This window comes from Sporosarcina sp. ACRSM, from assembly GCF_022346545.1.
Lineage (GTDB): Bacteria > Bacillota > Bacilli > Bacillales_A > Planococcaceae > Sporosarcina.
Genome location: NZ_JAKRNU010000009.1, coordinates 1 through 57,671, shown reverse-complemented (window position 1 = coordinate 57,671; position 57,671 = coordinate 1). Strand labels below are relative to the sequence as shown.

Below are 57,671 nucleotides of genomic sequence, written 5' to 3'. Positions count from 1 at the left end.
GATGCGTTCAATGATATGAAAGAAAATTGGCCGGAAACAATGGACAATACGAAAAAATTGTCGCAGCAATTATACGACGCCTCAATGGCAGGAACAAAGCAGTTTGTGGATGCGGTTAAGTAATCAGTAGTGCCTCCAACTGCCTAACATTTATATAAAAACAATTGCAGTAGTTACCAATAGCTGTAAAACATAGGGAAATCCGTAAAAGTAAAGTTACTTTTACGGATTTTTTATATTCTCGAAGTAGTCAAAAAGTATTATGATAATAAAGTTTTTAAAAAATAAATTGTTTTGATACCTAAAATAGATGCAAAATAAGTGCTTTTATCCTATGGAATCAGTTAAAATAGAATAACCAATAAGTTGAATATTCTAATTAGTCAAAATGTCGTATGAATGAGGTGAATTGTGAGAAGAAGCGTCGCTAGTATTCTATCTCTATTGATTATCGCAGTAACTTTATTGAGCATCTATTTTAACAATGAACTCCAGAATCTTAACGGATCGATAGTATTAGGTGAAAAAAATAATATATTGGATGCCATTCTTTTTGCTGGATATATCGTATTGGCTCTGTATTATTTGGGTTCTTTCTTGCAAATAAGAAATGAGTATTACCAACTCTACTTCAGTATTTATTTCTTCATCCAAGCCTTATATTTTGCCACATTAAATGAACAACTATTTTTACTAAGCTTCCAAAACTTCAATAGCTTATCGATCAAATCAATGCAGGTAGCACTCATTCATTTATCTGTCGTGTTCTTTTTATTGTATATCAATAGTTTTTTTCAAAAGTACGCCAATCGAAAAATAGTCATGCGTTTGGTCAGTTTGTTAGTATTGCACGTTTTGCTCTTCGGAATTCCAAAGGTGTTCGAATTTATGATGAATCATTTTCCAATGGAAAATTATCGAATCATCGTCATCCTCATGTTGGGGATGTGTAATGTTTATATTGTTCACGTTTTACTAAAAGCATTTTGGGATAAAACCGCTTGGTCTGAGTATTTGCTTGTTATTGTGACGACCTTTATTTGCCACAGAGTACTCATAGGATTGCATTTCTTAGTCGCCCTGGAAATTGGCTATGTGCATGTTTTGCTATTTATCATTATGACCATGGGCTTGTCCTTGCTGATGGGCCGACGTTTTCAGTCGAATCACTTGCAAGTTGAACAATTATCCAATGATTTGCTTCTGTATCATCATTTAAGGGATGAATTCTTAAAGCGAACATCCCAGAGACTGCAAGCGCCATTACAAACGGTGTTGAATCTATCTCAATCATTAATGGAAGGAACGGAAGGCCCCTTACGATTAAAACAACAGGAAACTGTGACGCGCATTCAACAGGCTGGCAAGCGCTTATCCGTCATTGCGAAAGATTTATTGAGCGTCTCAACGATGCAACAAGAGGATACATCTAGCCAACCGACTTCTGTTCAGCTGACGGTTGTGGACGAAATGCTAGAGGAAATGAGTTTTCTACTGCCCCCATTCTATCCTGTTACAATTCAAAACGAGATTGCTCGCGATTTACCACCAGTGTATGTAGATCCACAAAGCTTGAAACAAATCGTCTTCAATTTGATGGATAACGCCATTAAATATACAAAGCAAGGGACTATCCTTGTGACTGCGAGGGTGAGAGAGGATCAGATGCAGATTTCCATCGAAGACACGGGAATCGGTATTGAAAAAAAGTATAAGGAGTTGATATTTACATCTTTTTTTCAAATAAACGATGAGCAGAATACCGAGGGACTGGGTATTGGACTGACGATTGCCAAGCAGTTAATTGAATTATTCGGAGGTTCGATTTGGGTGCAGTCGGAATTGGGAAAAGGAACTTGTTTCACTTTCACGCTACCACTCGCGGGACCGCACGAATATGAAAGAAACGATGAGATGGAACCCGAAATAAGGAACAAGCCTAGTAAGAACGTCGCCAAGTTGAAGCTTCCGCAGCGAGTTGTAGGTCAGCGCAATAATACGATTGGCATCGTAGACGATGACCATGCAACGATTCAACTGCTTGTAGACTTGTTAGGCGACCTACAATATACAGTCATCGCGGTAGATAATGGGCAACAAGCACTCGACATGATAAAGAAGAATCATATTGATTTACTGATCATAGATTTAGTGATGCCTAAGATGTCGGGTTATGAAGTCTGCGAACTCATTCGGCAGGAATATAGTTTAGTTGAACTACCTATTTTACTTTTGACTGCGGGTGCCCCATCAGTAGATGCCGTTACGACAATGACAGTGGGAGCGAATGACTTTTTGCGAAAGCCTGTTCAACCCGAAGAACTCAAGGCTAAAGTTGAATCGTTATGCGCGATGAAGCAAGCAGCGCAAATAGCTGTCCACAATGAACTAAGCTATTTTTATGCACAAATTGCTCCGCATTTTTTATATAACACGCTGAATACAATTATTGGTATGACCTACAAAGATGCAGAGAAAACACGGGAAGCATTGCAATATTTAGCAACTTATTTCAGAGGAAAACTGGATTTTTATAAACAAAATTCAATGATTTCATTAAAACAAGAAATGGAACTGGTGACAGCCTATGTAGCCATCGAGCAAATGAGATATGGCGATAGACTAACGGTCCACTACGATATTGATGAATGTATTCAAACTACACTTCCAGCCATGACCATACAGCCACTTGTTGAAAACGCGATTCAACATGGCATTTCGAAAAAAAGGGAAGGTGGCACATTATCGATTTCCATTCATAAAGGTGCTGAAGGGATTATCCTTGTTATCCAAGATGATGGGATTGGGATAAAAGAAGAACAAAAAGAGGCGTTACTTAGTGGAGATGGAATCGGTTTTGTGAATGCTTTCAATAAATTGAAGTTGTTGAAAAATGCGCAATTCAAGCTGGAAAGTCATGAAGGGCAAGGCACAAAAATAACCATTATCTTGCCGGAGGTTATGGACAATGAAAGCGATACTAGTCGATGATGAACCGCTTGCCATAAATGTTCTTGAAAATGTGCTAAGAGGAATTGAGCACATCGAAATTGTCGGCACCTTTACGAGTGCAAAAGTTGCATTTAGAGAAATGGAAAATGTGAGAGTGGATGTCGTGTTTCTGGATATGGAGATGGGAGATATCCATGGTCTCCAATTTGCGGAAGAAATCGTCATGCGATTTCCACATGTAGAGGTTGTTTTTGTAACAGCTTACTCCGAATATGCGTTGAAAGCATTTGAAGTGAGTGCTGTTGATTATTTATTGAAACCTGTGAAAAGGGAACGTTTACAGAAAACGATCGATAAAATGCAAAAAAGGTTTGACACATACAAACAAAACAGCCAATCCCTCAAGGCTGAAGAAATCCAATTAGTAGCTCGTGTGATGGGAAGTTTTCAACTTGTTTGGAGCGGGAAAAACGTTGTAAAATGGCGAACGAAAAAAGTGAAAGAGTTATTTGTTTACTTATGGCATCATCGGGAAGCTGCCATTCACCGCACACGTATTATAGAGGAATTATGGGCAGATTTACCGATTGAGAAGGCGACTACATTATTGCATACAACCGTGTATCAGTTACGTAAAGGGCTTAAAGCACTCGGAGTCGAAAATCCGATATCGATGATCAATGAAAAATATGCGTTGAACTTCTCTGTCCAGAGCGACTCTTCCGAACTTGAACAGATACTACATAAAAGGGAGATGACACGTGCAGCGATTGAAAAAGCCATTGGATTGTATCAAGGCGATTACTTGGAAGAAGAAAGCTACCCTTGGGCACTGCATGCACAACAAAGGATAAAACAGGCCTACTTGCAATATTTGGAGGCCTATATCCACAAGGTGAAAAATAACAGGGAGCAATCGTCCTCAATTGAAATTTGTTTGGATCAAATGATACAAATGGACCCTTATAATGAGGATTATATTTGTTTATTCATTGAGCATTATGGTGAAGTAAGAAAAATAGAAAAAATGATTATCCGTTATCATGAATTTAAAAAGAGGTGGATCGAAGAGTTAGGAATCGATATTCCGAAAGCGATTATTGACATTTATACAAAGCATATTAGTAAGTAATGAGCTGAACAAGCACTTGCGAATCCTTTTGTTATAGGAGGATTCGCAAGTGTTTTTTTATTTTAGACGGAATGTTCAGAAAATGTTCAGTGTGAAGTTGCTATCATTTATTGAATAATTGTATTCTTCAGAAATCCGTTTCGGAAGAAGGTGATAACCAGTTGCGTAGAATCGTTGGTTCAATCGTCTTGCTAATGGGAGTAGCTCTTGTTTCTTATCCTCAAATCGAAAAGAAATGGGTCTATGATCGCGAACAGCAACAGCTCATCGATAGCTTTGAAGCGTTAGGAAAAACAGAGTACTTGCAACAATTATCCACAGATGCAGAAAGTAGGATCGATGCAAATGACGTAGATCAATTGAAAAAGTCGATGGTCGCCAACAGTACGCAAGGTGAAAAACAGGAAGCACTTGAAGGAGCAAGAGCGATTCTGCGGATTGACAGGATTGAACTTGAAATGATCGTGTTTGACGGTGCAGGTGCAGTGAATCTTAGTAAAGGAGCTGGAGTCATTGAACCAAAAAAACAATTCGGTATTGATAACGTCGGGATAGCGGGACATCGGGCACTTGTCAAAGGCAAGCAATTCAACCGACTGGATGAATTGGCACCCGATGACGTAATCGAAGTGACCACACGGGACGGCGTGTTTCAATATGAAATCACCCGGAAGTTCGTTGTCCCCAAAACAGACGTTTCAGTCCTAAATGACACCGATACTCCACTCCTCACACTCGTCACTTGCACGCCGATTGGAAAATCCAATCCGCCAGATCGATTAATCGTGCAAGCCGAACTGAAAAAGTGACAACAACTGTACTTCAAGTGAGGAGGAAGAACATGTCGAAAAAGCTAAATCTGATCGCCTTGATGATTTTGCTAATCGGTCAAATTATTTTGGGGCCGATGGGATCGGGGAATTTTGCCTATGCGGATGATGGAGGGCTAAGTGCAGGAGAATCCACAGGCTCAAGTGAAGCAACGGGCGGAAGCGGAGGAAGTCCGGATGGTAGTGAAGCAACTGGTGGAAGTGGAGGAAGTCCGGATGGTAGTGAAGCAACTGGTGGAAGTGGAGGAAGTCCGGATGGAAGCGATGCAACCGGTGGAAGCGGAGGAAGTCCGGATGATAGCGAAGCAACCGGTGGAAGCGGAGGAAGTCCGGATGATAGCGAAGCAACCGGTGGAAGTGGAGGAAGTCCGGATGGTAGTGAAGCAACCGGTGGAAGTGGAGGAAGTCCGGATGGTAGTGAAGCAACTGGTGGAAGTGGAGGAAGTCCGGATGGTAGTGAAGCAACCGGTGGAAGCGGAGGAAGTCCGGATGATAGCGAAGCAACCGGTGGAAGCGGAGGAAGTCCGGATGGAAGCGGAGGAAGTCCGGATGATGAGACGAATCCAGATGACGTAACGAATTCGGACAACAAAAATCAAGAGGGAGTTCAAGAAGGCGAACAATGCTTTGATGAAAATGATGTGGAAATTGAATGTAAAGAAAGTTTGATGGATGACATAATGCCATTTAGTAAGGGAAATCCATGGAATGGTACTGTGAAAGTCATAAAAAAAGATCCCAAAGGTAATCCAGTTGAGGGTGTAGAATTCCATTTGACTGGACCAGGAAATTCAAATCAGTATGATGAAAAAATACGAACAAATAAATTCGGAGTAGCATTCTTTGAGAACGTACGCCATGGTAAAATGACGCTAACAGAGAACCTACCATCGGGACAGAAGCTTTGTTATACGGATTATGAATCATTTGTAGTTGCCGATGACAATTCGGGAAAAAAACATCATGAGTTTATCTTTATAAATGCTCCTATAGGCATGAATTGTGATGGTACTCCTGACAATGCACCAAAAGCAGAACTAGAAGTCACAAAGAAATTTAGAGATTCAAATAATAAATCGTTAAAAGGTACATTCACCCTAATCGGTCCTAACAATTATTCTAAAACAGAAACGATTGAAAATGGTGATGATGAGAAATTTAAAAATCTAGTGCCGGGAGAATACACACTTACCGAGATAAGCTCCACGGATGAAGAAACCTATAGTCTTATGAGTCCGTGGACTTTTACAGTCACCGCGGATGGCAAGATAAACGGTAAGAAGGAATATGAGAAAACGGTATGGAATGAGAAAACGCCAAAAGCAGAACTAGAAGTAGAAAAGAAATTTAGAGGTTCAGATAGTAAATCACTAAAAGGAACCTTCACTCTAACTGGTCCTAACGATTATTCAAAAACAGAGACGATTGACAACGGAAAAACCAAGACATTTAAAGATATGGCACCGGGAGTATATATACTTACAGAGACGGGTGTCAGTGGTAATGGTAGCGGAGATTATGATCTTATGAGCCCGAATCCATTGGAATTTACAGTCACTGCGGAAGGTAAGATTAATGGTGAGTCGAAATATGAGATTACAGTATGGAATGAGAAAACGCCGCCAAAAGCAGACCTAGAAGTAGAAAAGAAATTTAGAGGTTCAGATAGTAAATCACTAAAAGGAACCTTCACTCTAACCGGTCCTGACGATTATTCAAAAACAGAGACGATTGACAACGGAAAAACCAAGACATTTAAAGAGATGGCACCGGGAGTATACACACTTACAGAGACGGGCGCCAGTGGTAATGGTAGCGGAGACTATGATCTTATGAGCCCGAATCCATTGGAATTTATAGTCACCGCGGAAGGTAAGATTAATGGTAAGTCGAAACATAAGATTACAGTATGGAATGAGAAAAAACCGCCAAAAGCGGAACTAACCGTTACAAAAACCTACCAAGGCTTGACTGATACCAATCTAGAAGCGACCTTCATTTTAACAGGTCCTAATGGTTACACAAATGAAGGTGAAGTGGAAATTGGTAAAAATGGTCATACATTTACGGGTATGATAGCAGGGGAATATACACTAACAGAAGTAAGTTCGGGTAGTGACGATCATGAGAAAGTAGGACCACGAACATTTGTAGTTGATGTTAATGGTCTTATAACAGAAAAAGGGGCGTTGACACTGCTTCATGGTGGGAAAAAACCACCTGCGGGTTCATCAACACTTTTGATAAATATCGAAAACCCGAAAATCCCGACAGCCTCATTGACAGTAAACAAAACGTTTGAGGATGAAAATGATGATAGTCAATATCAAGCCGAGTTTAAGTTAGTTAGTCCCAATGGTTATGATGAAGAAAAAACCATAACTCATGGAACGAGTGAGACCTTCGATAACTTAAAACCAGGTACGTACACGCTAACTGAAACGGATACGACCAGTACTGATCATAAGACTGTAGACTCACAAACTTTCATTGTAGATGATGATGGCAAGATCGAGGGAGAATCTACGCATTCGTTAGAAATTGAAAACCCGAAAATCCCAACAGCCTCATTGACAGTAAACAAAACGTTTGAGGATGAAAATGATGATAGTCAATATCAAGCCAAATTTAAGTTAGTCAGTCCTAATGGTTATGATGAAGAAAAAACCATAACTCATGGAGCGAGTGAGACCTTCAATAACTTAAAACCAGGCACGTATACACTAAGCGAAACGAATACAACCAGCCCTGATCATGGGACAGTAGGTCAGCAAACATTTGAAGTCGACGATACGGGCAATATTACTAAAGTAGGTGAGACGAACCCGCCTCAAGGTTCATCGTCGCTTACGATAGACATTGAAAATCCTAAAATCCCAACAGCGGAACTAACCGTTCATAAAACATTCGAATATCCGTATTACGCGGATCCAGGGAATCCGGATTTACTAGAAGCTTCATTCACATTAACAGGTCCTGATGATTATGTCGAAACGCTAACGGTAAAAGATGGCGAACAGATTAAATTCCAGAACTTGAAGCCGGGTGACTATACGTTAACTGAAGCAGCTGTTGATGACTATTTGCCGATGCAGGAAAAAACTTTTACTGTTAAAGATGACGGAACGTTCGAATTCAACGGTTTGAAAACGCGTACAGTGGAGATTTTAAACGAGAAAAAGACTAATTCATTTAAGATTGTGAAAATCGACCCGGATGTACCATTGGATAATCCGACAGAACACTTTTTACCAGGAGCGAAATTTATCCTTTTGGATAGTACAGGGGCGATATGGGGCGAAAAAACATCCGGAATTGCTGGAGTAGCCGAATTTGAAGCTGTCCCGTACGGTGACTATAGACTTATTGAGATAGAAGCACCAAATGGCTATGACATCAATCCGGAATATGCAGCTGTAGATAACGAAAATCTTCAAGTGACTGACGGTAAAGCGATCACGATTACTGATAGTAATGAGGATTTAGTTGTTTACGTCAATAATAACAAAATACTAGAACCAACCGGCTCCATCAATCTTTACAAACATAGAACGGGCTCTATAGGAACACCATTAAATGGTGTAACTTTCTCACTCTATAAGGTAGAGGGGGATGAGTTAGTTGAAGCGGGTCTGATCACTTCAGGCACAGATTCGGAGGCTGGTCATCTAGTTGTAGAAAATCTCCCTTATGGCGACTATTACTTCGTAGAGACAGCAACAATAGATGGCTATCAGTTAGATAATAGTACCCAGCATAAATTTACGATTCCATATATGGTGGGTCCGGAAGTAATGGGTGACCCTGAGGTTATCAATGTAGCAAACACCCCTATTTCTACACCACCAGGGCCGGGGCCAGGACCGGATCCAGAACCGGGAACAGGTTCGGTGACGTTGGCTAAAGTGGATGTGGCAACGGATGAAGGATTGGGCGAGGCGGTGTTCTCGCTGTATCGCGTAGGCGAAACGGATCCGATTCAAACGGGGTTAACGACGGATACAGCTGGTAATTTGACAGTGAATAATTTGGAACCTGGTGATTATTACTTCATAGAAACGACTGCACCGACTGGTTATGTGTTAGATGCGACGACGCAGCATAGCTTTACGATTACGGCGTCTCAATTGGCAGTGGTGGAAGTGACGAATACGAAGTTTACAGGTTCGGTGACATTGTTTAAGAAAGATAGTGAGACAGATGAAGGATTGAGTGGCGCTGTGTTCTCACTTTATCAAGACGGAGAAGATGAGGCCATTCAAACAGGATTGACGACGAACGCGGATGGTAACTTGACAGTGAGTGGCTTAGCGGCAGGTGGCTATTACTTTGTCGAAACCGCTGCGCCTGAAGGCTATGTGCTTGATGGCACACTACGTCCATTTACCATTAGTTCAACGCAAATTGCTAATGTGCAGGTCGAAGTAGCAAATACTGCTATTTCTGACACAACTGGCTCTGTCACGTTGTATAAAGTGAACAGTGACACAGGGGAAGCGTTGAACGGAGCAACCTTTGCAATCTATCGTGTGGTAGATGGCGAGGAGGATACGCTCGTTCTGGGTGGGCTCATAACAGGTGGAGTAGGTCAACCGGATGGCTACATTTCCGCAAGTGACTTGCCAATGGGTAGCTACTACATCATTGAAACAGCCGCATCGGAAGGCTATGAACTTGGAGATACACCGCCACGAATCGACTTTAACATTACCGCAGGAATGACTGCAGTCCTCGATCTAGGAACAGTTGCTAACACACCAGAAACTACTGGTGGCGGGGGCGGAGGAGGTAGCGGTGGCGGTCCGACACCAACGCCGGTAACACCGACACCTTCACCGGAAACGCCAAACGAAGAAGTTGAAGAAACGCCGCAACCAGAATCACCGAATGAAGAAGTCGAAGAAACACCGCTACCGGAATCACCAAACGTACCGGTTGAAGAAACGCCACAGCCGGAGGCACCAATTATTGTTGAAGAACAACCACAACCAGAGGCACCAAGTGTAACGGTTGAAAAGCCATCCAAACCGGAATCACCAAGTGTCACGGTGAAAGAACAGCCAAGACCGCAAGCTTCTAAAGGGAGCCCGACATTACCGAGAACAGGTGAAGAAATGCCGATCGCTACACTGATTGGCGGACTCGTACTCATCATGCTTGGTGGATGGCTGCTACTTGGCAGAAGAAAAAGAAATAAAACCCAGATGTAAAGTGAAATGCTAAAACTAAAAAACGTGTACACGATGCCGTCTAGGTTTGTGTACACGTTTTTTGTGCTTATTTAGCTGCTGCTTTATTGTTGAGTGCTAACGACATAGGTTTCTTTGAAGTGCTATCTGTAAAGCGAAGTATGTTTCCATCGACCGCAATATCGACAGAGTGCACGGAGTTCAATTTTTCTAACTTCGTACCATCTGTTTTCATTTTATATAAATAGCCTCCATTTGAATAGTTGCTAAAATAAATATCGTTTCCGACAATTGCAAAATACGGCGCTCTAACATCATTTACTTTTTTCTTATTTTTTCCGTTGCTCGCCATTTTGTATAGTTTTTGATTATCTGATTTACTGCTGTAGAAGTAGTCATTTCCAACTTGAACCATATTCTTGAAGTCATGGAAGTAACTATATTGCTTGTCCGTTGCGACAGCCCAGTTTTTTTCTTCCCAAGTATGATCTTTGCGTAATTGATCAGAAGTGACGAGGAAATAGTCATAGCTGACAACGCCCGGTTTGTTCGGAACGGGATCATCCCATGTAATGTCCATGAAATAATACTTGCCATTCAATTTCACTTGGTTCCAAGAGTGCAAGCCGTCTTTAATATGGCCTACTACATAATGATTTTCGATACCAAGCCGATTGAGAAGAAGTTGTGCGGCTTTTGTATAGCCGTCACACACTGCAAGTTCGCCTAGCAAGGCACCGTGTGCAGTGTAAGAATCTGCAGGAATGGTTTTCTTTTGTTGATTTGCGTAATCATAGGCAGTGTTCAATACGAGGTAATCATGGACTGCTTTTACTTTATCGAAATCAGAAAGGCTTGGTTTATTGATGCTCGCGACGACTTTATCAACCTCTGCATTAAGAGCTGCACGATTTTTTTTCATCGTTTCAGTCGGGAGATAATAAGCATATTCGATTTTTCCGTCGGACCAAACGTTAGCAGACTTATAATAGAGGATTTCAGGATTTTCTTGCACAACTTGCTGAATAAGTGCACCCACTTCTTTCGGAGACATTTCGGATGGATCGAATCGACCAACCGCACCATTTTCAAGAAGGGTAGAACGAATCATCTGATAGGAATTTTCGTATTGACTTGTTTTCGCAGGGATTGCTGCTACAGCTGGTTGAGCTGAGAAACTTGCTGCATTCGCATAGTTGGGGCTACCGACAAAGATTGACGAGGCAAGGGCGAAGGAGAGGGACAATGAAATGATTTTTTTCATATTGGATTTCCTCCTTAATAATTTTCGGAATTCTATGTGACTTTAGTCTAAATATTTTAATGGAGTGGCGTGAGTAATTAGTCTATCAATCTACTTTTATTATACAAGGTTTTTGGACAATGAAATGGCTCAAATATGGCCAAAATGGTAACGAGATTTTTGGAAATCAATATAGTTCTAAAGACCTTTTATGCTATATTGATAAGGAGTATAAGATAAAGTGAGATAAAAAACGTGTCAGTACAGGTTTTAACTAGGATTTAGAAGATAAGTGGAGAAGAGGAATGGAGTCTCTTTATATAGAGTTGAAGTGGTTGGATTATTCAGTTTTATTAATAAATTAAAATTTGAATAGAAAGTGCTAGGGAGGTAAATGGGGAGCTTTGGCTGAAATTAGTCAAAACAAAAACAAGCCACACGGATAACCTATCCGGTGGCTTGCTTTCTTGCAAATAAATAAGGACTTACATGAACGATCAAATGCATCCTATAAGTGATCAAACTCCAAATGAATCCGCTCATACTTTTTCAAAAGTGATCAAACCTTTATCGTCATCGCTCATAGATTCCTACAAGCGATCAATCCACTACAGAAGGCGCTCATAGATCCTCACAAGTGATCAAACCTCCACACCAACGCTCATAGATCCCTAAGAGTGATCAATCCCCCGTCAAAGCCGCTCCTAATCCCCCAAAAACGCTCAACCACAACTTCCTAAAACCCAAGCACCGCCCTAAGTTCTGTTGCATAGGTTTGGCTGACGGGTAGTTCTGTTTCATCTTTCAATGTAAGGATAAGATTCGAAGATAGGTCCCTGGAAATGCGTTGAATGTAAGCGATGTTGACGATATAAGAGCGATGGATTCGCAAGAATGATTGTGGTAGTCGTAGGTGTAAATCCTTCAATGTGAAATTGGTACAGTAGCCTTCGTCGTTGGCGTAAAACCAAGTTTTCTTATGCAGGCTTTCAATATGGGAAATCTGTTCGATTGGGATCGGACTCCAATCTTCGTCTTGTTTGCCTGTTAAATAACGGAAGGGTTCGGGGCGCTGTTCGTAGTTGGGGGGCAGGATGACAATGAGTGCGCCGGGTTTGTCGTGTATTTGGATTGGATAGCCGATGCCATAGTAGGGGATACCGGATGGTGACTGATCGACAAGGGCTTTTATTTTGCGCCTGCTGCGAATGACTTTTTCCGCAATGCTTCCAGGTTCGATGGGCTGGCCTTCTTTAATTTGGATGTTAGGAGAGCCTGCAAGATAACAAATGTAGTGATTGCCAACGCCAACGGCAATGGAAGCATCGTCAGGAATCCAATCTTCCAATAATGTTGTATATTGCTGTAATTCTTCATTTGACATCCTCAACTTCTCTTTTGTCATTGTCATTTCCCCTTTGTTTTTGATTTCCAAAATCCAATTCATCCGTCCTATTTTTCGTTCATCTTAAAAAAATGCCTTTTTGTCGGAATGTCCAGACATTTTTGAAATTCTGTTATATATTACTGTATAACAACTTCATCTGTTATGAAACAGTAGAAAAGTAGTGTTTTAGATTAGCAGTTGAAAGTTTATTAAATGGGAAGGTGTGACTAGATGATGACGAGACAAGAACAGATTGCACAATTGGAGAAAAGCTGGGCGGAGGATAGCCGTTGGAAAGGGATTGAACGCCCTTATTCCGCAGAAGATGTTGTGAAGCTACGCGGCTCCATCCTGATTGAACAGACATTGGCCACCAAAGGGGCGACACGGCTGTGGAAATCCCTTCAGGAAGAAGGTTTCATCAATGCACTTGGTGCTTTGACAGGAAATCAGGCAGTCCAGCAAGTGAAAGCGGGCCTTCAAGCCATCTACTTGAGCGGTTGGCAAGTGGCGGCGGACGCGAATCTTTCGGGGCAAATGTATCCGGACCAAAGCCTATATCCAGCAAACAGTGTTCCGTCAGTTGTCAAGCGCATTAACCAAGCTTTGCAACGTGCGGATCAGATCGACCATGCGGAAGGACGCGATGACGGTTTTGATTGGTTCGCTCCGATTGTCGCAGATGCGGAGGCGGGTTTCGGTGGACCGCTCAATGTTTTTGAATTAATGAAAGGCATGATCGAGGCAGGGGCTGCGGGCGTTCACTTGGAAGATCAGCTGGCATCTGAAAAGAAATGTGGCCATCTGGGTGGTAAAGTGTTGTTGCCGACGCAAAATGCGATCCGCAACTTGGTGGCTGCACGACTTGCGGCGGATGTACTTGGCGTACCAACTGTCCTCATTGCTCGCACAGATGCAGATGCGGCAGATATGGTCACAAGCGATATCGATCCGGCTGATAAAGAATTCCTGACAGGGGAGCGCACGCCAGAAGGATTTTTCCGTACGAAAGCGGGAATCGACCAAGCGATTGCACGCGGATTGGCGTATGCACCGTATGCGGACCTTGTGTGGTGCGAAACATCCCATCCGTCACTTGAAGAAGCTAAACAATTCGCTGATGCTATCCATGCGAAGTTCCCAGGAAAGAAGCTTGCCTACAACTGTTCACCTTCCTTTAACTGGGAAGCGAATCTCGATCAGGAAACAATCGCGAAATACCAAGTGGAACTCGGTAAAATGGGCTATAAATTCCAGTTCGTCACATTGGCAGGCTTCCATTCTTTGAACCACAGCATGTTCAATCTTGCGCATGATTACAAAGATAACGGCATGGCGGCATATTCGAAATTGCAGCAAGCTGAATTTGCCTCTGAAGAGAAAGGTTATACAGCAACGCGCCATCAACGTGAAGTCGGTACAGGTTACTTTGATGAAGTATCACAAGTCATTTCAGGTGGTCAGTCTTCCACGACGGCGATGCAAGGTTCAACGGAAACCGCACAATTTGTTTAACTTGATTTAGCAGAAGTCCTTCACTTCCATAAGTGGCGGTGTGAATGCAAGAATGTATTTCAATTAGAGGAAGTCCAAACTCTCTGCTGATTAGAGGAACTCAGGCTAAGTTCGCCGCGTCAAAAAAGTGCCTTAATTTCTGCAAAAAAACGCAGAAATACGGCAAATCAAACCCTTCGCTGTTTGATTGGCAACGCCTGAGTGACCAACATCCTGTTGGCCCAAGCCTCCGGCGGATGTCACGGATTATGAAAGGAGTCCATTGCGCTTATCTAAGTGCCTTAATTTCTGCAAAAAACGCAGAAATACGGCAAATCGCACCCTTCGCTGTTCGATTCGCAATTCAAAATCCGGACGCAATTACGCCTAGGCGTAATTGATTTCCTGAATAACTAGAAAGGGTGAAACCTCTGACGATGCAACCATCGACCTCTCAAAAGATAGAAGTTCGTGGGGAAAAAACGATTGAAAGTGCAGAAATACTGACGCCTGAAGCACTTGAATTTCTCCACGCCCTTCATGCCAAATTCGATGAACGACGAAAAGAATTGCTAATCAAGCGCCAACAACGGCAGCGTGACCTTGACAATGGAAAGAAACTTGATTTTTTACCTGAAACGAAACACATCCGGGAAGGGGATTGGACGATTGCGCCACTCCCCCGGGATTTGCAAGATCGACGGGTTGAGATTACAGGACCTGTCAATCGGAAAATGGTCATCAATGCACTGAACTCCGGTGCGAAAACATTTATGGCCTGTTTTGAAGATGCGACTTCTCCTACATGGGACAATATGATGGAGGGGCAGTTGAATATGAAGGATGCTGTTCGGGAAACGATTTCGTTCACACAGCCATTAAACGGCAAAACGTATACGTTGAATGAAGAAATAGCTGTCTTAATGGTGCGCCCACGCGGTTTGCATTTGCCGGAAAAGCATGTCGTCATTGACGGCGAACCTATTTCTGGGGGCCTATTTGATTTCGGCTTATATTTTTTCCATAATGCGAAGGAGTTATTGGCAAGAGGAACAGGCCCTTACTTCTATTTGCCGAAACTGGAAAGCCATTTGGAAGCGCGTCTGTGGAATGATGTCTTCGTCTTTGCACAGCAACAGCTCGGCATTCCAAACGGGACAATTCGCGCAACTGTACTCATCGAAACGATTGTGGCGGCATTCGAGATGGACGAAATTTTATATGAGCTTCGCGATCATTCAGCGGGATTGAATTGTGGTCGTTGGGATTATATGTTCAGTTATTTGAAGCGGTTGCGCAATCAGTCTGATGTCATATTCCCGGATCGAAGCCAAGTGACGATGACATCGCCGTTCATGCGCGCGTACACATTGCTTTGTGTGCAAACATGCCATAAGCGGAATGCCCCGGCAATCGGGGGAATGGCCGCACAAATCCCGATTAAGGATGACCCGGAAGCAAACGAAGAGGCTTTTGGAAAAGTGCGTGAAGATAAGCGGCGTGAAGCGACAGACGGGCATGACGGCACATGGGTTGCACATCCAGGACTTGTTACTGTGGCGATGGAACAGTTTGACAAAGTGATGCCGACGCCCAATCAGATCGACCGCAAACGGCAAGACATTCACGTCACCGCGGAAAACTTGCTCGAAGTGCCGATGGGGACCATTACAGAAGCCGGCTTGCGCATGAATTGCAGTGTCGGTGTTCAATATATCGCTTCCTGGCTGCGAGGGAATGGCGCAGCCCCGATCAATCATCTGATGGAAGACGCCGCAACGGCGGAAATCTCAAGGACCCAAGTATGGCAATGGATTCGCCATCCGCAAGGGATTTTGGAAGATGGACGCAAGATTACGGAAGGTTTGTTTTTGGAGGTGATGCAAGAAGAGTTGGATACGATTCGACAATCGATCGGTGAAACCACTTATCGTCAAGGAAGATTTGAAGAGGCGGTAGAACTGTTTTCTTCATTGACATTGCAAGATGATTTTGTGGAATTCCTTACGTTACCTGGCTATGAAAAATTAAATTAAAAATGGAGGAGATCCCTATGAAAATGAACAACCAAAAAGAAATGCCGAAAAAGATCTGTCGTGAGTGCGGTTGTGAAATCATTGAAAAAGTGGACTCACCGCTTTATGAATGCGAGCGCTGCATCGGCTCCAATGAAGAATGACATGAGAACGGCTCTATTCCGATGAGGAGTATAGCCGTTTTCATTTTTTGTATGTTATTTTGAAATAACAGGGTTTTCTCCAATTATAGAGAAGTAGTAAGAGTGGAATAGAAATATGTTGAGAAATGTTAGGGGGAAAACAAATGCGTAATGAAGAAATGCTACTCGTACCTGGTCCAACACCCGTCATCGATGCCATTTATGATGCGATGGCGAGCGAAACGAGAGGACATACTGATCCGAGATTTGTCTCGATTTTTAAACATGCGATCGAGCAAACACGTCAATTGTTTCAGACGGATGGCGAAGTATTTGTTGTGGCAGGTTCCGGAACGACGGCAATGGAGATGGCGCTCGTCAATACGGTTGCTGCAGGAGAGAAAGTTTTAGTTGTCAGCCAAGGGTATTTTGGGGATCGATTCATTCAATTAGGGGAAGCGTTCGGCATTGAAGTGGACGTGCTTCAATCGGAATGGGGGAAACAAGTTGCGCCTACAGAAGTGGAGAAGAAATTGACTTCTGGGCAATACAAAGCCGTAACGATTACACATGCGGATACATCGACAGGCGTTGCAGCCGATCTCGATGCACTCGTGCCAGTTGTGAAGAAACATGGCGCTCTTGTCATTTTGGATGGCGTCTGTGCAACGGCTGCGATGGAAGAAAATATGAGCAAAACGTATGGGCATCCTGCTTACAAAATCGATGTTGTGTTGACAGGATCACAAAAAGCAATCGGAGTACCGCCGGGCTTAGCCATCGTCGCATTCAACCAAACAGCACTCGCTGCGAGGAAACAACTCGGGCGTATTCCTGCTTACTATTGCGATATCAACAATTGGCAGCCCATCATGCAAGATCCGGGAAAATATTTTGCGACACCGCCCGTTAACTTGATTTACGCCTATGAAGAAGGCATGAAACTTGTTTTAGCGGAAGGATTATCAAATCGCTATGTCCGCCATACCGCCTTCGGAAAAGCGGTACGTGCCGCGCTAACCGAATACGGCATGAAAGCGTTGGCGGAAGAGGAAGCCGCCGCTTCCACACTAAGCTGCATCCTCTATCCGGACGGAGTAGATGACAGCGCATTCCGTGCCGCCCTCGCAAAAAAAGGCATCATCGTCGCAGGCGCTCTCGCCCATTTAGCAGGCAAAGCGTTCCGCATCGGCCATATGGGCAATACGACAGAAGAGATGCTGAAAAAAGCGGTTGAATTGATCGGGGACACATTGAATGATCTTGGCCATCCAGTAGATCCTGCCAAAGCGGTTGAGCGGTTTAATAAAGAAGTACTAACGAGTGTATAAGAAAACTGATGCCGGCTACTCTCATAGATTGTGAGAGTAGCCGGCTTTGTAATGAAGTGAAAAATAGTCATCTATCTCAAGCCGCCGCTCAAAATCAATTTTCAAGCGATCAAAGATTTCACCCTTCGCTCATAGAATTTCCTAAACGATCATATCTTCCTTCAGGCGCTCATAAACCCTTCCAAGTGATCATATCTCCCACCCCACGCTCAAAAACGCTTCCCAAACGCCCATACTCTCTCTAAGCTCATCCAACAACCCTAAAAAGTCTTCATTTCCAATTAACTTGCAATAACTGGTTAGACTATTTATAATTATCTAACAATATAAAGGATGATAGAAACGAAAATGGGGGGAGTTTGACGGTGTTTATTGCGGAGAAATTGAAATGGTTTGCTGACAGGGAGCCGGACAAGGTCGTTACATCGTTCAAGGGAAAAGAGATTTCCTATGGGGATTTTTATCGGAAAGCGGAAAACTTGGCGGGCTATCTGCAGGAATTAGGTTATCTGAAAGAGGACCGCTTGGCGCTTTTATTGACGAACTCCGATTCGTTTCTCATTTGTTATTACGCCTGCCAGATCGGCGGGATCACCGTATTGCCGATTAATACAAAGCTGGCGCCACCGGAAGTGGAATATATTTTGACGCATTCGGAAGCAAAAGGAGTCATTTACGATGATCAGTTTGCGGGGGTAGTCCATTCCATTGCGGAGAAGTTGCCGGCATTGCAAGATACAATTTGTGTGAAAGGGAAGTTTGAAGAAATCATTGAAGGGGAGCGACAGGTCAAAAAACTGGAGCTGCTTGATGAGGATACGGCTGTCATTTTTTACACGTCAGGTACGACGGGGCGACCGAAAGGCGTTATGCTGACCCATAAGAATATTGCGGCCATCGCTGCGATATGGAGTGAATCGATGGAAATGGATGCGCATGATCGGATGCATATCGTCGCTCCGTTGTTTCATTGTGCAGCCAGTCATGTCTTCAGTATTCCGGTCATTTACAAAGGAGGAATGGTCATTATTGAGGAAGCCTTTTCGCCGGAAACGACCATTCGTACGATGGAGCAAGAACGGGCGACCATCTTTTTTGGCGTACCTGCCATGTATAGCATTCTACTGAATACGCCATCCCTTGTGCAGGCGGATCTCTCCCATTTACGCTTGTTCTGCTATGGGGCTGCCCCGATGCCTTATGAGCTTATCCGCAAAGTGAAGACGCTGTTCCCGGATGTGAAAGTGCAAAACTTGTACGGGCAGACGGAAAATTCCCCGGGTGCAACGACATTGAAAGATGTCTATGCTTTGGAAAAGGTCGGATCGGTCGGGGAGCCGTTGCCACAAACGGAAGTGCAGGTGGTCGATGTATTCGGTCAGTCAGTGCCGCCAGGGCAAGTGGGGGAAATTATCGTGAAAGGTCCTCAAGTGATGAAGGGCTATTTGAAAAATGAAGAAGAGACTGCCCGGACCATAAAAGATGGCTGGATGTATAGTGGGGATCTTGGTCGCTTCGATGAGGACGGTTTGCTTTATATTGTCGATCGTAAAAAAGATATGCTCATCCGAGGTGGGGAAAATGTCTATCCTGTAGAAATTGAAGAAGCGCTCTATGCCATTCCTGAAGTGTTGGAGGCAGCTGTCGTAGGCATTCCGCATGAAGTGTATGGGGAGGTGCCGAAAGCCTATATTGTTTTGAAAGAAGGAGAAACGCTTTCGGAAGAAGCTGTCCTAGCGTTTTGCAAGACACAGCTTGCCTCCTTCAAAGTACCTGCAGAGCTTGAATTTCTTGATACGCTTCCGCGTAATGCAAGCGGTAAAGTGTTGAAAAACGTGCTTAGAGCCCAGGTTAAGGTCTAACTTGATTCAGCAGGAAGAGCAGACTTCCTGCTGAATCAAAGCTATTTATTTGCCAATCAGTCAAAGTCCAGCCGATAGGCTTCATCCCGCAACAGAACGGCGAGATCCGGCTTATCGGTAAAAATGCCATCGACACCAAGTGTCAGTAGCAAACGGATCGTATCCTCATCATTGACAGTAAAAGCATGGACGTCCATTCCTTCTTTGTGCATCGTTTCAACGAATGATGGTGTGATCGCATCCCAATTCACACCGACGCCAGATGCATAACTTTTTAACCTCTTTAGCTCCTTTTTTGTGAAAGATGCTTCCTTCTCAAATCGAACTAGCTGGATAAGCGGTATTGTCGGTTCCAGCTGGAATACTTTTTGCAGACTATCCGTGTCGAACGATTGGATAATGACTTTGGGAGGCTGGTCATTGGTATCCAATAAATGATGCGCTTGAAGTTGTCTGATCAATTCCTCTTCAATACCCGGATAATGGTCGGGTGATTTTATTTCTATATAATAATTGGTGCTCATACTGAAATGTTGAAAGATATCTTTTAATTCAACAATCCGCTCGACTTCATATTTATCGGAAGCGTACTGTGGATTTTCTTTGTTGAACACTTCTCCTGGCGAATATAATAGCAATTCATCCAATGTAATATCCGCAATGGCTCGTGTTGCCGATTGAAATGACACGACAGGATCATGTATGGCTACGAGTTTACCGTCATTTGTCATATGTAAATCGAGTTCGATGTAGTCAGCTCCCATTTCAACAGCCATCTCATAGGCGGCAATTGTATGGGCCGGTGCATAGGCAGAAGCACCTCGGTGAGCAATGACTAGAACGTCTTCCGGCGGCAGCTCGACTGGCCGGACAGTCGGTTGTGTACAGCCGTAGAGGATGAATATCAATAAAGAAATCATGACTTTTTTCATCAGTACAGCACCTTCTCTCATAAAGTAAACGTAAAAAATTGTAAAGAATGCTAAATGAAACAGGAGTGATGGACCTCCCCGGTGAAAGAGTATAGTAGCCATGAAAAAAAAGCTTATTCTTGGAAAGGGGCTGAATAGGTGAAAAAAGTTGAACTGATCGATCTATCAAAATCTTATGATAAACAAGTGGATGTCATCTCCAATATAAACGTTACCATCGAACCTGGCGAATTTTTCGTTTTGGTCGGACCTTCCGGATGCGGCAAAAGTACGATGCTGCGGATGATTGCCGGCTTGGAACAGATTACAAGTGGGACATTGAAAATCGGCGAGGCAGTGGCCAATGATCTACCGCCAGATAAACGTGATCTGTCCATGGTATTCCAAAACTATGCTCTCTACCCGCATTTGACGGTCCAGCAAAATATTTCGTTCGGTCTTGACGTGAAAAAAGTGAAGAAAGACGAGCAGCGAAAAAGGACAGAAGAAGTGGCTGAGATGCTAGGCTTGACGGAATTTCTTAAGCGTAAACCCCGCGAATTGTCAGGAGGACAGCGACAGCGGGTTGCACTTGCCCGTGCCATTGTGAGCGAAGCACCGATCTGTCTGATGGATGAACCGTTATCTAATCTCGATGCCAAGCTCCGTGCGCATATGCGTTCAGAAATCCGGCGAATCCAACGTACACTCGGCATTACAATGATCTATGTGACCCATGACCAAGTGGAAGCGATGACGATGGGTGATCGGATCATGATTCTCCATGAAGGAAAGATCCAGCAAGTCGGAAAACCGATCGACATCTACAACAACCCGGCGAATCCTTTCGTTGCGACGTTCATCGGTTCGCCGCCGATGAATTTGGCGCAGGCTATGGTGGACAAAAAGGCCTCCGAACTTATCGTCGGAGATGTCTGGCGGTTACCGATTCCAGCGGATGAAATAGACGCCCTTCCGGAAGCTCCGTTGATCGCAGGAATCCGCCCGGAGCATTTGCGTCCTGCCACGAAAGAGACGAGGGAAGGAGATAAACTCATCGTTGAAGTGACAAATGTTGAAGTGTTGGGGAATGAAACCGTCTTTTCTTTCCAACTGGGTGCCGACGAATGGCAGGCGAAGTGGAGTGGCCAATGGCAGATCGATCTCGGAGATTCCATTCCCTTACTTGCCGATTATGGCGCACTTTGTCTGTTTGAATCCAAAAGCGGAAAACGGATCAAACAACCGACGGATCTCGGAAACTTTGTGTTCGGTAAAGAGGTGCTTGTATGAACAGGCAAACGAAACACGGATTTTGGAAGAAGTCGGTGAATGGTAGAACGGCCCTACTCTATTTATTCCCTTCAATCCTTCTTTTTTCAGTATTCGTATTCTATCCGATGTTCCGCACAATTTATTTGAGTTTTTTCTTGACCGATCAGGCGGGGAATGCGGCTCTGCATGTTGGATTGGAAAACTACGGCTATTTACTTGAGTCGTCCGCGTTTCGTAACAGTATGAAAGCGACAGGCTTATTCGTTTTGTATACGGTGCCGATCGGAATCATCCTTTCCCTCTTTTTCGCTTTATTGGCCAATGAAAAGCTGAAAGGAATCGGTTTTTTTCGGACATTGTATTCATCGACGATGGGGATTTCAGTTGCGGCATCTTCCGTCATTTGGCTGTTCATGTTCCATCCGAGTATCGGCATGTTCAATCGGGTGTTAAGCGTGTTGAATTTGCCGCAGATCCAATGGTTACTTGATCCGGAATGGGCACTTCTCTCCGTCTCCATTTCAACGATTTGGATGAATACGGGTTTTTCATTTCTCATATTGCTGGGCGGCTTGCAAAATATTGATGAGCATCTATACGAAAGTTCGCGAATTGATGGGGCGGGTTATTTTTATCGTCTGCGGCGAATCACATTGCCGATGCTGTCACCGACTTTGTTTTTCATTATCACGATATCGCTAATCAATGCGTTCCAGTCGTTCGGACAAATCGATATTTTGACGAAAGGCGGTCCCTCCCAATCGACGAATTTGATCGTCTATTCGATTTACCGGGAAGCTTTTATCAATTATCAGTTCGGGACAGCGAGTGCCCAGGCAGTCATTCTATTTATCATCATCCTGATTGTGACCATCCTCCAATTTAAATTGGGTGAAAGGAAGGTGCATTACCAATGATGATAAGCCTTCCGAAAAAAATAGGGATGTATTTCCTACTGATCATCACGTCTTTGCTTGTGTTTTTCCCAGTTTTATATGCGTTTATGATTTCGTTTATGACGGGTCCTGAAATATTGCAAGGAAGATTTCTACCGCATTCTTTTAGTCTTGAAAACTATGTCAAAGTATTCGAGCGGCTTCCTTTGCTCAATTATTTGTTAAACAGTTTCATCGTATCCGCAGGTGTCATGCTCGGGCAACTGGCGGTTTGCAGTCTGGCTGCTTATGCTTTTGTGTTCATCCAGTTCAAGGGACGGGATTTCATTTTTTTCTTGTTCATTTCGACGATGATGATTCCATGGGAAGCGACGATGATTCCGAACTTCTTTATCATCCAAAAACTCGATTGGCTGAATACGTACCAAGGGCTGACGTTGCCATTTTTTGCGCTCGCATTCGGCACATTTCTACTGCGCCAGCATTTCAAGACAATTCCGAAAGAACTCCAAGAAGCTGCGCAAATTGCGGGGCTTGGTCGCTTCGCTTTTTTCTGGCGGGTCGTCTTGCCTGTGTCGAAAACAAGCCTGGTCACATTGGGGGCCTATGGATTCCTGACGACTTGGAATATGTACTTATGGCCGTTACTTATTACGACGAACAGTTCAGTCCGGACTGTACAAATCGGGTTGAAACAATTGCAGTCCCAAGAGATTGCAACAGATTGGGGGGTGGTCATGGCTGGTGTCATTGTCGTCATTGTCCCGACGCTCTTGCTGCTGTTCATCGGACAGAAGCAATTGCAGAAAGGGCTATCACAAGGCGCATTAAAGTGAAAGACGGTTCGGTTCGATAACAAATAAAAGGGGTGTTTGGAAAGATGAAAAACTTGTTAAAGCCTTCTCTATTTTGGTTGCTTCTTCTCACGGTGGCAATTCTCACGGCGTGTACGAACAGCGACAGCAATACAAATAACGACGCGGACAATCCGGCCCCGAGCGATAGTGAAGACACCGGAACAGAGGAAGGCAAAGTGACCATCGATTTCTGGCATGCGATGTCAGGAACTGGACAGGAGTCGCTCGACGCGATTGTTGCCGGCTTTAACGAATCTCAAGATAAATATGAAGTAAAAGCGGAATTCCAAGGAAGTTATGAGGAGTCGCTGACGAAGCTGCGTAGTGTCGGAGGGACAAAAGATGCGCCGGCCATCACCCAAGTGTTCGAAGTCGGTACGAAATATATGATTGATAGCGGTTATATCGAGCCGATGCAGTCCTTTATCGACAAAGATAGTTATGACCTTTCCCAGCTCGAGGAAAACATTTTGAACTACTATAAAGTGGATGGAGATCTGTATTCCATGCCGTTCAATTCCTCGACGCCGGTCATGATCTATAACAAAGACGCTTTCGAAGAAGCGGGGCTTGATCCCGAGAAAGCGCCCGAAACGTTTTCCGAAGTGATTGATGCGGCTGCGAAGCTGAAAACGGATGAAATGTACGGCTTTTCCATGCTGACATACGGTTGGTTCTTTGAACAACTTGTCGCTACGCAAGGTGGTCTGTATGTCAATGAAGACAACGGTCGTTCTGGTGATGCGACGGAAGCACTGTTCAACGGTCCGGAGGGGCTGAACGTCTTCAATTTCCTCGATACGATGAACAAAGCCGGCACATTCGGCAACTTTGGTACGAATTGGGATGATATCCGTGCGGCCTTCTCAACTGGGAAAGTGGCGATGTATATGGATTCTTCCGCAGGTGTAGCCGGAGCCATCCAGAATGCACCATTTGAGGTAGGTGTCGCTTATATTCCGCATGCGGATGAAGTGCAGCGGAACGGGGTCGTCATTGGCGGAGCCTCGCTTTGGATGTCCAAAGGGATTGCGGAAAATGAACAAGAAGCCGCATGGGAATTCATGAAATATTTGACGACGCCTGAAGTGCAAGCGAAATGGCATCTCGACACAGGCTACTTTGCGATCAATCCGAAAGCCTATGATGAAGAAAACGTAAAAGAGAAATGGAGTGAATTCCCTCAATACAAAGTAACTGTCGATCAGTTGCAAGATACAGTTCCAGGGCTGGCTACTCAAGGGGCACTCATTTCCGTCTTCCCGGAATCGCGCCAGCAAATCGTCACGGCATTGGAAGACCTCTACCAAGGGAAAGACCCGCAAGAAGCGCTTGATCAGGCGGCTGAAGGCACGAACCGTGCAATGGAAATCGCCAATAAAACAAAATAAGCATGTACCCCCGTCCGCTTATCAGGATCGGGGGTTTTCAACTGTCAGTAATTTAAGTAGACATATAGATAATTAAGTAGACATATATAGATGATTAGGTGGATTTAATGTAAAATATGAATATGGATAAATTATTAACGATGAAGGAAGCATGTGGAATATTAGGCGTAACGACAAAAACAATTCAGCGTTGGGATGCGAGTGGGAAAATAGCGATTATCCGTACACCTGGAGGGCGTAGAAGAATACCACTAAGTGAAGTTGAAAGACTCCTCGGGAAAAAATCTATAAAACAAAGGAAAATCGCGATATATGCACGCGTATCATCAAATGAGCAAAAACAAAAAGGAGATTTAGATCGTCAAACCGAATTTTTAAAGGAGAAAATTGATACGCAATATTTATTAGTTGAAACCATCACGGATGTTGGTTCTGGTCTAAACGACAGGCGAAAGGGTTTGCTAAAGCTCATGAATTTGGCGAGTGAAGGGCGAATCACGGATATAGCCATTCGCTATAAAGATCGTTTAACTCGTTTTGGTTACGGGTATTTGGAAAAGTACTTTGAAAGTTTTCATGTCATGATTCACGTATTAGACGATGATGAAAAAACGAGGACTGTTCAGGAAGAACTAGCCGATGATTTGATTAGTATTATTACGAATTTCTCTGGAAAATTGTACGGGCTTCGAAATGAAAAACATAAAGAATTGCAAAAAACAGTCAAGGAGGTCATCATCGATGTTCCGAACTTATCAAACAAAATTGAAGAACGAGATGATTGTTCTTCTGGATCAGAGTGAAATGCCTGTCTATGACTATTTTCAACAGTATGCCCAAGAATTTGGCCGTATCGAACGAAAGTTGTTTGTGGATTTATACGTTCGAAAAAGACCGGCAAATCAATTGAAAATAGAATACTGTGCAAACTATCAACTCACAGCGAGGCAATACAACAGTACCAAAAACCAATTGGATGGACGGGTTTCGTCGAAAAGGAAACTCACAAAGCTTTATATCGAGGAAGCCAGAGAAAAGTTTGATCAAACTAAAAAGTTCCTAACAAAAAAGATTGTCCAAAAAGAAAAGGCTCACCTCTCTTTACTAACAATGAAGGGTAATGAGCCTCTCTTTTTGAAAAAAGTGAAGAACTATCGAAAGTTAAAAGAATTGATTCATCAAAAAAAGAGAAGGCTACATCGGTTGCAACTAAAGCTAGAACGCTTGGAAAGTGACGAGAAACGTGGCATTGTTCGCCTGTGTTTCGGCTCAAAAGCATTCTTTCATAAACAATTTCATCTAATAGATAACAATTTGTCATTTGAGCAATGGAAAAACAACTGGCAAACAGCGCGTGCCTCACAGTTTACGTTTATCGGATCGAAAGACGAAACCTATGGCAATCAAAGTTGTACGTACGATGTGGACAATCAGTTGCGTATCCGTGTCAACCGAAAAGATGAAGGGAAATTTGGAAAACATATCGTGCTTCCAAACATAAACTTCACATATGGACAAGAAAATATTGATCAAGCAAAAATTCCAACTATCGGTTATACAAAGGGAAAAAGAAACAAAGTTCGGTATTATCGGGCCCTGACCTGTAAATTTATCTTCAAAAACAAACACTGGTATCTCAATATATCGGTCGATGTAGACACGCCTGAAATAAAAACATTGCAAAACCATGGTCAAATCGGCGTCGATTTTAACGCCAACTTTTTAGCTGTCACAGAAGTTGACCGTTTCGGGAATTATGTGCATTCGTTTCAGGTTCCTTTTAAGGCGTATCATGTGTCGAGCGAACAGGCGAAACAAAGTCTAAGCGATGCATTAAAAATCGTTGTGGACTATGCGGTGGCGAAACAAAAGCCGATTGCCTACGAGAAATTGGATTTTAAAAAGAAAAAACAACAACTAAAGCAACGGTCGAAGAAGCAAGCGAAAATGTTAAGCGGCTTTGCGTATTCTTCGTATCAATCCATGTTAACGAGTAAATGTCAAAAAGACGGCGTAGCACTCGTAGCTGTCAATCCGGCTTATACGAGTCAAATAGGACAACATAAATTCATGAAAAGATACGGACTCAGTTCGCATGAAGGCGCGGCGATGGTGATTGCAAGAAGAGGTCTAGGTTTGAAAAAAATCGAAAGAGTTCCCATACATCAGTTCATTCAAGGAAATCAAGATTCACTTCTTCGGAAAAAAAGGGTTGAACAATGGAAAGAACTCAGCAAACAATGGAAAACCTATACTTTTGGTCAGAAAATCGACCTTTTATATCATATGTTCTAAGTTTCAATGAAAAGATTCGTTGCCTTGCGGTGGCAATGCCACACTGAACCTGTAAGGAAGAAAGTGTGCCCATGAAATCGCAGCTTTCGGCAATAAATCGGTTAACGAGCTGGTGTTGGATCACCCATCAGGGCAGAAATTCTGATCCTCAGAAGTCACTAGATTCATCGTAGTGATGACTGTGTGATGTGGCGATATACCTCTGATGTGAAAGTGAAAATCTCTCAAAGCGAATCGTAAGGGGGATTCCGTTCTTGCCCTAGCGTGATGTCTACTTATGTATACATCTTTTCGAACGGTATTGCAATCCCTGTATAACAAATGGAGGAGTCCACTAGTTCTATTCTCATAATTTCAATAATTCAGAGCGTTGTTCGTTCAGATCAAGGACGTTTCCATGATAAGCTACTAGAAAGGAAAATGATAAAGGAGATGAAAGAATGTCAATAGTGAAAAAGATCGGAATCTGGATGGTCTTTGTGACGCTCACTTTCAGTGGCTTTTCATTTGCAACGCAGGCAAATGCTGCCCGGGCGGCAGGCGAAGTGACCCGGGGCGAATACATTCAAGCCGTGGTACAAGCGCTTGATTGGGAACTGGGGGATGGCACGTCGATCCCATTTTCGGATGTCGATGCACAATTGGCGCCTTATGTGGAAATCGCGGTGGAAAAAGGGATTGTCAAAGGAATCACACCTACAACATTCGAACCGGATCAGAAGTTGAAGCGTGAACATGCATTTCTGATCGCTTCAAGGGCTATTCCGTCGAATGAAACATTCTCACCAGAACTGCTCGATAAATTCAAAGATAAAGCTGCGTTTAAAACAGCCGAAACAGCAGAGTTAGCTAAAAGTGTCGGACTCGGCTTATTACAAGGATTTGAAGATGGAACTGCAAAGCCACAGAAAGTTGTGACCAACGTACAAATGACAAAAATCATCGATCGGATGCTTGCCGCTTACCAAATTGAACCGCCGACAAATTCGGTTACCCTTCGAATACTAGGGACATCCGATTTACACACCAATCTTGTCAACTACGATTATTACCAGGACAAAGTATCCAATGAAATCGGACTGGCGAAAACAGCGGTCCTCATTGAGCAGGCACGCGCTGAGCAACCGAATCATCTGCTATTTGATAATGGAGACTTGATCCAAGGGACGCCGCTTGGCGGTTATAAAGTGACTGTGGATCCGTTGGAGGAAGGGGAACTTCATCCCGCGCTTGCGGCTCTTCAATCACTCGATTTTGATGCGAGTACATTAGGGAATCACGAGTTCAACTATGGGTTGGATTATTTGGATCTCGTCTTGAAAGAAGCGCCATTCCCGGTGTTGAACGCGAATGTATATGATGCGGAAACAAAGCAAAATCGCTATACGCCTTACGTTATTTTTGATAAAGAAGTGACCGATCGCAAAGGGGAGGCCCATAATTTGAAAGTCGGTGTCATCGGTGTGGTCGCACCCGGTATATTGCGCTGGGATCGCGCACATTTGGAAGGGAAAGTGACGGTGGAGGATGCGGCGGATACGGTTGAGCAATTCATCCCAGAGATGAAAGGCCAAGGGGCAGACATCATCGTTGTCCTTTCCCATTCAGGGATCGGTGATGAAACCCATGACAAAGGAGAGGACGACGTCGCGTATCAAATCACCGTACTAGAAGGTGTGGATGCGGTGTTAACAGGCCACAACCATGCCGTTTTCCCAGGCGATTTCAGCGACCTGCAACATGTCGATCAAAAACAAGGGACGATCAATGGGACACCGATTGTCATGCCTGGTAAATTCGGTAGCCATCTAGGCGTCATCGATCTCGAGCTGGAAAAGTCAGGTGATCAATGGACTGTTGTCAAAGGACAAGGTGCCGTCCGCGAAATCGATAAAACGTCTGACAAAGTCGACCAGAAAGTGATCGACGCCGTAAAAGAAGCACATGAAGGGACAATCGACTATGTGCGCAGTCCAGTCGGACAGACAACAGCAACGATCAACAGCTATTTTGCACTTGTACAAGACGACCCTTCCATCCAAATTGTGACAAACGCCCAAAAATGGCTTGTCGAACAGCGGATCCAAGGAACGGAATACGCGGACTTACCTGTCCTCTCGGCAGGTGCACCATTTAAAGCGGGAGGCCGTAACGGAGCAAACTACTATACCGAAATTCCGGTCGGTGAAATGGCCATTAAAAATGTAGCGGACTTGTATGTCTATGACAATACGGTTTTTTCGCTCATCATGACAGGAGCAGATGTGAAGGAATGGTTGGAAATGTCGGCAGGCCAGTTCAACCAGATCGATCCTACCTCCACGGCGGAACAACAATTGATCAATGAAGAATTCCGCACGTATAACTTTGATGTCATCGATGGGGTTACGTATGAATTTGATGTGACACAACCTGCGAAATACGATTATGCGGGCGGTACGATCAATGAAAAGGCCAGTCGGGTTGTCAATTTACAATACGACGGTAAACCGATCGATCCGAAACAGCGATTTATCGTTGTGACGAACAATTATCGGGCAAGCGGTAATTTCCCGGGTGTCCGCAATGCGACGGACGCCATTGACTATGCGTATGAAAACCGGGCAGCAATCATCGATTATATGATTGACGTCGGTACCATCGATCCATCCGCAGATGCTAACTGGACATTCGCACCATTCGGCGAAAATACCAATATCATCTTTGAAACGGCAGCTAAAGCAAAAGACTTCATTCCAACAGAGACCGGTATCGACTATCTATCTCCTACGAAAGAAGGCTTTGCGAATTATACGTTAAAGCAGAAATAATCCATCTAAAAAACACAGCGAGGAATAGTTCGATGTTCCCTGCGCTGTGTTTTTTATTTATTTAGCATTCAAACAGCTTGATTTCAAGTTGTTTTGAACGAGTCTTCTTATTAGAAAATTATAGAAAAAAGGTTGAAAGTCCTTCGTGCATAATGCGAGTTATCATCGCTAGTGCGGATAGACCTATTTTTTGTTGACCGTCTATTAAGTTTACGTAACAGAGGGAAGAACCAAATTTATAAATGACAATGGACATAGAGTCAATATGACTAAATAGATTATTACGAATGTGACAGGATTTTGACATACTGGAAATGGAATGATATTCATTATTTATGTGAAGATTATCATACGTCAATAGAGTGCTAGATTTACTTGAGACGTTTACGTTGGAGGTTTTCAGTTCGTGAAGAAACTGTTAATAACTACGATTGGTTGTATGGCGCTTCTTCTTGCAGGGTGCAATGACAAAGAGGAAACGCAAGGGGCTCATCAGGATAAACAAGAACAAGAGACAGGGGAGACGGATCTAAACAAGTCTCAAGAAGAAAAAGAGCTGGTTGAATTTAGCGAAGCACCATCCGATGCGTTAGCCATCATCGAAGCAGGTGTAGGTGTAGAGATGGAAGAAATTGGGTTTTTAAGCGAAAAATTAAAGCCTGAAGATCTCGTATTCATGGAAGAGTTCCCAGTGGAAGATCTGACGATGGATGAGATGTATAACGGGATCGTTGAATGGTTTGCGATGGACTATTCTGCTGTGCACAATCCGCTTGTAAACTTTGAGCCGAACTATGGCGAATACGGAATTGACAAGCGTGAGAAAAAGCAGCTGAACATCGCGGTACTCATTGATGCGAGTGGCAGTATGAAAGCAACGATCGGTGGAGAACAAATGATGGCACTTGCAAAAGATGCGGTGAAGCGCTTCGGAGCAGGACTTCCAGAGGAAACGATCATTTCGCTGCGCGTCTATGGTCATGAAGGTACCGGTTCGAGTGCGGATAAGGCCATGTCATGTGCGAGCAACGAGCTGATCTATCAGCCTAATTTTTATAACGAAGCTGAATTTACGAACGCCTTAACAAAATTCGAAGCTGCAGGTTGGACCCCTCTTGCCGCTGCGATCAAAGCGGGTGGAGAAGATTTACGTGTGAAAGCGTCCGAAAAAACGCAAAATATGATTTTCGTTGTCAGTGATGGCGTAGAGACTTGCGGTGGAGATCCGGTTGCAGAAGCCAAAACGCTTGCGGAATCAGATCTCGGAGTCGAAGTGAACGTCATCGGATTCAATGTAGACAGTGAAGGGCAAACGAAATTGAAAAAAGTGGCGGATGAAGGAAACGGCAAATACGCAAACGTCAAATCGACAATCGATTTCCAAAATACATTCCAATCGATGTTGGAAGAAGCGAATGCTGTTGTGAAGGAAATGAGTCAAAAAGTGAATCATGGCATGCAAATTGATAACCGCACCATTCAATTGAACGATGAGGTGTTGAAACTGGCATCGTCATTTTATGACTTCGCTTCTGTAGAAAACAGCAATATGCGAGCGGCCGTCAGCGTATTGCGTAAGGCCGACAGAATCGATAACGAGACACAATTTGAACTCGTCGACAAATTGGATGAGCGACGTGAAACGATGAATGAATACGGAGAATCATTAAAAAAGGAAAAGCTTGAATTGATCAAGCAAACGCGACAGCAGTTATATGATTCGATGGATTGAGAGGTGACTGACAGTGCGTATAGTAATCGATCAAACATTAGGGATACCGGTTCCGAAAGACATGAAAGTAATCATTCGAGAACCCTCTTTGAAGAAAAAGCAGAAACTCGAGGAAATTATTGGGAAAAAAGAGAATCGTCTGTTGAAAACACGATTACCTGTCGTAAAGAGAACGATGGAAGAGGAGCTTGCAGAAATCGGGATGCATTTAAACAAGCATCGTCGCATCTTGTACATTTACGATAGCAAGATGACGGATGAAGGTGCATTACAGCGGGTCCGCAATTGGTACTTACCTGAATATACACTCCAGATCGTAGATGGATCGAAGCATCGGGCCTACGCGCTTTACTTAGTGAAAATGATGGGGGAAGGTTATTCCCTCTCGAGAGCTGTGCCACCTGCGAACGGCCATTTGATCAGTAATGTAAAAAGAATCACGGTATCCAATTATCAAAAAATCGGACGAAAGCCGAAAAAGAAGTGTTATCTATTATCAGGCGAACGGCTTGAAAATAAAAAAAGTGAAACGAATACAGCTTTATTAGATCAATTATTGAAGAGTCATCCGGAAACAAAATTTATTGCGGTCGGAAACACGGAAGTCCCCGAAAGGGAAAATTTGGAGTATTATCCACTGGAAAAATGGGCCTTCCCAAATTCAATAAACTATCTTTCTATCTTTCCACTACCGGAAAGATCTGATCGAAATTAACGTTAACTTGATTCAGCAGTAGTCCCTCATTTCCATAAGTGGCGGGATGAATGCCAGAATATTTTTCAATCAGAGAGGGGCCAAACTACCTGCTGATTAGAAGAACTCAGGCTAAGTTCGCCGCGTCCTGCGGCAACGCCTGAGTGACCAACATCCTGTTGGCCCAAGCCTCCGGCGGATGTCACAGATTTTGAAAGGAGTTAATTGCGTTTATCTAAGTGCCTTAATTTCTGCAAAATATGCAGAAATACGGCAAATCGAACCCTTCGCTGTTCGATTCGCAATTCAAAATCTGGACGCAATTACGCCGAGACGTAATTGATTTGGAGTGGAATTCTGTTGATAGATTCAAAAAGGAAAGCGATTATATTTCTAACAATTTCGTTCATATTGGCGGTTGTGACTGCGGGCGTTGTGCTTGTCCAAATCAGTCAAGCGCAGGAAAGACTTGGTGAAACGGTGGAAGTCGCTTCTGTGACCAAGGATGTCCAGTCCTATCGCGAACTTGATATGAATGATATTGAATGGGTGAAATTACCGAAAAACAGTGCGTATTCTTCTTTCATAACAGATAAAAGTGATCTGGAAGAAGTCATTACGATCGTTAATTTGAAATCAGGCGATTTGCTGACAAAAAATCTAGTGCGGAAAAAGTTGGATATCCCTGCGAATGAGCGTGTCGTTTGGCTGAATGCAACCGATCTGGTCTTGATCGACCAACAAGTGACGGAAGGCGATCTTGTAGATGTCATTGTCTCAAGGGAAGTCGAAAAAAAAGTGGAAACGAAGAGATTGCTCTCCAATATCAAAGTCGTTCAAATTGAAAAAGACGATGTAGTAGGGAGCAAAAATATTAAAATTTCTTTACCGCTGGAACAAGCTGAAAAACTGATCCACTATCAAAATTTTGCCAAGCAGATCCGTGTCCTCCGTGTGAATCAAGTGAATGATAACAAGGAGGAAGTTGAGGACAAACCGTCCAAACCAATTGTTGAAACAAAGCCTGAAGTGAAGGAAGAGAAAAAGAAAGAAGAACCTGTAACGGAAGTTAAAGTGGAAGAAGGCACAAAGAAAGAGAAATGATCATCGGTTTAGAAAGAGAGTTGTGAACGTATGTTCCAAGTGAATGCACTTTTACTGACAGAAGATGAAGAATGGCAAGAACGCATTTCGGAATATGCGGAAAAAAACGGCCTTCATCTGACTGTTGCCAAAGAAATGCGAAAGATGTTAGGGCAGCAACAGGTCCATATTTACTTTTTCGATTTAGATACCGTCCCGCTTCAACAAATCATTCCTCAAATGACTGCGATGAGTGCGGTCATTGGATTGACGAGAAAAGAGAACTTCGAAGTTTCGAGGGAATGGCTGATCCGAGGAGCGAAGGATATCATCGTTTTCCCGGAAGAAGAGCTTCGACTTGAAGCGCTCGTACAGGAGATTGTCAACCAGTATACGATTCAAAGGGAAGCGGATATGGGATTTGGCACGGGAGAAGTCCATGCTTTCTATAGCGCAAAAGGGGGCAGTGGCTGTACGATTTTGGCGGCCATGATGAGTCAATCCTTCAGCGTGCACTACGGAAAAAAAGTGCTGCTCGTAGATTTGAACGCCCAGTACGGCGTGACAGACGCACTATTTTCCATGCAGCCCCAAAGATCTTATTATGATCTGCTACCAGTCGTGAATGAAATCGAAATGAGGCATTTACAAAATATCGCGAACGAACATGTCGATACAGGGGTGTTCGTCATTTCGAGCCCATCCGACCCCGAAAAGACAGAAGAGATCACAGATGAACTGATCGCCAAACTGATACGTGTGGCGCGCGTTCATTTCGATCATGTCATATTGGATCTCCCTTCTGCCATGAATTCTATTACATTTACTGCGCTCAATGCAGCGACAAAAATACATTACGTCATGACACCGGATAGTTTAGGTCTCCGGTCTTATAAATATGCAAAGGAATTATTCGAGAAGTTTTCCATCGGTGCGGGTATGTCGAAAACGTTATTGTTGAATAAAGTCCATGCTAAAAGTGAAATGACCGCATCGGATATTAAAAAAATAATCGGAACGGAAATCGAAGCGCAATTTGCGGATGATTTTTATGGGATTCAGCCCAATATCAATATGGGAACCGGATTTTATAGGAACAAAAAGCATAAAGGTGATTCGAAAATCGCAAAAGATATGAAGAAATACATAGATTCCTTTGTATTGAAAGCGAAGGAGTGATGGTATGTCCTGGATAGAAAAAACGTCTAATCGAAAACAGGTAGATGCCAAATGGGCAGTTACACAATCGCAAGTCGACATCTGGGTAAAGCATTACAAAAGTAGACTGATTAAAGAAGCGAACTTGGAAAGTATCATCGTCCTGAATCCGATGGAGCGAAAACAGACGATTGAAAGACTTGTTTTGCAAATGATCAACGAAGAAAGAGTCATTATTCCGAACGATCAGATCGAAGAAATCATTCAGCAACTTATCAATGAATCTGTCGGGTACGGCCCGCTTGAAGCGTTGCTGAGAGATGACTCGATCACAGAAATTATGGTGAACGGGCCGAATGATGTGTTTATTGAAAGAAATGGGAAGCTGGAACAATCCGGCGTGCGTTTTAACAATGATGAGCATGTCCGGCATATTATCGACCGAATTATCGCGCCTTTGGGCCGAAGAATCGATGAAAGCTCGCCGATGGTGGATGCCCGTCTATTGGATGGGAGCCGTGTAAATGCAGTAATTCCGCCAATCAGCTTGGATGGACCTTCCATTTCTATACGGAAATTCAAAAAAGACCCTTTCTCACTCGAGGATTTGATGGCTTTCGGCAGTTTCTCGATGGAAATGGGAGAATTTCTGAAAGCGGCTGTTCAAGCGAAGACCAATATTCTGGTTTCCGGCGGGACCGGGAGCGGGAAGACAACGCTGTTGAATGTATTATCGGCATCGATTCCCAAAGGGGAAAGAATTGTGACGATAGAGGATATGGCAGAGCTCCGTTTTACCTATGACAACCTTGTCCGTTTAGAGGCGCGGCCACCGAATATGGAAGGGACCGGAGAAGTGATGATTCGCCATTTAGTGAAGAACGCGCTCAGAATGCGGCCAGACAGAATTATCGTCGGGGAAGTCAGGGGTTCTGAAGCGATCGACATGCTTCAGGCGATGAACACAGGTCACGAAGGGTCGCTTACAACGGTTCACGCAAACAGCCCGAAAGATGCGCTCGGCCGATTGGAAGCAATGGTCATCATGGCCGGATTGCCGCTGACAGTCGACGTCATCCGCGGTTATTTTGTCGGGGCATTGGATTTGATTGTTCAAACGTCTCGTTTCTCAGATGGGAAAAGAAGAATTGTCAATATCGCGGAACTGATCGAGGAAGACGGTGAAATCTTCGCGAAAGATATTTTCGCGTTCCGTCGTCAAGCGACATTAGCCGATGGACGTATCGAAGGAGAATTCCGAGCGACAGGTTATCGACCTAAATTGATGGACCGTTTCAACAGTTACGGAATTGCGTTCGATGAAACGATTTTCAAAGAAGGTATGTACGTATGAGTTGGACATACCCTTTACTTACTTCCGCCATCTTCACATTCTGTCTATCAATCTATTATTTGCTCCGGGCAAAGCAACAAAAAGAGACAAGTAAACGTGTTGAAGACTGGTTCGAAACGGAGCTACAACAGGAACGGAACAGTGTCGTGTTGTTTTTAGGCAACTTGTTCGACCGATCCGAACTTTCACAGGAATTGGAAAACAAGCTGAAACAGGCGAATCTCACTTTAAAACCTTCCGAATATATGGGGATTTATATTCTTTTATTATGCCTCTTCACGTTTATTAATCACTTTTTGCTAGGTTTGTACTTCCTGATGTCTTTATTAATTGCCTATTTGATTGTCATGGGGAGTTCGAAAGCATTTTTGAGTTCGAGGAAAAATAAACGGACCGAATCTTTCAATCGCCAATTGCCTGAAATCTGCCGGTCCATGTCAAATGGTATTAAAGCGGGACAAACGATTCCGCAAGCGATTGAGATGGTCGCACACAATACGAAAGCGCCGAATGGGCCAGAGTTTCAAAGGTTTGATCAGCAATTGAAATTAGGGGACAGCTTGGAAACGGTTATGAATGGATTCCGTCAACGTGTACCCAGTAAGGACGTCGCCATATTTGTCAGCACCATTTTGATTCAACAGCGGGTTGGGGGAAACTTATCAGCCGTTTTGTCGAATATGGCTGAAACACTTGAGGAACGGAACCGAATTCATAAAGAGATTTCCACAGTTACTGCGGAAAGCCGTTCCATTGCGTATATCCTCGTTGTGATGCCATTTTTAATGGCATTGATGATGAACTTGTTCATCAAAGGATTTTTGAATGTCCTCTTTACGCCGTTCGGGCTCATTTTGTTCGTCGTCTTTGTTGCAATTGTATTGTGTGGATTCCTGCTCATTAAACGGATTACGGATATAAGGGTGTAGTGTATGGAGATTATTGGTTTTTTCTCGATTGTCATGTTCTGCTTGATTTTAATATTCCTCTTCATCGGTTTTCTGTATTGCTATTTATATATTGCAAAAAAAGAAAACCTGATGCGTTCACAAGGCTATGCGAAAGAGCGGAAAAAGAAAGTTTCACTGCGTGAGCGGATTATGGAGCCGTTAGTGAAATGGGGGATTAAAGCCGGTCCTGTTGGAATGAAATATCCTCTCTTTCTGAATGTCGACAAACATGAGAAATGGTTGAAGGAAGCAGGTAGACCGCTCGGATTGACATTGGAATCGTTTTTCGGTTTCCGGTTCGTCACGGGCCTGATTGGTTTGCTTTTCGGTAGTTTTTATACATTTTTAGGGTTGCCATTCGCTCTTATCATTTTAATGGTGACCATTATGGGGGGCTTCTTCGGACCTTCCGCTTGGCTGTACTTTTCAGCGGTGCGACGTCAAGAGGAAATCAGCATGATGATGCCAGATTTCTTGGACACAGTCAGTGTATCCTTGCAAGCCGGAGTCAGTTTAGATGGCGCATTGAAGCATGTGACCAGTCAGTTGGAAGGACCGCTTAGTGAAGAAATCGATCGTTTTAATAAGGAGGTGGAACTGGGCGTACAAAGAAATACCGCGTACCACAATTTAATGGATCGCAATTCATCGAAAGAATTACAGACACTCGTCAATGCACTGATTCAAGGTTCTACATTAGGGGTAGCGGTGGCTAGGACCTTTAAACTGCAAGCGGAAGACTTGCGGATTACAAGGGGATTTACTGCGAAGGAAAAAGCGGCGAAAGCGAACCCGCAAGTGACACTAGTAACGACGTTTTTTATTGCGCCAGCTGTATTTGGATTTATTATGGGTTTGATTGTACTGAATATCATCTATAATCCAGCGGCATTTGGATTGGATGCTTTCATGCGCTAAATGACAACAATAACGGAGGTACTGACAATGATGAAAAAACTAATGACAAAGATGAACGAGAAGTATTTTGGATATGTTCGAAATGAAAGAGGAGCACAGGCGCTTGAATGGGTTGCCCTAGGACTCGTCGTCATCGCGATCATGTCCGTCATTGCAATGGGAATCCAAGGATCCAGTATCGGTGAGACAATCATTTCGAAATTGGAAGAAATGATTCAAGGTATCGGTTCTTAATCGAGTTCGGAGTGATAGATGATGTTAAAAGAATGGAGTTCCTACGTAAAGAATGAAAGAGGATCGCAGGCGCTTCAGTTTGTCGGTATGTTTCCCCTCATCCTTCTATCCATGCTGATCATTTGGCAAGTCGGACTCATTTCCTATTCTGTCGTCGTTGCAGAAGCGGCTGCCCGAGATGGGGCAAGGGCAGCTTCTGCACATGATGATAATTGGGAAGAGATTGCACGAAATTCAGCGTACGGTTTAGAAGTGGAAGTGTCCGGGGGACCCGGAACCGATGTCGCAACGGTCAAAGTGAAAGCGAAAGCGCCGATTATCAGTTTGCCCTTAATCGACAGCATGAAATTTGAATTTACAGCGGATGCAGTGATGCCGATGGAGAAAAAGAAGGATGAGCCGGATGAGTAAGAGGAACGCTTTCCGCAAGATTATCCAGAATGAGCGGGGCGATGGCTTGATGCTTGTCATCGTCGGCATCTTGCTGACATCGGTTTTCATCTGCTTTGTGTTCTTCGATTTTTCAAATGTCTTCATTAATAAGCGCGTGACACAAACGGGTGCGGATGCAGCAGCACTGGCAGGGGCTAAAAGCTCTTCGGATTATATGAGCGAAGTCTTGCAAGAAAAAGTCGAAGAGGAGCTCGAAGATGTGACACGTTCATGGGAAGCGTATTTGGCCGCGGCATCGGATGAAGAAATAAGTGTTACGGAACTTTTCGATGACTTTATTGAAGGCGTAGAAAGTAGCCGGGGGAAATCGATGCCAGGCGACGTAAGAGACTACATATGGAATGGTAGCGGTCAGGTCGAAGGAAATCCTGCGCTGCGCTTCTTTTTCAAAGATAACGAGATCAGTGTTATGGCTTGTAAGGCGGTAAGGGACAACCTTTCATCATCGTATAGGGAAGCGACCGCTTTTGCAGAAGAAAATCAAAATGATCGACTTGTCGACTATCAGTTTTTGGAAGACGAGTTTAAAATCTATGCGAAAACGGAACGGAACGGGCAATACATCACCGTACCCGATTCATCCGTCAAGGCGATTTCAGCTCAAGCTTCCATTCAAATCGGCTCGCCGAAAGATGTGAAAATCATCTGTCCTTGATCCATCCCCATGCCTTCATTCGTATTGAAAATGAAATGAACGTTCACTTTCTACACGAATGAAGGCATTATTTTATCTTCATTTATAAAAACGAAGGAGAATTCAACTATGAAATTTTCAACTGCAAAAAAGATTGCGATTCTGTTAGGAAGTGCGGCCATTTTGGCTATATCCACTTATTTCTTTCTAGATGCAAAAGATATGATGATTCCCGCCTTAGCGATAGTCATCAAACCGTTTATGATGGTGACATTGATCCCACTCGTCCTGCTACTTGCCGCTATGCTCATGGCAGATAACAAAGAAGATAAAGAAGAAAAGAGAATTACGGGAAATGTTCTCAAACGAGCGGCTGTTCTTCTCGCTGCAGTCCTTTGTTATAAGTTGATTACAAGTTACTTTTCGAAATGACAAGACGATTTTTAAATAGATGAAAATGTTTGCTGGAAGTGGTCCGGAAAGGGTGGGGCAAGTGAAAAAGCAGTTGCATATCCCAACTATCGTACTCATTTTTATAACCATATTGTTTTTCGGTTATTCCAAGTTTGCTTTTGCCGATGTCACAGAAATTGAATACGAGTCACCTTCATTCGTTGAAACGGACTCGACGGAATCGGATCAGAATCAGTCGGAAGATACAGGCGATTCCCGGAATTGGTTTGAGAAATTACTTGATTTAGCGAAGAAAAAATGGGATGACACCAAGGAATACATACAAGATGAATGGGAAAAGTTTAAAGATTGGTCCTATGAAAAATGGGAGGACTTTAAAGAATGGGCACCGGAAGCATGGGACAAAGTGACGGATTGGTTCTGGGATGGACTCAATGCCATCGGTGATTTCTTTGTGATGGTTTGGGAAAACGAATGGGTACAAGTCGTTGTAGGCGCAGTCGTTGCAACGGGTGTCATTATTGGAGGACTGTTGTTAGTTGGAACGCCGATCGGCTGGGGGATTCTTGCAGTGGTCGGCGGTGGCGCGTTACTCGGCGGTGGAATTTATAAGCTTCTTGCGGGGGACAATTTCAGCTTTTTAGGCTCGCTACTGTCTTCCTTTGGAGGAGGGCTCGCGGGTCTAGGTATTTTTGCTGGGGTCACTTCAGGATTTTTTGCAGTGGCAGGCAACGCTACCAGAATATTTCTAGTGAATAACTTTGTGAAAGCACGCTTATGGGGCTCGTTGGCTATTGCCGTTATGCGACAAAACCTTGTTAATAGTTGGACAACACTTATGTTGCATACAAGAGTGGGACTCAGTATGTGGGGGGCAAAAATAGCGAGTGGTGCGGCTACTCTTGGTTCCCAAGCCGCACGATTGGCTGCTTTTATAACTTCCAAGGTCGCACCGCACGGATGGAAGGCATTAGGTTTGAAAGCGGCAATGTCAAGTTCTTTGGGGGCTGCTTTTAATGGTTTAATTTATTTATTTGGTACATCGTTCAATGATTGGGCCTTGAATGAATTTGTATTCGAAGTTCTATTCGGTGGCGTTTCCGGTGCATTATTAAGCCCTTTTTTCTTTTTAGAAAAAATGACGTGGGGAGCAGCCACTTTCCTCTCGCTATATGGGGGAGTGGAAAATTATATTTACGAAGGTTTGAAAAATGGGGAGTGGACTTGGCAGAATGCTGCAATTGGAGCAATTGCCGGTGCGATTGTGGTTAATGTCGTTTCGCCAATGTTAAATAACGGGACAAAGTTATTTAAAGGTCTACTTAATGGCGGAAAGACAGATTTAAACCCAGTAGACGATATCATCGTGGATAATATGACAAAACCATTTGGAGCAGATTTGCGTTCAGATCTAAATGACATCTTCGACAATTACGATATTAATGGCCAGAATGAAGTTAAAGACGTCTCGGATCATAAACTAAGACCGGATCCGCAAATAGAGCCGAAACAAACTCCGGACATGGATCCGCAACTAGATCGGCAACCGGAACCACAACCGGAACCGAGCCCGGACCAGCAACCAGATCCGAAACCGGAGCCACAACCGGAACCGAAACCGGAGCCACAACCGGAACCGAAACCGGAGCCACAACCGGAACCGAAACCGGAGCCACAATCGGAACCGAAACCGGAGCTACAGCCGGATCCGAAACCGGAGCCACAACCGGAACCGAAACCGGAACCACAACCGGATTCGAGCCCGGACCAGCAACCAGAACCGAAACCGGAACCACAACCGGATTCGAGCCCGGACCAGCAACCGGAACCGAAACCGGAGCCACAACCGGATTCGAGCCCGGACCAGCAACCAGATCCGAAACCGGAACCACAACCGGATCCGAAACCGGAACCACAATCAGATCAAGCTTCGGACAAGCCTGAAGAGGTTCCAAACGACGGACAGAAGCCGGATGGCGGAGAAGATAAAGAAAATCATCTGGATGAAGATGAAAATGACGATCGTTCAACTGAAAATGTCAATGATCATGAGAAGGAGTCAGGTGGAGCTACTTCAGAAAACCAATCGAGCACGACAAGTAATCGATTTGATAGACCACAACCTGCTTTTGCTGAATAGTCCAGTTGATCCTTATGCTAGTCATAAGGATCAACGATGGACATATGAATCAAAGGAGTACATCGCTAGCGTAAAATAGTAATGACAAGGGAGCTACGGCCCTCCGATGAGTGGGAAGCGCTAAAGAGAAAGAGAGGGGATATCCATGAGTTCGATGATACCTGCAAAGGAAGAAATTGCAGAAAAAAGAATCGGCATGACGTTGTTTATCCACGGTATCCTCCTAGTAGGTTCCAGTGCGATTCCCGAAGAGGACTTTCTCCTATGGTTTCCGATCAACTTGGCCATCGAAGCGTTGATTATTATTCAGTTACTTAGAATGTGGAAAAAGTATAAATATAACACGAAACAATATTATACGATTCAAGTCTATTGGATGCTGATCGGTTTGTCGTACTTCGCAATGGCACCGATTGTGAAAGTGATGTACTATACAACTTCCTTTTGGCCCGTATTCATCGTCACGGTTCTAATGTTTATTTATGCGCATGTAATAAGGGAAAAAATAGCGGAAGTATTCGTCAATCCAAAGAAAGAGAGACAGCTCCAACTTTGGCCGGTATCCCTTAGCATTCTTATCCTTGTCGGAATACTGATCATGGCCATTTTGCGGGCTAACTCGTACCATCCTAATCTAGGAATTGCTATTTTTTTATATTTGATTGGGGGAATGACGGCATTTCTCGCTACGCCTTTTTCACTTTCGGGTGAGCGTCTTGAGGAACTGAAAGGGGAGGACGCCGATTGAAACAATTGACTAAACAAACGTTAATTGCCTATCTTCTCCCAGTTATATCCGGTTTGATTGTTCTTTTCATCCCGGATTATGATGCATTTTTCACGTGGTTGACGATTGGCATATACCTTCTGTTGATCATGCTCCCGGGGTTTCTTTATTTGAAGTATAAAAGTAGAAAAAATAAAGAAATTGTCTATCGTTTGACTGCCAAATACATGATGTATGCTTTTCTGCTGTTTTGGACATTCCCGATTCTTAAACTATTCTCCAATAACTTGGGAATCCAGTTGTTGCTGCTTGCTATTTTCATCAGCATGCTTTACTTGGCCAAATATGACCAGAACACGGAAGTGCCGATCATTTATCCTGGGGACGGTAAAGAACATAAGAAGATTGCCTATGTCTATTATGCGTTGCCAGTGCTGTTTGTTATAGCGGGAGGCGGTGGAAATGTTGTTGCGGCCCGCCATATCGCAGAACGATTAGGGCATAGTAAGACGATGCTGTTATTTTCAATTGTGATTTACCTCTTTTCCTGTTGGATCCTATTTTTCTTTAGTTCAATCATCTATAAATCCCATGTGAAAGAGGGATTTTTGGATAAATGAATGATCCTTCCCATTTTGATGTATAAAAAAGCGTTTCCTATCTCCAAGAAGGGAGTGGGAAACGCTTTTTGTCTACGTCCGGGTTTCGGGCGCGCTGCGCTTTTGAATAGTTATTCCGCTTTTTTTACTTGTTTCGTATTATAGATGAAATTGGAGACGATTTTAGCTGCTTGTTCACGGGTCGTGGACTTGCCAGGCATAAATTTGCCGTCAGAGCCATTTACAATGCCTAGTTCATGTAACATGGAGATTGCGTTGACCGCTTCAGCCCCATAGTTTCCGAAATCGTTATAAGGGGCTTTGGTAGATGCTTTGTACGTTTCGCCCGTGTAGTTTTCGAAAGCACGTTCAAGCATCAATGCGAATTGTGCCCGTGTCACTTTTTCGCTCGGCATGAACTTGCCGTCGATACCTTTGATCAGACCGTTTTCATAAGCTGCTGCAATTTCAGCTTTTGTGTCATCCGCATAACTGCTAATGTCACTGAATGGGGCAGTGCCTTCCGCTTTCAAATCGAGTGCCCGGACAATCCAAGAGGCCGCTTGCGCCCGTGTCATTTCTTTCTGTGCGCCAAACTCTGTGTCGGACCCTTTCAGAACCCCGCGGTAATAAAGATCGGACACATATGGATAGGCCCAATTGTCGTACGCTAGGTCACTATAAGGGACTTTCGCAAGGATACGTCCTTCGATTCCCGTTTTGATTGACCCGATGGATTTCATATGATCCGCAAACGATTCCCAATCTACAAAGCCCGGCTCACTTACACGTCCATCTTCATAAGCTTTTTTCAGCATGTCATAGCCATCTCCGCCTTGTGCGGTGAAAACATTTGTAGCCACTTTGTAGGTTTTATCCGCTTCGATTTCCGTTCCGTCGATGGTCATGGAAACGACGCGGTTACCAGCCTCAGCTGTACCGTCAAAGACCAGTTGCATGCCGGCGATGTGAAGGAATCCACCAGATTCTGCCGGATAGTCCTTTACGGAATGTTCAAAGACCGATTTCAATTCTGCACCGCTCAATTCAACAAGGGCAAGAGAGTTACCGAATGGTAGAACGCTGATGGCTTGGCCGTATGTAATCGGTCCTTGCGGGATGGAAGTCCGGATACCGCCGCCGTTTTGGAATGCGATCACAGTCGCTGGATCAATTTCTTTCGCTTTGGCAAGCATGCCGTCTGTAATGATGTTTCCTAGATTTGTTTCACCTGCACGTACCCCGCCCAAATCGCGCAGGCCGCTTAAGAACACGTGAGCTGTCGCACCGGTCGGTTTTTCCATCGTTTCTTTCACTTTAGTTGCGTACGGTTCGAGGAGCTCGGCAGCTTGCTCATCCTTGTTCGCATCTTCACCGCCGACAGCGTGCAGGACTCCACTGTAATCCTTGATGACCCCTTTTTCATCGAATGTCACATCCAGTTGCCCAAGGAATTTATTGTATTCATTTGCTTGGACGATGACAACGGGCTCCGTGTCTTTGTTGATGACATGCGGTTCTTCCAGTTTTACATGTGTATGGCCTCCGACGATGATATCGATACCCGGTACATTTTGCGCCAGAAGAATGTCATTATCGACTTTATCGGAATCGTTGAAACCGATGTGAGTAAGCGCAATGATTTTGTTGACACCCGCTTTTTCAAAAGCATCGACTGCTGATTTCGCTTCTGTAATGTAATTTGTAAATGTCACTTTCTCAGGGCTCGAAATATCTTTTGTCTCTTCCGTTGTCAGACCGAAAATCCCGATTTTTTCACCGTTCACTTCTTTAATAATGCCGTCATAGATCTTGCCCTCTTCCGCTTCGGAAGAAATGTCTTTTGTTTGCAGTCCATCAAATTGCGTGTCCGCAGAGAAATCGACGTTTGCGGCAACGAATGGGAATTTCGCTCCTTTTACGAAGTCAGCAAGCGCTTTGTGGCCTTCCGATGATCCACCGAGGTCGAATTCATGGTTGCCAAAAGTCATCGCATCATAGCCGAGATAGTTCATGATGGCGAGATCGGCTTGCCCTTGAAATTCATTGAAGTAAAGTGTGCCGGAGAAAACATCACCCGCGTCGAGCAGCACGTTATACGGCTTTTCCTCGCGCAACTTTTTGACAAGTGCTGCACGTTCAGCCGTTGTCGTAAGATTTGCGTGTGTGTCATTCGTATGGAACACGGTTAGTGAAAAATCCCCTGTTGCCGCAACCGGTGTTTCGGCAGCTAGAACAGGAGTCGTTGCAGCTATACTCATCAATAGCATGGCAGCTGCAGTCCCTTTGAAATATTTCGTCGTCATCTTGCACCATCCTTTGCATTTTTTGACTATTCTCATGCTGTCAAAGTCTATGAGTAAATAACTAAATAGTCTGTCCTTTCAGTGTATCATAAAGCTGAAGTTGGACAAATGAATATTTAGTAAATATTACTAGCCAATCAAAAAAAGAGTGTAGATAGATCTACACTCTTTGAATAGCTTATGGAGCTGAATAGTACTGTACGAGCCCTTGATAGATCGACTCTGCATAGATTTCCAAGTAAGCGTCGCTTGTCAGTTTCTTGAAATCATCTGCATTTGAAATGAAGGCAAGTTCGACAAGAACAGCGGCGATGTTGTTATTCCGGATGACATAGAAGCGATTGTCTTTCACGCCACGGTTCACCATATCCGCTCTTTTGACCAGATTGTTCTGGATGTAAGTTGCCAACGATTTACTTTCTGCAGAGTTGGCATTCGTTGAGGAGTCGAAGTACGTTTCCGAACCTTTTGCAGATGAAGCTGCCGCGGAATTGACATGAATGGAAACAAAAGCTTCCGCATAATGTTTTTTCGCGAATTCAGTCCGCTCTTCCAAGGAAAGGAATGTATCATTGGAACGAGTCATCAGAACTTTGGCCCCCGCTTTTTGCAGTTTTCCTTCTACAAGTTTGGCTACTTTCAATGTAATGCTTTTTTCTGTCACTTTATTTTTCGTAGCGCCCGGATCATGTGCACCGTGACCAGCATCAATGATGATGATTCGGTCTTTGAGCGCTCCACCTTTTTGGTTAAGCAATTTCAAATAGGATTTATGAACATAACCTGTTTGTGAATTGACATTAATTTTCGCCCAATTGCCATCTAGCGAAAGGACAGAAACCGTTTCTCCCTTTTTCAACGTGCTGATAACCACTGAATTGGTGCCAGGGCCTTCCCGCATGTTCAAGCTACTGACAGTCACTTTCCCTAATAGATCACTAGCGACGGAGGGTTGTTCCGGCTGAACTGGTGGTTTAGGCTTAGTCGGAGGTGGTTCAGGAAGTTCCGTTCCGACTTCAACTGTATAACGCCCGTTAATATAACCTTCTTCGTCATCAAGTAGAATGAGCAACCAATCGCCGGATTGTGCAATCACTTCGACGATATCACCGTGTTTCAATCGAGTGAGGATGGAGCCCTCGACTGACGGTAAGGAACGTACATTTAGCGTGTCACCGCCCGTGTTCACTTTGACAAAATACGTACTCGATGTTTGGTCAGGTGATTTGACGGGTAACTTATATTTATCATTTAATGCACGTGCAACGAACAGTGCGAAATGTTTCCGAGTCAAATGATTATTCGGAAGAAATTTACCGCCGTCGCCTTGTGTAATGCCTGCATAATAGAGACCATTCACACGTTCGGCATAGGCATGTCCTTTCATATCGCTTAACATAAGCGGATGATCGGCAGTGATTTTTTCGGATAGGTTGAACGCGATCGCTAATGCGTTCCCCATTTCGTCACGTTTCAATTTTTCATTCGGTTTGAAGCTGCCGTCCGCGGCTGTTTTAAAATAGCCGAGTGAAACGGCACGACTCGCGAATTCATACTGTTCCGTACCCGCTTTCAAATCTTTGAATTTGATGGAAGGGGTCGGGATGTTCTGTTTCTTTGTTGCAATGACGAGCATTTTAGCAGCCTGTGCCCGCGTCAGATTGTCGTTTGGGTTGAACTTGGCAACTTTGTTGATAATACCGAGTTCAGCTATGTAATGGACTTGCTCATAATGCTCATCGTTTTTTGATACATCCGTGAACTGGAACTGGGCAGAAGAATGTGTAGGAACTACGGAAACAAGCGCGAAAAAGATCGCAATTGTTACAGCCCACTTAATTGTTTTCATTGTGTCCTCCCTTAGTATACTAGAATCATAGTTTTATTCTAACAGTGAATCCTGTATAAAGCTATAATGATAATTAACTATATTCGACTTTTTTTTACAAAAAAGACTGGATGTTCCAATTGGGGAGCATCCAGTCTTTTATCATTCATTATTTTTTCAGGCGATCGATGAATGTCTGAAATTGTTTAGCAGTGACATTATCATTCAGTCCGAAATTGCCGTCTCCGTATCCTGTCGTGATGTTATGGAGATAAAGCGTATTAATATAGTCATGTGCCCAATGATCAGCAGGTACATCTTTGAAGGATGCTGTTGTGGAACCTTCAAGATGGAATGCTTCCACTAGAACTTTCGCAAGTTGTGCTCGTGTCAACAGACCATCCGGGTTGAATTCTCCATTGTTACCTGAGAAGATCCCGGCTTCAGCGACCGCCGCAATTGCATCGGCGTTCCGATGGTCGGCAGATACGTCAGAAAAGACGGATTGCGTGCTTGTACTTGTCAAATCGAGTTCTTTGGATAGCGTTTCGGCAATTTCAGCGCGTGTTGCATAGTCGATTTTTAGAGCTTTCGGTGAATCGTCGGCAGCTACCATTTTTTCAGAAGAGAAATCTTTCACCCGCTTAGCTCCGATATAGCGGCTACCCCAGTAGGCAGGATCATTAATAGAAGAAATCATGACGCCTTTACTAGTAGAAGAGTGAATGAATTTCCCGGCTCCGATGTAGATACCGTTGTGTGAAACACCTTTACCGGTTGTATTGAAGAAGACAATGTCTCCAGTTTGAAGATTACTTTTAGCGACGGATGTTCCTGTTTTATACATTTGTCCAGTCGTTCTTGGTAAGGAAATCCCTTCCTTTTCAAATACATACTGCACGAAACCAGAACAGTCGAAACCGGAAGTGGTTGTCCCACCATATACGTATGGTGTACCTATATAAGCTCGTGCCGTATTAACGAGCGAATTTGCTGAACTTGCAGAAGCCATTGACGGAATAGACGTTGAAATAAGTAGACTTGCTAAAACATAAAAAAACAAACGTTTCATTTTGTTACTCAAATTCCCCTTTCGCACGTCTATAGCCCGCGTGCTTTTATCTGTGAACAATCTTAGCATAGGTAAACCTAATATTTGATTACAGTTATATTACAAGTGGGTTACAAAAGGGAGAATCATAGAGAACAAAGCTGAATACCGCCAAATGACAAGATTTAACCTTCTATCAGTTGGCGTTTTTTGTATTTTTATAAGATAGATGGGGAAGGAAACGGTCGGATTCAACTCGATGTGTTATAATCGTTAGATGCGAAACATTCTAAAAGTGCACTGGACGCCAGGCACGTTTCTACTTAGATAGATGGGATTGAAAATGGAAATGAGAAAAATAATGATATTTAGTAATATGTATCCATCTACGGAGCATCCGACGTATGGAATTTTTGTGAAAAACCAAGTGTGTTTACTTGAATCAGCGGGTGTGGAGGTAGACGTCGTTGCCGTCCAAGATCCGGGGAAAGGGAGAAAGGCTGCACTGAAAAAGTATATGACGTGGTGCGGCCGTGCGGTTTGGCAGATGATCAAAAATCGGAAAGCGATTGCGCTCACGCATGCACATTATGCGTTTCCAACAGGCGTACTTTCCTTGATCGGCAAGAAAATATTCGGCATTCCTTATGTCGTAACAGTCCATGGCGGGGATATTGACCAAATGGCTGCGAAAAGTAAGCGTATCGCCGACATGACAAAGCGGATTTTGCAACAAGCTGAAGCGGTGATTGTTGTCGGGGACAAACTACAGGAAGATGTGACAAGCCGTTTTGGGGTCCCCGATGCCAAGGTCCATGTCATGAGTATGGGGGTCGATACGTCCGTATTCAAAGAAGTGCCGAAAGCGGAAGCGCGTCAACAACTAGGACTTCCAATCGAAGAAAAAATCATGCTATATGTAGGCAATGTCATTCGTGCCAAGGGATTGCTTGAGCTTGTCGAAGCATTCGATTCTTTGAAAATGTCGCTGCCGGATAGTCGATTGTATATTGTCGGTTCCCAAAAGGACGATGCTTTTGTCGGGGAGTTACGAACGTTCATCAAAGAAAATGATGTGGAAGATATCTTTTTCAAAGAGCCGCTTGGCCAAGCGGACTTAGCGCTATGGATGGCAGCGTCAGACACACTCGTCTTGCCTTCGCACCACGAAGGATTCGGATTGGTTGCACTGGAGGCGATGGCTGCGGGGACGACGGTGGTCGGCACCGATGTCGGGGGCTTGTCTTATTTATTGAAAGATAGGGCGGGTTTCCTAGTCGAACCGGAAAATCCGGCATCCCTTGCGACCGGATTATGGAATGCGATTGGAGAGAATGCTGAAGGGATCGATGACACGGTTGTCCGTGAAAGAGTTACAGCGAACTCCTTCGAGACGATCTTGGCTAATTTGTTGTCGATTTATCGTTCAGCGGGGAAAGGTCGGGTTGCTCGCGATGAGTAAAATGCTGAAAATTATCGGGGCTGTCGCAGTCATCAATATTGTGGCACGGTTGTTTGGATTTTTGCGGGAAGTTGTTATCGGGAATCAGTACGGAACGACTAATTACGCTGATGCCATCGCGATGGCATATACAATTCCGAACTTCATTTATCTTGTCGTTGGCGGGGGATTGACGACGGCATTCATCTCCGTCTATCATTCGACGCAATCGGACAAGGCTTTGTATGTCCGCAAGTCGTTTGCTACTGTACTTGTCGCAGCAGTTGCGATAACGGCTGTACTCATGGTTTTTACGAATCCGTTACTCAATCTAATTTTCACGGACTTGACTGATAAGGAATTTGCACTAACACGAAATTTATTCCTTTGGATGATGCCATCTTCCATCATCCTAGTGCTGTCCACATGGATGAGTGGGCTGCTCAATATAAATGGCAAATTCAATCTTTCAAGTCTATCAGTATTACTCTATAATGCTTCCTTCCTTGGTATCGCCGTCCTATTGACCGGCTATTTCGGACCGGAATCATATGGGATCGGTGCACTATTCGGTGCGCTGTTAATGGGCGTTTTCCTGTATGGGGGGCTTCGGAAATCAAGGCTTTATTCATTGAAACCATCTTTTACGATGTCCGATGACGTGAAGCGGTTATGGGTTATCGCTTTGCCGATTTTATTCGGTGGTGCTTCTTTGCAGTTTTATTTTATCATCCATCGAATTGTAGCAGCCGGGCTTGAAGAAGGGACAATTGCCGCGGTGAACTATGCTTCCAAATTAACCAGTTTCCCACAAGCGATCATGATGACTGCCGTGACGACGGTCATCTATCCTCTATTAAGTAAAAAAGAGGGCGAAGGCGATAGCGAAACCGTTCGTGCACTTTACAAAAAAGGGATGCTCTATCTAGGTGCATTACTCGTTCCGGCAACGGCGATTGCCTATTTTTTCGCAGAACCGATTGTACGTCTTGTGTTTGAACGAGGTGAATTTGGAGAAGCTTCTGTTCTACTTACAGTTCCGATTTTCAGGGTCTTTACATTATCGATGTTTTTCCTAGCTGCCAATACGTATATTACACGTTTCTATTATGCAAAAGGAAATTCAATGGCGCCTGTCATCTTCAGCTTGATCAGCGTCTTCGGCATTAATATCGCAGTCATCTACGCGATGATGGAAGAATTCGGTGCTTCCGCAATCGCCTATGGTACTGTGATCAGTGCTGCTTTGAACTTTGTAATGCTTGCTGTCTACGCAAGAGTAAAGTGGAAACTATGAATGATATTATAGAAGGGCTATCCCATAACGACTACGGGATAGTCCTTTTATTGTGAATGAATAGCGAGTCCCCACGCGCTCAAAGATAGCCCTCGCGCGCTCAAAGTGAACCTCACTAGCTCAAAGAATGTCCCTGCGCGCTCAAAGTGAACCTCACGAGCTCAAAGAATGTCCCTGCGCGCTCAAAGTGAACCTCGCGAGCCCAAAGAATGTCCCTGCGCGCTCAAAGTGAACCTCACGAGCCCAAAGAATGTCCCTGCGCGCTCAAAGTGAACCTCACGAGCCCAAAGAATGTCCCTGCGCGCTCAAAGTGAACCTCACGAACTCAAAGAATGTCCCTGCGCGCTCAAAGTGAACCTCACGAGCTCAAAGAATGTCCCTGCGCGCTCAAAGTGAACCTCACGAGCTCAAAGAATGCCCCCGCGCGCTCAAATTGAACCTCACGAACTCAAAAGAATTCCCCCCTGCGCTCAAACTAATCTCACATACTTCCAAGCGGCCTCTATTTATTTTCCGAAAGATAGGCTATTCTAAAAAGAAACGAATGATTTAGTGAAGTAGGATTGGAGTGTTTTCAGATGGACATCAAAGAAAAAATTGCAGAATGGTTTGCTCATTTCCATGCTCATCCTGAAGTAAGTTGGAAAGAAGTGAAGACGACAGCAAAACTGGCGGAAATACTAACGGAGATGGGAGTCGGACATCATACGTTTGATGATGTGACAGGTGTTGTTGCAGAAATCGGGGAAGGGGATCGCATCATTGCGGTGCGGGCCGATATCGACGCATTGTGGCAGGAAGTCGGAGGCATCTACCAAGCGAATCATTCTTGTGGGCATGATGCAAATATGGCGATGGTGCTAGGGGCCCTTGCTTACTTAAAACAGGAAGAGCTAAACAGTAAAATCCGTTTTATTTTCCAGCCGGCCGAAGAAAAAGGCAATGGGGCCAATTCGATGATTGAGCGAGGGGCGATTGACGGGGTGTCTCATCTATTTGGCGTCCATCTGCGTCCCCAGGAAGAAATACCATTTGGAAAAGTGGCTCCGGCCATCCATCACGGGGCGGCTTTATTCCTCGAAGGGAAAATTATGGGGGAAGATGCACACGGGGCACGTCCCCAGCAAGGGAATAATGCACTCGATCCATTGTTTGCGATTGCGCAATTCATTAAAACGATTCATTTTTCTCCCTATGAAGCATACTCTGCAAAGTTGACCAAGGTGCAAGCAGGCGGTGATAGTCTCAATATTATCCCGGGAACGGCATCGTTTGCCATCGACACACGTGCCCAATCGAACACGGTATTGAATGAATTGAAAGAAAGAATTTCCGAAGGCATTGAAGCAATCGGCAAACTGCATCATGTAGAAATTGAAATGGTTTGGAGCGATTATACGCCAGCCGCTGAGGTTTCTGAAGGGGCGGCATCCTTGGCGGCGGAAGCAATTGTGGAAACACTCGGCGAAGAAGCATTTGCGCCTGCCATCATCACATCTGGCAGTGATGATTTCCATTTTTACACGATTCATAATCCGGAGTTGAAAGCGGCCATGATTGGCATCGGAGCGGATTTGGGACCGGGGCTTCATCATCCCGATATGACCTTCAACCGGGAAGCGCTCGATATGGGGGCGAGGGTACTTGCGTCCGCGTTGCGGAAAGCATCGTTCTTGAATGAATAAATCAAAAAATCTTCTTGTATTGTAGATACAATACAAGAAGATTTTTTAATTTCAAAATAACATTGACTAATAGAATTCATTACTCTATTCTGACTCATAGGAGAATTGTATACATTCCTCAAAAAATAGGGACTTATGACAAAACATATCATCGGAAAAGTAGCATTGACCAAAATAATAAGGATGGAAATTTGACGAAAAAGCATTCTATTGAAGTCGGTTGCGTAAAAGAGGGAGGCAAAAAATAGATGGCTAGAAAACCATTGGAAGGGATTCGGGTTCTAGAATTAGGAAATATCGTTGCTGCACCATTTGCGGGGAAAATACTTTCGGAATTCGGGGCGGAAGTGATCAAAGTGGAAGAGCCGAAAAACGGTGATCCGCTTCGGAATTGGCGAATCATGCATAAGGATACGTCTGTCTGGTGGTACGTACAGGCAAGGAACAAAAAATCAATTACGCTCAATTTACGTGATCCAGAAGGACAGGAAATTGTGAAAACACTCATTGAAAAAGTGGATGTCGTGCTTGAAAACTTCAAACCGGGAACTTTGGAGAAATGGGGACTTGGATTCGAAGAGATGCAGAAAATCAATCCTTCCATCATTTTGACACGGATTTCGGGCTATGGACAAACAGGCCCGTATAAAGAAAAGCCGGGCTTCGGTAGTGTGGCGGAAGCAATTGGTGGATTGCGGTATCTGACTGGCTATCCTGATTTGCCTCCTGTGAGAGTCGGAATTTCACTCGGTGATATGGTCGCAGGTTTGTATGCAGTCATTGGTACATTGATGTCCCTGCGGGCGAGAGATGTAGATCCGGAAAAGAAAGGTCAAGTTGTAGACGTTGCATTATATGAATCTGTATTCAGCTTGCTTGAGGGAATTTTACCGGAATACGGTTTAGCAGGACATGTGAGAGAGCGGACAGGAAGTACATTGCCAGGAATTGCACCTTCCAATACATATGAATGTGCGGACGGCAAGCATGTAGTCATCGGCGGAAATGGAGATAAGATTTTCCAACGACTTATGACGGCCATTGGAAGGGAAGATATCGCCCTTAATCCGAAATACGGATCTAACCAAGGGCGTGCGGACGATGTTTCATTCATCGATGCGACAATCGAGGAATGGACAAAACAGCACCCGTTAAAAGAAGTACAACGAATGCTGGATGAAGTGTCCGTACCAGTCGGACCCATCTATAGCATCCGGGAAATTGCGGAAGACGAACATTACAAAGCACGTGAGATGTTGCGTGAGGTCGATTTACCCGATGGAAGTAAGGTGTTAGTACCGGGTATTGTACCGAAACTGTCAGGTACACCGGGCGACATTGATTGGAACGGCCCTTCTCATGGAGAACACAATGAAGAAATCTACACGGAATTCATGAATTTCTCCTTCGAGGATTTTAAAAGATTGAAAGAGCAAGGGATAGTCTAAATGTTTTTAAATGAATTGAACACTTTTTCATTCAGTGAACTGGATGAAAAAGTGTCTTTTAAGGAATGTTTCAAAAAGCATTGACTAATCTTACTTAATAAATTACTCTATTTGATATGTATTTAATATATTACATATTACAAAGAAAGGTAATTAATTATTTAATAATTAGGAGGAGTATAGAAGTTATTTTTTGAATAATTCGGCATTAGGAACTTACATATGAGTTTTGTTTTGCATAAAAAGGGAGAGTTTTAAATTGTTATCGATTTTAGGATTTGCCATGATTGCCACTTTTCTTCTGTTAGTCTTGACGAAGCGGCTTTCGGTCGTTGTTGCATTTGTCTTCGTAGCTGTCGCATTCGCTTTGATTGGCGGGTTTAGCGCGGAAATGGGACAGATGATGATGGATGGGATTATAAAAGTTACACCGACGGCAGTCATGATTGTTTTTGCCATATTATATTTTGGATTAATGATTGACGTGGGGTTATTCGATCCTTTGATTTCGAAAATTCTGGGTTTTGTGAAAGGTGACCCGTTAAAACTTGTGTTAGCAACTGCCATTATTACCATGCTAGTCGGTTTGGATGGGGATGGCTCCTCAACGTTTATGATTACCATTTCAGCATTGCTTCCGCTTTACAAAAGATTGGGCATGAACCGTCTTATATTGGCCTGCGTTGTTTCGTTGGCGGCTGGTGTGATGAATATCATTCCGTGGGGAGGCCCTTTAGTAAGAGCTGCGGCTAGTTTACATGTTGAGGTATATGATTTATTCATTCCGCTGATTCCTGTAATGATTGTAGGTCTTTTGTGGACACTTCTTGTTGCCTATATACTCGGTAAGAAGGAGAGAGCGAGACTAGGAGTCATTCAGCCGGAAGCTTTTATGGCTTTAACCGAACAAGCTGCTACCGCTGAGGTTCAGAAAGGGACTTCTAAATTATTCTGGTTTAACTTGATATTGACACTTGTGCTGATGACTATGTTGGTGATGGAAGTGTTGCCGATTCAAATTTTGTTTGCAGTAGCTTTTGCGATTGCATTGTTTGTCAATTTCCCGAATCCGCAAAAACAACAGGATATGATTTTGAGTCATGCTAATAACTTTGTCATGATTTGTACGTTAGTTTTCGCGGCAGGAATCTTTACAGGGATATTTAGTGGAACAGGTATGATGGATGCAATGGCTGGAACACTTGTTTCGATTATTCCGGATTGGCTTGGCTCACATATGGCTGTCATTGTGGCGCTGACAAGCCTTCCGCTCGGTTTTGTGTTCTCACCAGATGCTTATTATTTCGGGATTCTTCCGATTCTTGCTGAAACAGCGGCTAATTTTGGGATTGACCCTGTCGAAATAGGAAGAGCTGCTCTGTTGGGGCATTCGACAGCCGGCTATCCGTTATCTCCACTAGTGCCTGCTACATTTATACTTATTGGATTAGTAGGAGTCGATTTTGGGGACCATCAGAAATTCCTCTTTAAGTGGGCGTATGGAACGACAATCTGCATGACCATTGCGGCGGTCTTATTTGGAGTCATTACTTTATAATAAAAAGAAGGCAACCTATTCGACTAGGTGCCTTCTTTTTATGTTACATAAAGAAGTTATCTTCCCCGATTTTGTCATATAATCCGCTCTTTTTAAATAGAAGCAATTTCTCTTTCGGTAGACGTTTTACAATGATCCGTTTACCTGCTTTTTCTGCATCGTCAAGCAGGGCAAAGAAACCGGCTTCGCCTGTTGCGTCAACGACCGATAAATGCTCCAAGTCTAGGATGATCTTTTTCGCTTTCGTAGAGAGGAGCTTCGGATATTGATCTTCGAATACTTTGGCCGTACCGAAGAAAAGTGGTCCTTCGACGATATATTTGATAAGTGAAGAACGATCGTTATCTCCAAATTTGACGACTTCAACTTCGGAAAGTTTCCCTTCTTTCATGCTGAGTTTCCCGCTCATTTTTCGTAGGAAAGAGAGCGCTGCAAGTAAAATTCCGACTTGTACAGCAACTGTTAAATTGATAAAAATCGTTAGAAGAAACGTTGTCAATAACACAATAGAATCACTAGATCGCACAGAAAGTATGTGGACAAATGCATGTCTTGCACTCATATTCCAAGCGACGAACATCAGGATCGGAGCCATCGCCGCGAGCGGGATATGGGATGCATAAGGGGCAAATAGAAGTAGGAAAGCCAAAACGAACAGGCTTTGCACTACGCCGGAAATGGGACTGACAGCTCCGGACCGGATATTTGTCGCAGTTCGCGCGATTGCACCTGTAGCGGGTATTCCACCAAATAATGGAGAGACAATGTTCGCAATTCCTTGGCCGAAAAGTTCCCGCTTTGAATGATGTTTTTGGCCTCCTGACATCCCGTCCGCAACGACTGCAGACAATAGTGATTCGATTGCACCTAATGCGGCAATGATTAGCGCAGGTTGCCAAAGAGAAACAATTTTTGATAGCGTAATTTGTGGAAAATGAAAGGTCGGTATGGAATTGGGTATCCCGCCAAATGCAGTGCCAATCGTTTCGACTTTACCTGGAAATAGAAAGAACGAAACAAGTGTTGGAATGAGTAAGGCAACGAGTAGCAACGGAACCCGCGGTGCAATTTTCGGTAAAAAGAAAATGACGGCAAGACCGATGACGGCAATCGCTACACTATAGAAGTTAACCGTATGCAACTGTCTGACGAGATCAATCATATTTTCGTGGAAAAATTCTTTCTTCTCCAACCCTGTCAAACCAAAGAAATTACCGAGCTGACCGGTAAAAATAATGACGGCGATTCCAGATGTAAAACCAATTGTAACGGATCGCGGCACAAAATGGATGAGATTGCTAACCCCGAGAAAACCCATAATGAGAAGAAAGATACCCGCCAGGAACCCGGCAATTAACAAATCCTCATAACCATATTGCAAGACGATGGCGAGTAATATAGGGATGAAAGCCCCTGTCGGCCCGGCGATTTGGAAACGGGAACCTCCAAATAAAGCAACGAGAAGACCGGCAATGATAGTGGTATACAAGCCATATTCAGGTTTGACGCCGGAAGCAATGGCAAAAGCCATCCCCAGCGGAATGGCAACAATCCCAACCGTGATACCGGCAATCAGGTCTTTGCGGAATCCAGCCGCATTGTAATCAATATAGCGATTATCCTTGAACAAATCATATCACTCCGTCCAAGATAGTAAGAATTAGTGAAAACTTCCTCTATCTAGTATATCCAACTATTATTGGAGTGACAAGGTTGCAAGAGATGATTAGGAGAAGGGAAGAAGGACGATATCTACGCGCTCAAAGTAGGGCTCCCGCGCTCAAAGGAGCTCACTAAGTGATCAAAGTCTTGCCCCCGCGCTCAAAGAATCTTGCCAAGTGATCAAAGTGTTGCCCCCGCGCTCAAAGAAAGTCGCCAAGTGATCAAAGTGCTGTCCCCGCGCTCAAAGAATCTTGCCAAGTGATCAAAGCGCAGCCCTTGCGCTCAAAGAATC

General features: G+C 43.9%; 43 protein-coding genes (1 of these 43 running past the window's edge). 36 read left to right on the top strand and 7 right to left on the bottom strand.

Translation table 11 applies throughout. The features are described from left to right. From MHZ95_RS14660 to MHZ95_RS14640, 5 genes are all read left to right on the top strand, one after another. Positions 1-123, top strand: the 3' end of a protein-coding gene (locus MHZ95_RS14660; protein ID WP_239391533.1) for a polysaccharide pyruvyl transferase family protein. It extends 1,017 nt beyond the left edge of the window; only the last 123 of its 1,140 coding nucleotides appear in the window; its start codon lies beyond the left edge, outside the window; the stop codon is at positions 121-123. Between the two features lie 288 nt (positions 124-411). After that, positions 412-2,991 (top strand): ATP-binding protein, encoded by a 2,580-nt coding sequence (locus tag MHZ95_RS14655; protein ID WP_239391532.1) that lies wholly within the window; start codon positions 412-414, stop codon positions 2,989-2,991. Next, positions 2,969-4,084: a response regulator gene (locus MHZ95_RS14650; protein WP_239391531.1), complete on the top strand. Its 1,116-nt coding sequence runs from the start codon at positions 2,969-2,971 to the stop codon at positions 4,082-4,084. Before MHZ95_RS14655 ends, MHZ95_RS14650 begins: the two co-directional genes overlap by 23 nt. Before the next feature lie 161 nt (positions 4,085-4,245). Then, positions 4,246-4,893 (top strand): class D sortase, encoded by a 648-nt coding sequence (locus tag MHZ95_RS14645; RefSeq protein ID WP_239391530.1) that lies wholly within the window; start codon positions 4,246-4,248, stop codon positions 4,891-4,893. A gap of 32 nt (positions 4,894-4,925) precedes the next feature. Further along, complete coding sequence (locus tag MHZ95_RS14640; RefSeq protein WP_239391529.1) at positions 4,926-10,124, top strand: SpaA isopeptide-forming pilin-related protein; 5,199 nt, start codon at positions 4,926-4,928, stop codon at positions 10,122-10,124. A 67-nt stretch (positions 10,125-10,191) separates the two neighbouring features. On the opposite strand, the gene MHZ95_RS14635 is transcribed toward MHZ95_RS14640, so the two are convergent. Continuing rightward, on the bottom strand, positions 10,192-11,367 hold the full coding sequence (locus tag MHZ95_RS14635; protein ID WP_239391528.1) for a DUF5050 domain-containing protein: 1,176 nt from the start codon (positions 11,365-11,367) through the stop codon (positions 10,192-10,194). A 715-nt stretch (positions 11,368-12,082) separates the two neighbouring features. Next, the gene (locus MHZ95_RS14630; protein ID WP_239391527.1) at positions 12,083-12,751 is read right to left on the bottom strand and encodes a LytR/AlgR family response regulator transcription factor; all 669 of its coding nucleotides are present in this window, start codon (positions 12,749-12,751) and stop codon (positions 12,083-12,085) included. A gap of 213 nt (positions 12,752-12,964) precedes the next feature. Here MHZ95_RS14630 and aceA point away from each other — a divergent pair, with 213 nt between their 5' ends. From aceA to MHZ95_RS14605, 5 genes are all read left to right on the top strand, one after another. Beyond that, positions 12,965-14,248 (top strand): isocitrate lyase, encoded by a 1,284-nt coding sequence (aceA, locus tag MHZ95_RS14625; RefSeq protein ID WP_239391526.1) that lies wholly within the window; start codon positions 12,965-12,967, stop codon positions 14,246-14,248. Between the two features lie 416 nt (positions 14,249-14,664). Continuing rightward, complete coding sequence (gene aceB, locus MHZ95_RS14620; protein WP_239391525.1) at positions 14,665-16,263, top strand: malate synthase A; 1,599 nt, start codon at positions 14,665-14,667, stop codon at positions 16,261-16,263. 17 nt (positions 16,264-16,280) lie between these two features. Next, entirely contained in the window at positions 16,281-16,406 is a 126-nt protein-coding gene (locus tag MHZ95_RS14615; protein ID WP_239391524.1) for a YhfH family protein, read from the top strand. A gap of 143 nt (positions 16,407-16,549) precedes the next feature. Next, the gene (locus MHZ95_RS14610) at positions 16,550-17,716 is read left to right on the top strand and encodes a pyridoxal-phosphate-dependent aminotransferase family protein (protein WP_239391523.1); all 1,167 of its coding nucleotides are present in this window, start codon (positions 16,550-16,552) and stop codon (positions 17,714-17,716) included. Between the two features lie 365 nt (positions 17,717-18,081). Further along, a complete protein-coding gene (locus tag MHZ95_RS14605; protein WP_239391522.1) occupies positions 18,082-19,578 on the top strand; it encodes a class I adenylate-forming enzyme family protein in 1,497 nt (498 codons plus the stop codon). A gap of 56 nt (positions 19,579-19,634) precedes the next feature. Here MHZ95_RS14605 and MHZ95_RS14600 read toward each other — a convergent pair whose 3' ends face one another. Further along, the gene (locus tag MHZ95_RS14600) at positions 19,635-20,510 is read right to left on the bottom strand and encodes a glycerophosphodiester phosphodiesterase family protein (RefSeq protein ID WP_239391521.1); all 876 of its coding nucleotides are present in this window, start codon (positions 20,508-20,510) and stop codon (positions 19,635-19,637) included. 138 nt (positions 20,511-20,648) lie between these two features. Between MHZ95_RS14600 and MHZ95_RS14595 the strand changes: the two genes are divergently transcribed. The 21 genes from MHZ95_RS14595 (at position 20,649) to MHZ95_RS14495 (ending at position 43,124) form a co-directional block, all read left to right on the top strand. Continuing rightward, positions 20,649-21,782, top strand: coding sequence for an ABC transporter ATP-binding protein (locus MHZ95_RS14595; protein ID WP_370643057.1), 1,134 nt, complete (start codon positions 20,649-20,651; stop codon positions 21,780-21,782). Beyond that, complete coding sequence (locus tag MHZ95_RS14590; protein WP_239391520.1) at positions 21,779-22,681, top strand: carbohydrate ABC transporter permease; 903 nt, start codon at positions 21,779-21,781, stop codon at positions 22,679-22,681. Before MHZ95_RS14595 ends, MHZ95_RS14590 begins: the two co-directional genes overlap by 4 nt. Continuing rightward, positions 22,678-23,496 (top strand): carbohydrate ABC transporter permease, encoded by an 819-nt coding sequence (locus tag MHZ95_RS14585; RefSeq protein WP_255726791.1) that lies wholly within the window; start codon positions 22,678-22,680, stop codon positions 23,494-23,496. Before MHZ95_RS14590 ends, MHZ95_RS14585 begins: the two co-directional genes overlap by 4 nt. Positions 23,497-23,540: 44 nt before the next feature. Continuing rightward, a complete protein-coding gene (locus tag MHZ95_RS14580; protein WP_239391519.1) occupies positions 23,541-24,908 on the top strand; it encodes an ABC transporter substrate-binding protein in 1,368 nt (455 codons plus the stop codon). A gap of 116 nt (positions 24,909-25,024) precedes the next feature. Next, the gene (locus tag MHZ95_RS14575) at positions 25,025-25,711 is read left to right on the top strand and encodes an IS607 family transposase (RefSeq protein ID WP_370643056.1); all 687 of its coding nucleotides are present in this window, start codon (positions 25,025-25,027) and stop codon (positions 25,709-25,711) included. Beyond that, positions 25,650-27,203: a transposase gene (locus MHZ95_RS14570; protein WP_239391518.1), complete on the top strand. Its 1,554-nt coding sequence runs from the start codon at positions 25,650-25,652 to the stop codon at positions 27,201-27,203. Before MHZ95_RS14575 ends, MHZ95_RS14570 begins: the two co-directional genes overlap by 62 nt. Before the next feature lie 440 nt (positions 27,204-27,643). Continuing rightward, entirely contained in the window at positions 27,644-30,013 is a 2,370-nt protein-coding gene (locus tag MHZ95_RS14565; protein WP_239391517.1) for a bifunctional 2',3'-cyclic-nucleotide 2'-phosphodiesterase/3'-nucleotidase, read from the top strand. 406 nt (positions 30,014-30,419) lie between these two features. Beyond that, a complete protein-coding gene (locus tag MHZ95_RS14560; protein ID WP_239391516.1) occupies positions 30,420-31,745 on the top strand; it encodes a vWA domain-containing protein in 1,326 nt (441 codons plus the stop codon). 13 nt (positions 31,746-31,758) lie between these two features. Then, entirely contained in the window at positions 31,759-32,460 is a 702-nt protein-coding gene (locus tag MHZ95_RS14555; RefSeq protein WP_239391515.1) for a hypothetical protein, read from the top strand. A 339-nt stretch (positions 32,461-32,799) separates the two neighbouring features. Next, a complete protein-coding gene (cpaB, locus tag MHZ95_RS14550) occupies positions 32,800-33,543 on the top strand; it encodes a Flp pilus assembly protein CpaB (protein ID WP_239391514.1) in 744 nt (247 codons plus the stop codon). A 30-nt stretch (positions 33,544-33,573) separates the two neighbouring features. Continuing rightward, a complete protein-coding gene (locus MHZ95_RS14545) occupies positions 33,574-34,701 on the top strand; it encodes a CpaE/TadZ family protein (protein ID WP_239391513.1) in 1,128 nt (375 codons plus the stop codon). Between the two features lie 4 nt (positions 34,702-34,705). After that, on the top strand, positions 34,706-36,034 hold the full coding sequence (locus MHZ95_RS14540) for a TadA family conjugal transfer-associated ATPase (protein WP_239391512.1): 1,329 nt from the start codon (positions 34,706-34,708) through the stop codon (positions 36,032-36,034). Further along, entirely contained in the window at positions 36,031-36,963 is a 933-nt protein-coding gene (locus tag MHZ95_RS14535) for a type II secretion system F family protein (protein WP_239391511.1), read from the top strand. Before MHZ95_RS14540 ends, MHZ95_RS14535 begins: the two co-directional genes overlap by 4 nt. Before the next feature lie 3 nt (positions 36,964-36,966). Next, a complete protein-coding gene (locus MHZ95_RS14530) occupies positions 36,967-37,902 on the top strand; it encodes a type II secretion system F family protein (RefSeq protein ID WP_239391510.1) in 936 nt (311 codons plus the stop codon). A gap of 27 nt (positions 37,903-37,929) precedes the next feature. Beyond that, positions 37,930-38,136 (top strand): hypothetical protein, encoded by a 207-nt coding sequence (locus MHZ95_RS14525; RefSeq protein WP_239391509.1) that lies wholly within the window; start codon positions 37,930-37,932, stop codon positions 38,134-38,136. Positions 38,137-38,157: 21 nt separating this feature from the next. Beyond that, on the top strand, positions 38,158-38,547 hold the full coding sequence (locus MHZ95_RS14520; RefSeq protein WP_239391508.1) for a TadE/TadG family type IV pilus assembly protein: 390 nt from the start codon (positions 38,158-38,160) through the stop codon (positions 38,545-38,547). Beyond that, on the top strand, positions 38,540-39,244 hold the full coding sequence (locus tag MHZ95_RS14515; protein WP_239391507.1) for a pilus assembly protein TadG-related protein: 705 nt from the start codon (positions 38,540-38,542) through the stop codon (positions 39,242-39,244). Before MHZ95_RS14520 ends, MHZ95_RS14515 begins: the two co-directional genes overlap by 8 nt. A 108-nt stretch (positions 39,245-39,352) precedes the next feature. Further along, positions 39,353-39,655 (top strand): hypothetical protein, encoded by a 303-nt coding sequence (locus tag MHZ95_RS14510; RefSeq protein WP_239391506.1) that lies wholly within the window; start codon positions 39,353-39,355, stop codon positions 39,653-39,655. A 19-nt stretch (positions 39,656-39,674) separates the two neighbouring features. After that, on the top strand, positions 39,675-41,777 hold the full coding sequence (locus tag MHZ95_RS14505) for a hypothetical protein (RefSeq protein ID WP_239391505.1): 2,103 nt from the start codon (positions 39,675-39,677) through the stop codon (positions 41,775-41,777). Positions 41,778-41,922: 145 nt separating this feature from the next. Next, positions 41,923-42,525 (top strand): hypothetical protein, encoded by a 603-nt coding sequence (locus tag MHZ95_RS14500; RefSeq protein WP_239391504.1) that lies wholly within the window; start codon positions 41,923-41,925, stop codon positions 42,523-42,525. After that, on the top strand, positions 42,522-43,124 hold the full coding sequence (locus MHZ95_RS14495; protein ID WP_239391503.1) for a hypothetical protein: 603 nt from the start codon (positions 42,522-42,524) through the stop codon (positions 43,122-43,124). Before MHZ95_RS14500 ends, MHZ95_RS14495 begins: the two co-directional genes overlap by 4 nt. A gap of 110 nt (positions 43,125-43,234) precedes the next feature. Here MHZ95_RS14495 and MHZ95_RS14490 read toward each other — a convergent pair whose 3' ends face one another. From MHZ95_RS14490 to MHZ95_RS14480, 3 genes are all read right to left on the bottom strand, one after another. Then, positions 43,235-45,409 (bottom strand): 5'-nucleotidase C-terminal domain-containing protein, encoded by a 2,175-nt coding sequence (locus MHZ95_RS14490; protein ID WP_239391502.1) that lies wholly within the window; start codon positions 45,407-45,409, stop codon positions 43,235-43,237. 178 nt (positions 45,410-45,587) lie between these two features. Beyond that, positions 45,588-47,258, bottom strand: coding sequence for an N-acetylmuramoyl-L-alanine amidase (locus tag MHZ95_RS14485; RefSeq protein WP_239391501.1), 1,671 nt, complete (start codon positions 47,256-47,258; stop codon positions 45,588-45,590). A gap of 148 nt (positions 47,259-47,406) precedes the next feature. Then, positions 47,407-48,309 carry a C40 family peptidase gene (locus MHZ95_RS14480; RefSeq protein ID WP_239391500.1) on the bottom strand — a complete coding sequence of 301 codons (903 nt, stop codon included), beginning with the start codon at positions 48,307-48,309 and terminating at the stop codon, positions 47,407-47,409. Between the two features lie 328 nt (positions 48,310-48,637). On the opposite strand from MHZ95_RS14480, the gene MHZ95_RS14475 reads away from it, so the two are divergent. The 5 genes from MHZ95_RS14475 (at position 48,638) to MHZ95_RS14455 (ending at position 55,717) form a co-directional block, all read left to right on the top strand. Beyond that, positions 48,638-49,750: a glycosyltransferase gene (locus MHZ95_RS14475; RefSeq protein WP_239391499.1), complete on the top strand. Its 1,113-nt coding sequence runs from the start codon at positions 48,638-48,640 to the stop codon at positions 49,748-49,750. After that, entirely contained in the window at positions 49,743-51,026 is a 1,284-nt protein-coding gene (murJ, locus tag MHZ95_RS14470) for a murein biosynthesis integral membrane protein MurJ (RefSeq protein WP_239391498.1), read from the top strand. The genes MHZ95_RS14475 and murJ overlap by 8 nt, the downstream gene beginning before the upstream one ends. Before the next feature lie 578 nt (positions 51,027-51,604). Continuing rightward, on the top strand, positions 51,605-52,711 hold the full coding sequence (locus MHZ95_RS14465) for an amidohydrolase (protein ID WP_239391497.1): 1,107 nt from the start codon (positions 51,605-51,607) through the stop codon (positions 52,709-52,711). Positions 52,712-52,959: 248 nt separating this feature from the next. Further along, the gene (locus MHZ95_RS14460; protein ID WP_239391496.1) at positions 52,960-54,159 is read left to right on the top strand and encodes a CaiB/BaiF CoA transferase family protein; all 1,200 of its coding nucleotides are present in this window, start codon (positions 52,960-52,962) and stop codon (positions 54,157-54,159) included. 259 nt (positions 54,160-54,418) lie between these two features. Then, positions 54,419-55,717 carry a CitMHS family transporter gene (locus MHZ95_RS14455; protein WP_239391495.1) on the top strand — a complete coding sequence of 433 codons (1,299 nt, stop codon included), beginning with the start codon at positions 54,419-54,421 and terminating at the stop codon, positions 55,715-55,717. Between the two features lie 43 nt (positions 55,718-55,760). On the opposite strand, the gene MHZ95_RS14450 is transcribed toward MHZ95_RS14455, so the two are convergent. Continuing rightward, positions 55,761-57,347 carry a SulP family inorganic anion transporter gene (locus MHZ95_RS14450; protein WP_239391494.1) on the bottom strand — a complete coding sequence of 529 codons (1,587 nt, stop codon included), beginning with the start codon at positions 57,345-57,347 and terminating at the stop codon, positions 55,761-55,763. Positions 57,348-57,671: the final 324 nt, after the last annotated feature.

What these genes read in the sequence shown, in the direction of transcription:
- MHZ95_RS14650 (WP_239391531.1), top strand. Translation starts at nt 2,969, where the DNA reads ATGAAAGCGATACTAGTCGATGATGAACCGCTTGCCATAAATGTTCTT.
- MHZ95_RS14640 (WP_239391529.1), top strand. Translation starts at nt 4,926, where the DNA reads ATGTCGAAAAAGCTAAATCTGATCGCCTTGATGATTTTGCTAATCGGT.
- MHZ95_RS14635 (WP_239391528.1), bottom strand. Translation starts at nt 11,367, where the DNA reads ATGAAAAAAATCATTTCATTGTCCCTCTCCTTCGCCCTTGCCTCGTCA.
- MHZ95_RS14630 (WP_239391527.1), bottom strand. Translation starts at nt 12,751, where the DNA reads ATGACAAAAGAGAAGTTGAGGATGTCAAATGAAGAATTACAGCAATAT.
- aceA (WP_239391526.1), top strand. Translation starts at nt 12,965, where the DNA reads ATGATGACGAGACAAGAACAGATTGCACAATTGGAGAAAAGCTGGGCG.
- aceB (WP_239391525.1), top strand. Translation starts at nt 14,665, where the DNA reads ATGCAACCATCGACCTCTCAAAAGATAGAAGTTCGTGGGGAAAAAACG.
- MHZ95_RS14615 (WP_239391524.1), top strand. Translation starts at nt 16,281, where the DNA reads ATGAAAATGAACAACCAAAAAGAAATGCCGAAAAAGATCTGTCGTGAG.
- MHZ95_RS14610 (WP_239391523.1), top strand. Translation starts at nt 16,550, where the DNA reads ATGCGTAATGAAGAAATGCTACTCGTACCTGGTCCAACACCCGTCATC.
- MHZ95_RS14600 (WP_239391521.1), bottom strand. Translation starts at nt 20,510, where the DNA reads ATGAAAAAAGTCATGATTTCTTTATTGATATTCATCCTCTACGGCTGT.
- MHZ95_RS14590 (WP_239391520.1), top strand. Translation starts at nt 21,779, where the DNA reads ATGAACAGGCAAACGAAACACGGATTTTGGAAGAAGTCGGTGAATGGT.
- MHZ95_RS14585 (WP_255726791.1), top strand. Translation starts at nt 22,678, where the DNA reads ATGATGATAAGCCTTCCGAAAAAAATAGGGATGTATTTCCTACTGATC.
- MHZ95_RS14580 (WP_239391519.1), top strand. Translation starts at nt 23,541, where the DNA reads ATGAAAAACTTGTTAAAGCCTTCTCTATTTTGGTTGCTTCTTCTCACG.
- MHZ95_RS14575 (WP_370643056.1), top strand. Translation starts at nt 25,025, where the DNA reads ATGAATATGGATAAATTATTAACGATGAAGGAAGCATGTGGAATATTA.
- MHZ95_RS14570 (WP_239391518.1), top strand. Translation starts at nt 25,650, where the DNA reads ATGTTCCGAACTTATCAAACAAAATTGAAGAACGAGATGATTGTTCTT.
- MHZ95_RS14565 (WP_239391517.1), top strand. Translation starts at nt 27,644, where the DNA reads ATGTCAATAGTGAAAAAGATCGGAATCTGGATGGTCTTTGTGACGCTC.
- MHZ95_RS14545 (WP_239391513.1), top strand. Translation starts at nt 33,574, where the DNA reads ATGTTCCAAGTGAATGCACTTTTACTGACAGAAGATGAAGAATGGCAA.
- MHZ95_RS14540 (WP_239391512.1), top strand. Translation starts at nt 34,706, where the DNA reads ATGTCCTGGATAGAAAAAACGTCTAATCGAAAACAGGTAGATGCCAAA.
- MHZ95_RS14535 (WP_239391511.1), top strand. Translation starts at nt 36,031, where the DNA reads ATGAGTTGGACATACCCTTTACTTACTTCCGCCATCTTCACATTCTGT.
- MHZ95_RS14530 (WP_239391510.1), top strand. Translation starts at nt 36,967, where the DNA reads ATGGAGATTATTGGTTTTTTCTCGATTGTCATGTTCTGCTTGATTTTA.
- MHZ95_RS14525 (WP_239391509.1), top strand. Translation starts at nt 37,930, where the DNA reads ATGATGAAAAAACTAATGACAAAGATGAACGAGAAGTATTTTGGATAT.
- MHZ95_RS14520 (WP_239391508.1), top strand. Translation starts at nt 38,158, where the DNA reads ATGTTAAAAGAATGGAGTTCCTACGTAAAGAATGAAAGAGGATCGCAG.
- MHZ95_RS14515 (WP_239391507.1), top strand. Translation starts at nt 38,540, where the DNA reads ATGAGTAAGAGGAACGCTTTCCGCAAGATTATCCAGAATGAGCGGGGC.
- MHZ95_RS14510 (WP_239391506.1), top strand. Translation starts at nt 39,353, where the DNA reads ATGAAATTTTCAACTGCAAAAAAGATTGCGATTCTGTTAGGAAGTGCG.
- MHZ95_RS14505 (WP_239391505.1), top strand. Translation starts at nt 39,675, where the DNA reads ATGAAAATGTTTGCTGGAAGTGGTCCGGAAAGGGTGGGGCAAGTGAAA.
- MHZ95_RS14500 (WP_239391504.1), top strand. Translation starts at nt 41,923, where the DNA reads ATGAGTTCGATGATACCTGCAAAGGAAGAAATTGCAGAAAAAAGAATC.
- MHZ95_RS14490 (WP_239391502.1), bottom strand. Translation starts at nt 45,409, where the DNA reads ATGACGACGAAATATTTCAAAGGGACTGCAGCTGCCATGCTATTGATG.
- MHZ95_RS14485 (WP_239391501.1), bottom strand. Translation starts at nt 47,258, where the DNA reads ATGAAAACAATTAAGTGGGCTGTAACAATTGCGATCTTTTTCGCGCTT.
- MHZ95_RS14480 (WP_239391500.1), bottom strand. Translation starts at nt 48,309, where the DNA reads ATGAAACGTTTGTTTTTTTATGTTTTAGCAAGTCTACTTATTTCAACG.
- MHZ95_RS14475 (WP_239391499.1), top strand. Translation starts at nt 48,638, where the DNA reads ATGAGAAAAATAATGATATTTAGTAATATGTATCCATCTACGGAGCAT.
- murJ (WP_239391498.1), top strand. Translation starts at nt 49,743, where the DNA reads ATGAGTAAAATGCTGAAAATTATCGGGGCTGTCGCAGTCATCAATATT.
- MHZ95_RS14465 (WP_239391497.1), top strand. Translation starts at nt 51,605, where the DNA reads ATGGACATCAAAGAAAAAATTGCAGAATGGTTTGCTCATTTCCATGCT.
- MHZ95_RS14460 (WP_239391496.1), top strand. Translation starts at nt 52,960, where the DNA reads ATGGCTAGAAAACCATTGGAAGGGATTCGGGTTCTAGAATTAGGAAAT.